This is a genomic window from Microcoleus sp. K4-B3 (genome assembly GCF_036704615.1).
In the GTDB taxonomy this organism is placed as follows: Bacteria; Cyanobacteriota; Cyanobacteriia; order Cyanobacteriales; family Microcoleaceae; genus Microcoleus.
The window spans coordinates 1-57,671 of sequence record NZ_JAUBSF010000024.1; the positions used below are offsets into that span (position 1 = coordinate 1).

Annotated in this window: 47 protein-coding genes and 1 pseudogene (1 of these 48 running past the window's edge); 17 read left to right on the forward strand and 31 right to left on the reverse strand. The window is 45.2% G+C overall.

Annotation, left to right across the window (positions count from 1 at the left end; all coding sequences use genetic code 11):
- Positions 1 to 327 precede the first annotated feature (327 nt).
- The 8 genes from QUA78_RS13185 to QUA78_RS13215 form a co-directional block, all read right to left on the reverse strand.
- The gene (locus QUA78_RS13185; protein WP_333301849.1) at positions 328 to 1,761 is read right to left on the reverse strand and encodes a hypothetical protein; all 1,434 of its coding nucleotides are present in this window, start codon (positions 1,759 to 1,761) and stop codon (positions 328 to 330) included.
- Positions 1,762 to 2,009: 248 nt separating this feature from the next.
- Positions 2,010 to 3,626, reverse strand: a complete 1,617-nt coding sequence (locus tag QUA78_RS13190) for a diguanylate cyclase domain-containing protein (RefSeq protein WP_333301848.1) — start codon at positions 3,624 to 3,626, stop codon at positions 2,010 to 2,012.
- 5 nt (positions 3,627 to 3,631) lie between these two features.
- Positions 3,632 to 4,510, reverse strand: coding sequence for an alpha/beta hydrolase (locus QUA78_RS13195; protein ID WP_333301847.1), 879 nt, complete (start codon positions 4,508 to 4,510; stop codon positions 3,632 to 3,634).
- 165 nt (positions 4,511 to 4,675) lie between these two features.
- On the reverse strand, positions 4,676 to 5,035 hold the full coding sequence (locus QUA78_RS13200) for an EAL domain-containing protein (protein WP_445302447.1): 360 nt from the start codon (positions 5,033 to 5,035) through the stop codon (positions 4,676 to 4,678).
- Positions 5,036 to 5,324: 289 nt separating this feature from the next.
- Complete coding sequence (locus tag QUA78_RS32855) at positions 5,325 to 5,525, reverse strand: diguanylate cyclase domain-containing protein (RefSeq protein ID WP_445302448.1); 201 nt, start codon at positions 5,523 to 5,525, stop codon at positions 5,325 to 5,327.
- Positions 5,526 to 5,878: 353 nt separating this feature from the next.
- A complete protein-coding gene (gene kaiC / locus QUA78_RS13205) occupies positions 5,879 to 7,441 on the reverse strand; it encodes a circadian clock protein KaiC (protein ID WP_333301846.1) in 1,563 nt (520 codons plus the stop codon).
- Positions 7,442 to 7,780: 339 nt separating this feature from the next.
- Positions 7,781 to 8,095: a circadian clock protein KaiB gene (gene kaiB / locus QUA78_RS13210; RefSeq protein WP_172190796.1), complete on the reverse strand. Its 315-nt coding sequence runs from the start codon at positions 8,093 to 8,095 to the stop codon at positions 7,781 to 7,783.
- Between the two features lie 189 nt (positions 8,096 to 8,284).
- The gene (locus QUA78_RS13215) at positions 8,285 to 9,220 is read right to left on the reverse strand and encodes a circadian clock protein KaiA (RefSeq protein ID WP_333301845.1); all 936 of its coding nucleotides are present in this window, start codon (positions 9,218 to 9,220) and stop codon (positions 8,285 to 8,287) included.
- Between the two features lie 396 nt (positions 9,221 to 9,616).
- Between QUA78_RS13215 and QUA78_RS13220 the strand changes: the two genes are divergently transcribed.
- The 5 genes from QUA78_RS13220 to QUA78_RS13240 all read left to right on the forward strand — a co-directional run bounded on the left by QUA78_RS13220 (position 9,617) and on the right by QUA78_RS13240 (position 18,044).
- The gene (locus tag QUA78_RS13220) at positions 9,617 to 12,850 is read left to right on the forward strand and encodes an ATP-binding protein (RefSeq protein WP_333301844.1); all 3,234 of its coding nucleotides are present in this window, start codon (positions 9,617 to 9,619) and stop codon (positions 12,848 to 12,850) included.
- Between the two features lie 211 nt (positions 12,851 to 13,061).
- The gene (locus QUA78_RS13225; RefSeq protein ID WP_445302350.1) at positions 13,062 to 13,946 is read left to right on the forward strand and encodes a tetratricopeptide repeat protein; all 885 of its coding nucleotides are present in this window, start codon (positions 13,062 to 13,064) and stop codon (positions 13,944 to 13,946) included.
- Between the two features lie 240 nt (positions 13,947 to 14,186).
- Positions 14,187 to 15,380: a glutathione S-transferase family protein gene (locus QUA78_RS13230; protein ID WP_333301843.1), complete on the forward strand. Its 1,194-nt coding sequence runs from the start codon at positions 14,187 to 14,189 to the stop codon at positions 15,378 to 15,380.
- 86 nt (positions 15,381 to 15,466) lie between these two features.
- Entirely contained in the window at positions 15,467 to 17,107 is a 1,641-nt protein-coding gene (locus QUA78_RS13235) for a hypothetical protein (RefSeq protein WP_333301842.1), read from the forward strand.
- Between the two features lie 64 nt (positions 17,108 to 17,171).
- Complete coding sequence (locus QUA78_RS13240; protein ID WP_333301841.1) at positions 17,172 to 18,044, forward strand: macro domain-containing protein; 873 nt, start codon at positions 17,172 to 17,174, stop codon at positions 18,042 to 18,044.
- A gap of 27 nt (positions 18,045 to 18,071) precedes the next feature.
- On the opposite strand, the gene QUA78_RS13245 is transcribed toward QUA78_RS13240, so the two are convergent.
- From QUA78_RS13245 to QUA78_RS13265, 5 genes are all read right to left on the reverse strand, one after another.
- Complete coding sequence (locus tag QUA78_RS13245) at positions 18,072 to 19,307, reverse strand: DUF4062 domain-containing protein (RefSeq protein WP_333301840.1); 1,236 nt, start codon at positions 19,305 to 19,307, stop codon at positions 18,072 to 18,074.
- Between the two features lie 315 nt (positions 19,308 to 19,622).
- Positions 19,623 to 19,970 carry a hypothetical protein gene (locus tag QUA78_RS13250; protein ID WP_333301839.1) on the reverse strand — a complete coding sequence of 116 codons (348 nt, stop codon included), beginning with the start codon at positions 19,968 to 19,970 and terminating at the stop codon, positions 19,623 to 19,625.
- A gap of 93 nt (positions 19,971 to 20,063) precedes the next feature.
- A complete protein-coding gene (locus QUA78_RS13255; RefSeq protein WP_445302349.1) occupies positions 20,064 to 22,472 on the reverse strand; it encodes an EF-hand domain-containing protein in 2,409 nt (802 codons plus the stop codon).
- 153 nt (positions 22,473 to 22,625) lie between these two features.
- On the reverse strand, positions 22,626 to 23,276 hold the full coding sequence (locus QUA78_RS13260; protein WP_333301837.1) for an RNA ligase family protein: 651 nt from the start codon (positions 23,274 to 23,276) through the stop codon (positions 22,626 to 22,628).
- Between the two features lie 76 nt (positions 23,277 to 23,352).
- Entirely contained in the window at positions 23,353 to 24,597 is a 1,245-nt protein-coding gene (locus QUA78_RS13265; RefSeq protein ID WP_333301836.1) for an HhoA/HhoB/HtrA family serine endopeptidase, read from the reverse strand.
- Positions 24,598 to 24,881: 284 nt separating this feature from the next.
- Between QUA78_RS13265 and QUA78_RS13270 the strand changes: the two genes are divergently transcribed.
- Positions 24,882 to 25,235 (forward strand): metal-sensitive transcriptional regulator, encoded by a 354-nt coding sequence (locus QUA78_RS13270; protein ID WP_333301835.1) that lies wholly within the window; start codon positions 24,882 to 24,884, stop codon positions 25,233 to 25,235.
- Positions 25,236 to 25,523: 288 nt separating this feature from the next.
- Here QUA78_RS13270 and QUA78_RS13275 read toward each other — a convergent pair whose 3' ends face one another.
- A complete protein-coding gene (locus QUA78_RS13275) occupies positions 25,524 to 25,961 on the reverse strand; it encodes a helix-turn-helix domain-containing protein (RefSeq protein ID WP_333301834.1) in 438 nt (145 codons plus the stop codon).
- A gap of 961 nt (positions 25,962 to 26,922) precedes the next feature.
- Here QUA78_RS13275 and QUA78_RS13280 point away from each other — a divergent pair.
- From QUA78_RS13280 to QUA78_RS13305, 6 genes and pseudogenes are all read left to right on the forward strand, one after another.
- Positions 26,923 to 27,567: a pentapeptide repeat-containing protein gene (locus tag QUA78_RS13280; protein ID WP_333301833.1), complete on the forward strand. Its 645-nt coding sequence runs from the start codon at positions 26,923 to 26,925 to the stop codon at positions 27,565 to 27,567.
- Between the two features lie 427 nt (positions 27,568 to 27,994).
- The gene (locus tag QUA78_RS13285) at positions 27,995 to 28,807 is read left to right on the forward strand and encodes a serine/threonine-protein kinase (RefSeq protein ID WP_333301832.1); all 813 of its coding nucleotides are present in this window, start codon (positions 27,995 to 27,997) and stop codon (positions 28,805 to 28,807) included.
- 48 nt (positions 28,808 to 28,855) lie between these two features.
- On the forward strand, positions 28,856 to 31,801 hold the full coding sequence (locus QUA78_RS13290; protein ID WP_333301831.1) for an AAA family ATPase: 2,946 nt from the start codon (positions 28,856 to 28,858) through the stop codon (positions 31,799 to 31,801).
- Between the two features lie 44 nt (positions 31,802 to 31,845).
- Positions 31,846 to 33,960, forward strand: a complete 2,115-nt coding sequence (locus QUA78_RS13295; protein ID WP_333301830.1) for an ATP-binding protein — start codon at positions 31,846 to 31,848, stop codon at positions 33,958 to 33,960.
- Positions 33,961 to 34,035: 75 nt separating this feature from the next.
- Positions 34,036 to 35,107, forward strand: a pseudogene (locus QUA78_RS13300) (ISKra4 family transposase).
- A 176-nt stretch (positions 35,108 to 35,283) separates the two neighbouring features.
- Positions 35,284 to 36,060, forward strand: coding sequence for a pentapeptide repeat-containing protein (locus QUA78_RS13305; RefSeq protein WP_333301829.1), 777 nt, complete (start codon positions 35,284 to 35,286; stop codon positions 36,058 to 36,060).
- 7 nt (positions 36,061 to 36,067) lie between these two features.
- On the opposite strand, the gene QUA78_RS13310 is transcribed toward QUA78_RS13305, so the two are convergent.
- From QUA78_RS13310 to speB, 10 genes are all read right to left on the reverse strand, one after another.
- A complete protein-coding gene (locus QUA78_RS13310) occupies positions 36,068 to 39,073 on the reverse strand; it encodes a GAF domain-containing protein (protein WP_333301828.1) in 3,006 nt (1,001 codons plus the stop codon).
- A gap of 370 nt (positions 39,074 to 39,443) precedes the next feature.
- Positions 39,444 to 39,896 (reverse strand): NADAR family protein, encoded by a 453-nt coding sequence (locus QUA78_RS13315; protein WP_333301827.1) that lies wholly within the window; start codon positions 39,894 to 39,896, stop codon positions 39,444 to 39,446.
- 368 nt (positions 39,897 to 40,264) lie between these two features.
- Positions 40,265 to 41,359 carry a geranylgeranyl reductase family protein gene (locus QUA78_RS13320; protein WP_333301826.1) on the reverse strand — a complete coding sequence of 365 codons (1,095 nt, stop codon included), beginning with the start codon at positions 41,357 to 41,359 and terminating at the stop codon, positions 40,265 to 40,267.
- 200 nt (positions 41,360 to 41,559) lie between these two features.
- The gene (gene frr, locus QUA78_RS13325) at positions 41,560 to 42,108 is read right to left on the reverse strand and encodes a ribosome recycling factor (RefSeq protein WP_333398857.1); all 549 of its coding nucleotides are present in this window, start codon (positions 42,106 to 42,108) and stop codon (positions 41,560 to 41,562) included.
- Positions 42,095 to 42,823: a UMP kinase gene (pyrH, locus tag QUA78_RS13330; RefSeq protein WP_333398858.1), complete on the reverse strand. Its 729-nt coding sequence runs from the start codon at positions 42,821 to 42,823 to the stop codon at positions 42,095 to 42,097. Before pyrH ends, frr begins: the two co-directional genes overlap by 14 nt.
- 131 nt (positions 42,824 to 42,954) lie before the next feature.
- A complete protein-coding gene (msrB, locus tag QUA78_RS13335; RefSeq protein WP_333398859.1) occupies positions 42,955 to 43,353 on the reverse strand; it encodes a peptide-methionine (R)-S-oxide reductase MsrB in 399 nt (132 codons plus the stop codon).
- A gap of 90 nt (positions 43,354 to 43,443) precedes the next feature.
- A complete protein-coding gene (gene modB, locus QUA78_RS13340; protein WP_333398860.1) occupies positions 43,444 to 45,264 on the reverse strand; it encodes a molybdate ABC transporter permease subunit in 1,821 nt (606 codons plus the stop codon).
- Between the two features lie 70 nt (positions 45,265 to 45,334).
- Positions 45,335 to 46,135: a molybdate ABC transporter substrate-binding protein gene (gene modA, locus QUA78_RS13345; RefSeq protein WP_333302722.1), complete on the reverse strand. Its 801-nt coding sequence runs from the start codon at positions 46,133 to 46,135 to the stop codon at positions 45,335 to 45,337.
- 214 nt (positions 46,136 to 46,349) lie between these two features.
- Complete coding sequence (locus QUA78_RS13350) at positions 46,350 to 46,907, reverse strand: thioredoxin family protein (protein ID WP_333302724.1); 558 nt, start codon at positions 46,905 to 46,907, stop codon at positions 46,350 to 46,352.
- Between the two features lie 134 nt (positions 46,908 to 47,041).
- Positions 47,042 to 47,971: an agmatinase gene (gene speB, locus QUA78_RS13355; protein ID WP_333302725.1), complete on the reverse strand. Its 930-nt coding sequence runs from the start codon at positions 47,969 to 47,971 to the stop codon at positions 47,042 to 47,044.
- A 183-nt stretch (positions 47,972 to 48,154) separates the two neighbouring features.
- On the opposite strand from speB, the gene QUA78_RS13360 reads away from it, so the two are divergent.
- A complete protein-coding gene (locus QUA78_RS13360) occupies positions 48,155 to 49,069 on the forward strand; it encodes an alpha/beta fold hydrolase (RefSeq protein ID WP_333302727.1) in 915 nt (304 codons plus the stop codon).
- A gap of 177 nt (positions 49,070 to 49,246) precedes the next feature.
- Here the strand turns inward: QUA78_RS13360 and QUA78_RS13365 are convergent, their stop codons facing one another.
- Positions 49,247 to 50,362, reverse strand: a complete 1,116-nt coding sequence (locus QUA78_RS13365) for a M10 family metallopeptidase C-terminal domain-containing protein (RefSeq protein WP_333302729.1) — start codon at positions 50,360 to 50,362, stop codon at positions 49,247 to 49,249.
- A gap of 158 nt (positions 50,363 to 50,520) precedes the next feature.
- Positions 50,521 to 50,931 (reverse strand): hypothetical protein, encoded by a 411-nt coding sequence (locus tag QUA78_RS13370; RefSeq protein WP_333302731.1) that lies wholly within the window; start codon positions 50,929 to 50,931, stop codon positions 50,521 to 50,523.
- 143 nt (positions 50,932 to 51,074) lie between these two features.
- On the opposite strand from QUA78_RS13370, the gene QUA78_RS13375 reads away from it, so the two are divergent.
- Both QUA78_RS13375 and QUA78_RS13380 read left to right on the forward strand, forming a co-directional pair.
- Positions 51,075 to 51,758, forward strand: coding sequence for a response regulator transcription factor (locus QUA78_RS13375; RefSeq protein WP_333302732.1), 684 nt, complete (start codon positions 51,075 to 51,077; stop codon positions 51,756 to 51,758).
- The gene (locus QUA78_RS13380) at positions 51,755 to 53,302 is read left to right on the forward strand and encodes an ATP-binding protein (protein WP_333302734.1); all 1,548 of its coding nucleotides are present in this window, start codon (positions 51,755 to 51,757) and stop codon (positions 53,300 to 53,302) included. Before QUA78_RS13375 ends, QUA78_RS13380 begins: the two co-directional genes overlap by 4 nt.
- Before the next feature lie 66 nt (positions 53,303 to 53,368).
- On the opposite strand, the gene QUA78_RS13385 is transcribed toward QUA78_RS13380, so the two are convergent.
- Entirely contained in the window at positions 53,369 to 53,854 is a 486-nt protein-coding gene (locus tag QUA78_RS13385) for a hypothetical protein (RefSeq protein WP_333302736.1), read from the reverse strand.
- A gap of 235 nt (positions 53,855 to 54,089) precedes the next feature.
- On the opposite strand from QUA78_RS13385, the gene QUA78_RS13390 reads away from it, so the two are divergent.
- Entirely contained in the window at positions 54,090 to 54,512 is a 423-nt protein-coding gene (locus tag QUA78_RS13390; protein WP_333302737.1) for a DUF2809 domain-containing protein, read from the forward strand.
- 170 nt (positions 54,513 to 54,682) lie between these two features.
- Here the strand turns inward: QUA78_RS13390 and QUA78_RS13395 are convergent, their stop codons facing one another.
- The 4 genes from QUA78_RS13395 to QUA78_RS13410 form a co-directional block, all read right to left on the reverse strand.
- Positions 54,683 to 55,111, reverse strand: coding sequence for a DUF202 domain-containing protein (locus tag QUA78_RS13395; protein WP_333302739.1), 429 nt, complete (start codon positions 55,109 to 55,111; stop codon positions 54,683 to 54,685).
- Positions 55,112 to 55,331: 220 nt separating this feature from the next.
- Positions 55,332 to 56,747: an LCP family protein gene (locus QUA78_RS13400; protein ID WP_333302740.1), complete on the reverse strand. Its 1,416-nt coding sequence runs from the start codon at positions 56,745 to 56,747 to the stop codon at positions 55,332 to 55,334.
- Between the two features lie 104 nt (positions 56,748 to 56,851).
- Positions 56,852 to 57,226: a hypothetical protein gene (locus QUA78_RS13405; protein ID WP_333302742.1), complete on the reverse strand. Its 375-nt coding sequence runs from the start codon at positions 57,224 to 57,226 to the stop codon at positions 56,852 to 56,854.
- 10 nt (positions 57,227 to 57,236) lie between these two features.
- Entirely contained in the window at positions 57,237 to 57,371 is a 135-nt protein-coding gene (locus QUA78_RS13410) for a hypothetical protein (RefSeq protein ID WP_333302743.1), read from the reverse strand.
- 98 nt (positions 57,372 to 57,469) lie between these two features.
- On the opposite strand from QUA78_RS13410, the gene rpe reads away from it, so the two are divergent.
- On the forward strand, positions 57,470 to 57,671 hold the 5' portion of the coding sequence (gene rpe, locus QUA78_RS13415; protein WP_333302745.1) for a ribulose-phosphate 3-epimerase. The gene runs 500 nt beyond the window's last position; the window shows 202 of its 702 coding nt (coding positions 1–202); it begins with the start codon at positions 57,470 to 57,472; its stop codon lies beyond the right edge, outside the window.

Sequence of the window (57,671 nt, forward strand, 5' to 3'; positions counted from 1 at the left end):
AGTTAAACGGAAAAACTTTTTGACTCCAACTTTTCACAACTGATAAAAAATTTCCACACACATCTGCGGAATGTGGGTTGAAAGTTTTGCGGTCAAGGACAATTTTGTCATCCAGCCCAAACGTTAAATTTTGCGATCGTCCGCAAGGACAATCGTCTGTATGTGGCATAATTATTCGGCTCCAACCGTTGTTGATGAACGTTTGGGGAAGTCGTGACTTGGTTAGCGGTGGTACGCTAGTCAGTCGCGCATCAATCTTCCTTAGTTACTTACGATCGCAGACTTCCTTCCCCTTGTCAACACAGGGGTGTAAAGTTTTGTTTCAAATTATTCGGCAAGCAACTCCATCACTTCGTAAGGTGTAATGCCGTAAATAGCAGCTAGCAGTTTGACATTTTTCACATCACTACCTAACTGCTTAAGTACCCCAATTGCACTCCCTAAAGGAATAGCTTCCTTCGTAGACTGAGTTAATAAATCAATTGTCGTCTCAGTGTTAGCGCGACGCTTGTAAACAGTTTCATTCATCTGTGGTGAATGCCCCAAACTTTTAGCTCTTGTTTCCTGAGACATCCCAGCCATTTGACCGCTGAGATTAGCGAGATGGCGTAAAGCGTGGGTTTGAGTAAAACCTTTATTCCATCTTCTTAAAATATTTTGGGCGCGGTCACTATACAGTCCAGCAATTGTTTTCGGATTACTTGATAACGTACCAATCTCAGGCAATTGACCTGACTTAATTTCTAGGCACTCTATCAAGTCAGGATGAGTAGGGGGAAGCATCGGCACACACAGTCGGTAGCCAGTTTTAGTCGTTGTGTCGAGTAATGTCTTGTCACCAACTACAGCAATCATCTTTATGTTGCTTGGCTCAATCAGTGCCGGGATAATAACGCCATCCTTTGTTTTAAAAGGTTTGTCGATGTTCTGAATAGCAAACACTTCGTGAACCAGAAAGCCGTACACCATCTGCATTGAGCACACCCACAGCCACCGTTTGCGCGATTCCAGATGGTATCGCTTATCATCTGAGACACTGAGAACCTGAATGCGAAGCTTGAGAAAATCATCCACTGATAAAGTTTGAAGGTCTTCCCGAAATTCTGTTTGTGTACCGTCAATTTCTTTAAGTCTGCATAGCAACTCAGTATCGCCAATAGTTTCAGCTAGTTTTTTCATAGCACACAAGCAGTTCTTGAAGCATTTAGTTCCTTGCTTCTTAATGTGAATGATAGCCAAAATATCCGCTGAGTTTATAATGACCTCCCTTGGTAACAGTTTAAAATATTGTCCGTAAACACATCCCCAGGAGCTTTGATGGCTAGCATTATTCCTATCACGTTGTTGACGGCGTTTAGTACGTCCCTCCCAGTATTCTTTCTCTACTTTTGCTATCGCCTCCCCAAACGTTATCAAATCATTTTTGATAACGTTTTTATCCAAAATGACATCATCATACCAGGCTAAAAATCGACTCTCGCTAGAGAAGGATTGTAAAGCGTTAGCAACTAGATGAGCTTTCCTCAGAGCATCAGTAATACCTTGCATCGTCAGGTAGCACCCACAAGTTTTGTTGACCCGCTTGTCACCTAACTTGAATTGCAACGTTATGTAACCACCACTGGCTTTCCTGTCTCTTTTTAGCCCTACGCCCTTGGGGCATTCTTTCTGTGCTTGTTGGAAGTAGTCTAGAATCCGCTCGTAACCAACAAGGTAGTCTGCGGTGGTACTTACAGTGACAGGATTAGATTTTTCGCTCATCTTTCGGTCCCTACTCTGATAGTGCTGAGTTTGACTGATGCACTCAGCCTACAGTAAGTCGCTCAGTGTTCGCTCAAATCAAAAACAGGACTTTCAGAGTGGGTGCAAAAAATGGCTAGAACGACGGAAATTCGTAATTCAAGAGCGAGGCTTTGATTCAAATCCCTCCGTGCTCATTTAAATTTATAAAATGACTGACTTGGAGAGACCGGGGACGAATTTTTGTCCTAGGTCTCAATTATTGTGATTTAAGCGTCAGTGTCAAAAATCGAATCGCCGCTGTAGTCGCAGGTCGCGGACTGATTGCGCCCCTGTTCCTTGGCACGGTAGAGTGCACGATCTGCGAGCGCAATCAAGTCAGCCGATGATAGTTCCGAAATCGGAATCAAGTTGGCGATACCCATACTAATAGTAACTACATCGCTCACATCAGAGGTTTTGTGAGGAATATGTAAAGCTTGAATAGCAGCGTGAATCCGTTGGGCTACCGAACTCGCTCCTTCAAGATCAGTATTAGGCAAAATGATGCCAAATTCTTCTCCGCCGTAACGCGCCACCAAATCCGCCGGACGGTACACCACCTCTTGCACAGTCATAGCAAGTTTGAACAGACAATTATCCCCCATTTGATGACCGTAGCAATCATTATAACGTTTGAAATAATCCACATCAAACAACAAAAGAGAAATAGGTTTTTGTTCCCGGTATAGCCGCTGCCATTCATGCTCTAAGCGGTCATTAAAACAGCGGCGATTAGCAATTTGAGTCAACCCATCAATATTGACCACTTGTTCTAAGAGGTGAGTAGCGCGGGCTAGTTCTTCGTTAGAGAGTGCAAGTTGTTGATTAATTTCTCTCATTCGCGCTTGGGCTTGCTGCCTTTCTGCCAATTCCTTCTGCAACTTCTGAAAAATATCTGCTTGTTTAATGGCGATCGCTAACTGATTAGCAATCTGTTTAACAAGGTCAACTTCAAATTCTTCCCATTGCCGAGGAGCAGAACATTGATGAATACATAATAACCCCCACAAATCTTTTCCATTGAGCAAGGGCGCAACTAAATTAGCCCGAACCGGAAATTGTTTCCAGAGAGCACGGTAACAGTGTTGAAGGTCAATTTTATTGATATATTCAACTACCTGCATTCTAGTTTCTTGATACATATTAGGGTATTGTTCACCACAAAACTGGTCGTTAAATTGATTGATGATTACCAATTTACATCCTTCGCCTACGGATTCTGAAACAAACTCACCATATCCAAAATTACTGTCAGGATAGAACTTAAATATGCCGACGCGCTCGGCATCAAGAAACAGGCGAATCTCCTGCGAAGCAATCTCAAAAATTGTACACAAATCAAGAGATTGACGGATGTGTTGAGTAATTTCTTGAAGTAAGATCGCCTTGTCGTACTGTTTCCGCAGAGCGATTTCCGCTTGCTTTTGGGCGAGAATAGCTGCCTCTGCTGCTTTTTTTGCTTTAATAATTTCACCTTCGTACATAATACGCTGGCGGATACAGATCAAGATGCAATCGTTGACGAATTTTTCTCCGTTCTTCCGACGCACAGCGTTGATCAGCATGGGTATATCACTACCCTGCTTTGACCTTAATGAGAAGTAAATTTCCTCTACTTTACCGTGGAGCTTCAACAGGGGGAAGAAATGGGTTTGAAAGAAAATCCGGCTGGCGATCGGCAGAATGGATTCCATTTTCCGTTCCTGCAGTTCATCGGTTTCGTATCCGAGTAATTGCAGTAATGTGGCGTTGACCATTATGATCGTACCATCGTCAGCAAACGAGAGGAATCCACAGGGTGACGTGTTGAGTAGCTCGTCTATCTGGTAGGTCATGTTTGCCATACAAATCAGGTAGTATGAGGTACACTCAAATACTCCTTAATCATCTCGATCGTTTCTTGTGGATGACTCAGATGCGGGCAATGTCCCGTAGCTGTCATCAGCCGTAGCGTACTTTTAGGCAGGTGGTGGTGGAGGTAATGCCCTACCTCGGTGGGAGCGATCACGTCATCAGCACATTGCAATATCAGTGAAGGTACTGACACCTTGGGTAAATCACTGCGATTGTCCGAGTAAAAAGTCACCTCGGCAAAGCGACTTGCAAGCACCGGATCCGTGGAGCAAAAACTTGTCTCAAGCTCATCACTTAACTCAGGACGATCCTGATTCTGCATCACCATTGGCGCCATAAAGCTTGCCCAACCAATGTAATTTTTCTCCATGATATCGAGGAGATCCTCAATATCTTTGCGCTCAAACCCTCCGTAATAATTTGGTAAATCATTGATGTAGCAGGGTGAAGGCCCTAGGAGAATCAGGCGATTAAAGTAATTAGGAGCTTGAATTGAGGACAGAATGCCGATCATACTGCTGACAGAATGGCCGACAAAAATCACATCAGTCAAGGCTAATTCTATACAGATATCGAGGACATCCTGAACATAGCCATAGAGGTCGCTGTAACGTTCAGAACTGTAGGCACTAATATCAGACTTTCCAGAACCTACATAATCAAATAGGATAATTTTGTAGTCCTTCTCGAAGGCCAGTGTTACGAAACGCCACATATTTTGATCGCACCCAAATCCATGAGCAAACATCATGGTCTGGGTGCCTTGTCCAAATACTTTTATATTATTCCGCCAAAAAATTTTTTGAGTCATTTGATCGACACGAACATTAAGTTGATTATAAGACTTTTGGGCGCTTTTATAAGGATTGCTCATCCCAAATAGGGATAGACAACAATTCAGGATGTCAGATTAATTGAGTGGCAACCTCAGCACTGACAGGCTTGCTAAACATATAACCCTGACCGATTTCACAGCCGAGAGCTTGTAACTATTGCAATTGCGCTGGGGTTTCAATTGCTTCGGCTATTGTGCTCAGATTTAAGCCATGTGCCATTGCAAGTAGGGCTTTGTCAATTCCGCGATCGGAGCGCTGGCTAAATCGCGCACAAATGAGCGATCCATCTTGAGCGATTTCACCGGAAAAATTTTCTGGTAGTTAAAATCAGTATAGCCAGTCCCCAAATCATCGACATAAATCCGAATACCACGCTCTGATAATAGGCTCAAAACATTGTATGTAATGTCAAAATGAAGCATCATTGCCGTTTCGGTAATCTCTAGCTCTAGATATTTCGGCTTGATCTCGGTGCGCTCAAGAATGCGACCGCTCTTACTAATTAAAGTTGCTTGGATGAGTTGACGTGCCGACAGATTTACCGCAATCTTAGGAAGAATTATTCCTGCTCCTAGCCACTGCTGATATTGTCAGCAAGCTTGCCCTAAAATTGATTTTCCCAATGGCAAAATCAATCCTGTTTCTTCGGCGATGGGAATAAATCGATCGGGAGGAATCCAACCTAGTTCAGGAGAATGCCATCCTAGGAGAACTTAAACACCAGCAAGGCTACTTGTTTGCAAATAGAGCTGAGTTGCTCATACAGCAAGCATTCGCATTCCCAGCACAATTCAAGCGATTTCGATCGCCAATAGCTAGGGTATTCGATTCGGGCGAAGGTATTGTTGCTGTCTAAAAACTATAGGTATTGCGCCCCGATCCTTTAACACGATTTAGGGCAATATCTGCATTGTTGAGCAAGGTATCAACATTCATTGCATCTTGTGGATATAGGGAGATACCAATACTGGTAGTGATGTGTAAATAATGATTTTTGATAATAAAATTAGTTCTAATATTTTTGTAGAGGCAATCGCCCGTGGTTCCCCTAATCTAGGGGTAGTAGGGATAGGTACGACGCGGCACTAAGCTGCTAAGTCAGAAAGATTTTCTGTTATGTTCGAGAATCGGATGGGGACAGGATGTTATGATTTTTGAGATGTCATTGAAATATACAATTTAGAGGCACAACAGCTTACCCCTAGATTTTTACCACAACCTATTTAGTGGGATTGCTATAGCAGAACGGGCTTATGCAGAAGGCAATAAAAGCTCATATTTCAGCAATTAAGAACCTCCAAAACATTGTCGCGCTTGCTATAAATGTTCACAAACTTCTCAAATTAAAAAAGTTGGGTTTCCTAGCTCAACCCAACCTCATTTTAACGACGAATCACTGCGAACTCTCAAATATCCTCATCCTCTTGACCTTGCACACCCTGGAGAATCCGCGATAGCTCACTCTTCTCATTAATGGTAATCCGAGTCGGAGAACCGCTGATAATCCGTTCGTAACCACGGAACGAATCTTTAATTTGTGGCCCTCTTTCAGTAATCGTGTATTCCCGAATCCCTTTGTCGTGCCACGAACCGCGCATCTTAAAGACATTAATTGCCCGGGACATTTCTCCTCGAATCTCTACATACTGCAGCATAATAATCGTGTCAGTAATCGTAGAAATATGGGAGTCCGTAATCGAATTAGAACCCATAAACTGGTCGCTTGTATTCGTAAAAAAGCCAGTTATTTCTTCCTGCTTCGCAAAACCTGTCACTCCGATCACAAATTGCCTGAAAGCATTATTGCTGACACCCCTAGCTAAGGCCGACAGCGAGTCTATAGCAATTCGAGAAGGTTTGAACTCAGCAATTTCTGATTTAATAGTCTGCAAGTGGTCTTCCAAACCTGCAGATTCCGGGTAAGTACACAGCAGCTTTAGCAGTCCTTTCTGTTCCATTTCCTCAAAATCAATGCCCCAAGAATAAGCATTGCGGAACAACTGAGCCCGCGACTCTTCATAGGCAAACAGCAGCGCCCGATTGCCGTTCATACAAGCATTCTGCAAGAACTTGCTCACCAACAGCGTTTTGCCGGTTCCCGTGGCACCCGTAGCCAAAATAATCGAGTCTTTGAAGAAACCGCCACCGCACATCTCGTCGAGAGTTTTATCGCCCGAAGAAACCCGTACGTTTGAAGACTTTTGAGTTAATCGCATCGCCCCCAATGGGAAAATATTAATTCCGTCATTAGTCATAGTAAAAGGATATTCGCCCTTCATGTGAGTTGTACCCCGCAACTTCAAAATTTCGATGGTGCGGCGGCGGCGTTCTCCTTCCAATACGTTGCGAACAATCACCACATTATCCGACACAAACTCTTCCACTCCAAACCGAGCGACCGGACCGTATTCTTCCACCCGTTCCGTAGTCATAACTGTAGTTGCTCCTACTTGTTTGAGGCGCGCAACTAAGCGAAAAATTTCTCGGCGCACTACAGATGCAGCGTCGTATTGCTGAAATACGGCTGTCACCGAATCTATAGAAACCCGCTTGGCTTTGTACTTGCGAATGGCGTACTGAATTCGCTCGATTAAGGCTGATAAATCAAAATTTCCTACGATATCTTGACCTTCTGGATCGGGGGAAGCGTCCAAAATAAATAGCTTGCCTTCATCGATTAACTGTGCGAGATCCCAACCGAAACTGCAAGCATTTTTAATAATATCTGTCGGAGATTCTTCAAAAGTTACGAACACTCCAGCTTCGTCAAAATGGGTAATTCCGTTATAGAGAAATTGTACGGCAAATAAAGTTTTGCCCGTTCCTGACGTGCCGCTGACTAGGGTGGTTCTGCCGACCGGCATTCCGCCGTGACTGATGTCATCGAAACCCTCAATCATCGTGCGAATTTTTTCAACTCCTCCCGTTACCAATCCTTGTCGTTGAACCGTTTGACTAATTTCATTCATGTCGATTTTTGTCAACTCTCAGTATTCTTTAGTTGTCACTCATTAACCGCCGATCATGAGTCTTTGTACCCAGCTTTTAGTTTTGGCTCTTGCTCAATAACTAATGACTGCTGACTGCTGACTAATGACTCTCCCAAAAACAGATACCGTGCCACGTACTCCTGTCGTCGAAAAATCAAAATTTTAGACTCTTGTTCAAGCTCCCAGATTCATCTGTGGAGTAAATCTCAAATCTCAAATCGTTCGACTGAGCGCGACTCGACGGCTCGACTGAGCGCTCGCCGAACGTCTCACGCCGAAGCCTCAAATCTAAAATCGACTGACTCTCACCTGATTATCTTATGAATTCAGGTCTTCTTCGCGAAGTTCTTCATAGAGCAAATCTAATCCTATCAGAACTTTCTCGCGATCGGACAAATCGCCAATAATTTTTCGCACCGGCGGTGGCAGGATTTTCGACAGCGTTGGGGTTGCCAATATTTTGTCCTCTTCTGCTAGCTGAGGATTTTTGAGAACGTCTATGACTTTCAGCGCATAGACTCCTTGAAATTCTTGTTCTAAAATGTCCTTGAGGGTTTTTAAAGCTCGCACGGAGTTGGGAGTATTCCCCGCAACGTACAGCTTCAGAACGTAGGTTTTTTTCAGAGAACTCATGAAGTTTTTTTAATGTTGAGTATTAGTTGTCAGATGTTAGTTATAGTTGTTATTTCTCTTAAATCCGCTGTTCTTTGTTATTTTATAATAATTTCCGCCTCGCGATCGCGCGGCCGTTTGTCTTCTTCTTTCTTCTTTGTTAAATTCTCTCTTCTACCTTCTTCTTTCTTAAATTCTGCCGAATCCCTTCTACCTTTTACCTTGAGATGCCTCTTTCGGAATCGATCGCCTGTACATCTCGCACATATGAGCGATCGCGTCAATCAGAGTCAAGCGGTAATCGAGCAATATTTCCTCGTTGCGCCCTTCTAATTTTAGCTGTTTAGCAAACTCGTCCATCAATTCCATGTGAATTTCAACAATTTGAGTGACGGGAACGTCAGCAAAAAAAGCCAAATTCACAAATTCATCTATTTGATTGTTGACCGCAGTATCTTGAGAAAAATAATGCAAAAGGATGTGGCGATAACTTGACTTAAGTTGCTCCAAAAACTTTTGCTTATCCGATCCAGACAGATTTCGCAAAAAAATCTGGGAATTTCTTTTATAATAGATTCCCAAGTATCCTAATCGCTCCCGTAATTTTTCCGCAAGTCGCCTCTGCTGTCGGCTTAGCAAACTTTGAGCAGTTAATTGGGCCGTCGCATCGACCGTTGCGGATTGGTAATTGACAGGAACCGGAGTTGAAAGTTTCAGAAATTGTGCGATCGCCCGATCGATACCTGAACCTATTTCGCTCGATCGAGCGATTGCCAGTTGCACCTCAGCAGGGTGATAAAAAAAAGTACAGCTTTCCTCTTGACTATTGTTGGCGGTACTGGCTGCCGCCTCAAAACCATCTGAATATGGTGCTTGGGGCTTTTCTTCCACCCCGGGCTGGGGCGAAAAAATCACCGCAGGCAAAAAGATCGATCGTTCTTGCAGCTTGCCCAGAAGCGATCGCAGATCCCCATCCACCTCAAAAATCAAACAATCAAGGTGGTAATTCTGCTTAAGGAACCCCAAAAACTCCACGGCCGACTTAATGTGCGTTAAAGCATAGCGTTCGCCCCTCAAAAGCTCGATCGCGGAGGCTGCGATTTCCTCAGAGCGGACAAAAATACCGATAGACAGTTGGGGAAGCAAAGCTGTAGGTGCACCACCTAAGTTGCCCGAAAGTGCTGGATCGCTCAGAGTTGATATCTCCTTTACAAAAAACTTAACATTTTAACAATCATCTCAACATTTATTTTAACCAATCTTAACCGCAAAATAAGCGATGTGTTTGCAGCACAGGAATAATCCGAGTGTACTCCTTTGTTTTTGTGTCAAGCACCCTGAGCTTGATTTCTGCAATTAAGCTTAAGCCTTAAAATAATTGCTAGTCGCCTCAAATCAGGTGCAGGCATCGAACTCCCAGGTCTCGGTGCAGAGCCCCGGCATACTAGCGAACTGATATAAAACAAATAAGATACAGAAATCCTCAGCTACATTACGTCTAAAAAATATTACTGCTATCTATAGCAGACTCTCAGGTTTGTTATGTCAACCACCAGCCCCAGTCTCAAAAATTTTATCGATCCAGTGCCGCTGTGCCTCCAAACGGCGGCGCTAGAATCGCTGCAGTCAATTTTCCGATCCAGGAACTGCGATCGAGTCGCAATAGTCAACGAACAGCTACAGCCCCTGGGATTAGTTTACCTCCGCAGCCTTTGGGCCCGCGCGGCAGATCGTACAAACGACGGGCAGCAACCTTTGTCAGAAAGCCATATCGCGATCGAACCAGTCAGGGCATTACCCGCAGCTCTGAGCGTCAGCGAATTCTGGCAGTACCTGCAAACAGAGGAACTGAACACCCCAGCCCGGCCAAGCCCCGAAACCTCCAGCAGCTCCTCAAACAGCCCGATCGCCCTCACAGATGCCAGCGGTAAATTTTTAGGAATCCTAGACAGCCTGAGCTTGCTGCAATTCGCCGCACTCAACAGCAGCTCGATCGGCAGCCTCACAGAGCAGCCAACAGCCGTCAAAGAAATTGAATTAAGGCCGGTGTCCGCAGCCATCGCCACCGCCCTAGACGCTCAAGTGCGCTTTCTCGAAGCAGGATTGAAACCCTCGGAAAACCTGAACTCCCTAGTCCAACTCCTAGAAAAACTGCCCCTACCCCTGAGATTGCAAACCCCCACCGCACAAATAGTCAGCCAAAACGCAGCGTGGCGGACTTTGCTGGGAGCAGGCCCCGAACCAGTTCCAGAACCAGCAGCAAATTTGCGCAAACACTCGCCCCACAAACCCAGCCATTTAACAACCGAATACAAGAGCGTGCAGGTAGAAGCCATCACCCAAGAGTGCATGAGCCTAGTAGGAGCAAGTAGATCGGGTGCTCGCGATTTAACCCCAGCCACCAGTTGCCCGCTCCCCCTGTACGCTGCAGCCTCCCCCTCAACATTAACCGCTCCAGCTTGGTGTCCGATGGCCGGCAAACCAGACACCTACATTTGCGAGTGCCCCGTACAAAAAGGTCAAGAACGGATCTGGCAATTTGTCAAACAGCCACTCTCAGACAAGCTAATTTTAGTAATGGGACAAGATGTCACCGAAGAACATTTAGTCGCCAAAGAACTAGCAGCGAAAAACGCAGATTTAATCCACCTCAACCGACTCAAAGACGAATTTTTATCCTGCATCAGCCACGAACTAAAAACCCCCCTCACCGCCGTCCTCGGTTTGTCGAGCCTCCTCAAAGATAAATTGATCGGAGAACTCAACGACCGCCAAACACGCTACGCCAAACTAATCCATAAAAGCGGGCGGCATTTGATGACAATAGTTAACGACATTTTAGACTTGACCCGGATGGAAACCGGGCAGCTCGAACTAATTCCCGAACCGGTCGAAATAGCAGCTACCTGCAAAAGAGCCTTTGAACAAGCAAAACAACTGCAACAGCAAGAAGAAAAAGCCCCTCCGGAGCCGAGCAAAACAAACGGCGCAGCAAACGCAGAACCCTCCGCCCAAATAGAATTTACACTCGAAATAGAACCGGGACTGAGCCACTTAATTGCCGACGAACTGCGACTGCGGCAAATGCTCGTTAACCTCCTTTCCAACGCCCTAAAATTCACCGAAGCCGGCGGCAAAATCGGATTGAAAGTAAATGTTTGGGAAGGCTGGCTCGCATTCACAGTTTGGGACACCGGCATCGGCATCCCCGCCGACAAACAGCACCTGATCTTTCAGAAATTCCAACAACTAGAAAGCCCCCTCACCAGGCGCTTTCAAGGAACTGGACTGGGACTGGTACTGACTCAACGCCTAGCTCGGCTCCACGGCGGAGACGTTTCGTTTATTTCCTCAGAAAACCAAGGCTCTCAATTTACCCTGCTACTGCCGCCACATCCTCCGGCAAACAGTAGAGAAGAATCCCCAGCACGTACAGCCGCCGAGGAAGAATTATTAAAACCAAAATCTCAGACTCCGATCGCCAATTCTCGCTCTCGTTTAGTATTAATAGTCGAAGCTGTTCCCAAATATATCGAAGATTTAACCACCGTCCTCTCGGGTTTGGGCTACCAAGTAATAGTCGCCCGTTCCGGCACCGAAGCGCTGGAAAAAGCCCGCAGGTTCAGTCCCGAAGCGATTTTCCTCAACCCGCTGCTGCCGCTGCTGTCCGGTTGGGACGTGCTGACGCTGCTCAAGAGCGACCCGGATACCCGATCGATTCCGGCGATCGTCACGGCCACCAGAGGCGAAAAAGAACGGGCCAGTGTCAACAGAGCCGAAGGCTTTTTGAGCTTGCCGGTGGAAGAACCCGCTTTGCGGCGGCTGCTGGCAGACTTGATCGGCCACAGTAATTCTAGTAGCGCCAAAGTGAGGAGTTCTTTAACCGTGTTGTGGCTCAGCCCGCAAAACAGTTCCTCTCAAGGTTCCGCTTTATTGCTCAACCCCAACTACTGCCGTGTTTTAGAAGCAGACGACCTCGGCCAAGCAGAACTCGTGGCCAGAATTTGGCGCCCCGACGCGATCGTCTTGGACGGTACAAGTCAACTGCAAAACCCCTCAGCTTTTATCGAAGAGTTAAGTCGGTCTCGAAATTTGGGTTCTCTCCCCTTGGTTACTTTAGACCCCACAACTACGAAACTGGCAAATCAAGTCAAAGGATTGTCGGTATTTCCCTGTTTGGCTACCCGCAGTCCCGACGACAGTGAAACTTCGGGTACTGGGTTGGTGGCTAGTGCATTGTGGCAAGTGATTCAAGTCGCTGCAGGCATGAGTTGGAAGCCCAGCATTTTATTTGCCGACATTTCGACTTTACCCGATTTGCACCGCACTGCTGGGGGGAACCCGACGGGAGAATTGGAAAATCGCGATCGACCAACCAATGCCGAGATTCCTAATTCCAATTCCAAGTTTTCTACTCCCAACTTTCAAGGTTTGATTCAATACATCCACACCGCAGGATTTCGAGGGTCGATCGCTCCCTGCTGGACAGAAGTTTTGCAGCAGTTGCAATATCAAAGCGTTGACTTAGTTTTGCTGTGCTTGCGAGATGCCCCCTCAGAATCAACCGCTATGCTGCAGGCGCTATCGAACCTCCGGGAAATGCCAGTAAAATTGCCGATTTTAGTCTGGGATTATCGGTCTGTTGTAAATTCGGAATCCGAGGCGATCGACTTTCTGCTGCAAGAAGTATCTGCCAAAATTTTGCCTTCTTCCTTGTCGGAAGCACAATTATTAGACAAAATTCAACAGACTTTATTAACTCACTCAAGTTGCTGAAAATGAATAATTTACCGGGTTTTTAGAGAGGACTGAAGTCCTCTCTAAAGCAGTGAAGAAAAACTATTATTCCTGAGTGCAGACAGAATTTGGGAACTATTTAACTGAAAACCGCGCAGCGTTGCGAGTCAGGAAGCAATATCAAAACTCAAAAATATGGGTTATTATAGGCGATCGAGAAACCTTTATATTTTTTGCTGGGGCTGATCGCGTGCCTAATCGGATTCCTCTACTATTATCTCTGCTACTCGCACTCGGTTTGGGAGCAATGCCCGAGCCTGCTGTGGCACAGGCACTCCTGCCTTACACCCTGAAAATTGACTCGGCCCAACTCGAACAGACAGCCTTGAGCCTTGCAGAAGAAGCCGTCCAGTTAGCCAGACTCCAGCAGTACGAACTTGCCGTACCCAGAGCCGAACTAGCGACACAGTTAGCCCCCAAGAATGCTCAAACTTGGACTTTGTTAGGCAGCTTGTATCTTCAAGTCGAGCAGTTTGACAAAGGCATTGAAGCTTTGGGGCAAGCTCAATCTCTGTCGCCAGAAAATGCTTCAATTAAATTTGTATTGGGAGAAGCTCACTTTCGGAAAGCGAACTACGAGAAAGCAGCCGAATATTTGCAAGCAGGGTTGAAATTAAAACCAGACACTCCAGGTGCATTATTTGATTTAGGCAATGCTTTTTATAAGCTAAAGCGGTTCGATCGGGCGATCGCCCAATACGAAAAAGCCTTTGCTTTAGAAAAAAACCTGTGGCCCGCTATTAATAATATCGGATTAGTCAAATACGAAATGGGAGATGCCGATGGCGCTATAAAACGCTGGGAACAGGCGATCGCGATCGACAACAAAGCAGCAGAATCAATGCTAGCTCTAGCAGTGGCACTCTACACCAAAGGCGACAAAGAAAAAGGTTTAGCGATGGGAGAAGCCGCCCTGAAATTGGACAAACGCTATGCCACTGTAAATTTTCTCAAAGAAAACCTCTGGGGCGATCGCCTGATCGCAGCTACCCAAAACTTCCTGGCCACTCCCCAAATTAAAGCAGCACTAGCCAAAATTGAAGACGCCCCACCGTCTCCGCAAATGTCGCCTTAATTCTAGTTACGTTTGTAGTGAGGACTTGAGTCCTCAAAGCCTTTTTTAACTCAGAACCAACTATCTTATTCAGGACTAAGACCAAAAAATAGTTGAATGCGCTATGGGTAGGGGTAAGGTGCGCACTGCGCACCCTACAAATAGAGTTGGTGCGTAAGTTCTATTATTACCGCGAAGAAATCGCTGTCTTCAATTCTCCACTCTAAAATCTAAAATCTAAAATCTAAAATCTAAAATCGCATGACCCCCCTAAGCTGGACAGAATTAGAAGCCCTCACAGACTTTGAAGTCGATCGCGTCAACGGGCCAACCAACGCCCAATCGCGCTTGCGCCTCTTCGGCAAAACCGAATCCGATGTGCGAGTCACCCTGTACCGCGATAACCACGCTTGGTGTCCCTATTGCCAAAAAATCTGGCTGTGGCTGGAAGAAAAACAAATCCCCTACCGTATTGACAAAGTTACAATGTTCTGCTATGGGGAAAAGGAAAGCTGGTACAAGCGGAAAGTGCCATCGGGAATGCTACCGGCGATCGAACTAGACGGCCGCATCATCACCGAAAGCGATGATATCTTAATCGCGCTGGAACGAGTCTATGGCCCCTTGGGTTTGGGCATGGAAAACCCGGCAGTAATACCCATGCGGCGGTTAGAGCGACTGCTATTTAGAGCCTGGTGCTCTTGGCTGTGCTACCCAGCAAGTTCAGCCAAAGTAGAACAGCACAACCGCAACCAATTTATCAGCGTCGTCGCCCAGGTAGAAAAGGCCTTGGCTAGCACTCCGGGGCCTTATTTCCTCGATGAATTTGGCACTGCGGATGTCATCTTTACGCCCTACGTCGAACGCATGAATGCCAGTCTGTACTACTACAAAGGCTACTCGATGCGGGAAGAAAACCCGCGCTTTGCTGACTGGTTTGCGGCGATGGAAACGCGCCCTACCTATCGGGGCACTCAGAGCGATTTTCACACCCACGTCCACGATTTACCGCCTCAGATGGGCGGGTGTTATGAAAACGGCGAACCTCAGATGCTACTCAATAAAGCCCGCGTGGATAATGGGCCTTGGGCTGGACTCCCGGATGTGATGTATCCAGAACCGGAAACCTCCCGCGCTGAAGCACTTCACCGCGTCATTAAGCACCAGCGCAACATCGTTCGAGTCAATCCTGCTGATGACAAGTTATTCGATGAGGCTTTGCGTTGTGCTTTAACTTTGATGATGACTGGCGAAGTTTGTACGCCGCCGGCTGGTTCTGATGCGGCTTTGCGGTATTTGCGCGATCGGGTGAATGTGCCCCGCGATATGTCCATCTACGCGGCCAAGCGATTGAGGGAAGCGTTGGAGGAAACGGCGGCTTTGGTGGGTGATGGCAAAGGTTCTCCGATTCTGCTGAAGCATCGGCGAGATCAAGATCCGGCTAATTTTGTGTAGGGGGCGATCGGAAATTACTCCTATCTTCATTGAAGATAATTTTGGAGGCATAGAGGAAAACTTAAACTCAGAAATCACTCAGGGTGATGATCCAGGTAATTATCGTTAATCTTGTAGTAGAATATTACCCCAACAATATGCCAGTTGATACCAAGCTTTATCGTGTTCTAATTGCTAGCCCTGGAGACGTTACTCAAGAGCGGGGAATTATTCGACAACAAATTGCCAACTGGAACTCAATGCACTCTTCAGACATGAAAATGGTTCTGATGCCTTTGGGATGCGAAACAGATGGAACCCCTGATCTTGAGGAACGCGGACAAGCTATTATCAATCGTCAACTGGTTGACAATTGCGATCTCCTGATAGCTGTCTTCTGGACTCGACTTGGGACACCCACTCCTCAAGCCGACTCAGGTACTGTAGAAGAGATTGAGAGAGCACATAATGAAGGAAAACGCTGCATTGTCTACTTTTCGGATAAAGAAGCACCCCCTTCAGGAATCGATCTAAAACAGTACGAACGCCTTCTAAAATACAAAGAGGAGTTAAACAAGGAAGGATTGACTGATACCTATAAAACTATTGAAGAGTTCAGAGAGAAAGTTTTCCGACATATTACTGCATCAGTTTTAGAAATCACTAGGGAGGATAGAGAGCGACGAGCAGCACAGCAGGAAGCAAAATCAATCGAACAGGCGCTCAGACTGCCAACGCAACCAGTTCTAACTTCTCCCAATTTTGAAATTTCGTTTGAAACCCTAACAGAGGCTCAAACCTCTGTTAAAAAACTACTTGAGTCTCCCTTCGGTGTTCAAGACATGGAAGAGGTAAAGGAAAAGGAAATCGCCAAGGTTCAATTTGTTCTTAGCTCTCCTGATCTCGCTGCTCTTCTGAGTCAGCAACCAACAGTAGAAACCATTTCAGTAATTGCTCAAATTTTAGAAACAGCCACTACACCTTCTATCTATGCAATTGCCACGATTTGCAAATATGGAAACGATTCCTCAGTCGATTGGCTAGATATTGTTGGTGACTGGATAGAGCGTCTCAGTACCAGAAAGGTTGAAAGTGGATACCTATGGGTAAATAATATCAAGATTTATCCTGCTTTACTTCTACTCTACACTGTAGGAATTTCTGCACTTCGTTCAAGGAAAACTAACTTTTTGCGAGAAGCTTTAGAGCGTCAAATCTATTCACTTGACTACGATCGTGAATTTAACTTAATAAACAAATTAGATCCGAGATCTGTATTCTATGACCGTCTAGGGAAACTTATCGAACCTGGATTTGAACAAAGAAACACTCCCGTCAGTGACCATCTTGCTCCGCTAATCAAAAGTAAGCTATATCCTTATGAAGAAGAAGTTCAATATTTAAATTGGTTCGATCTTTTTGAATTTTTGCTTTCTCTAAAATCGGTTCATCTAAATGAAGAATTCCCTTATTTTGGCTCATTTACTTGGCGTTGGGAAACGAATAGATTTATCATTAAGTCAATTCAAGATGCAATACTACAACAAGGTAGATATGGATCAGCAATCTTAACTATTTTCAATACAGCAGATGACTTAGAGCGCACAGCACAGAAGTATGACACTATCGCTAGCCGAAGTCGTTCGGATTTTTGGCGAGCAAGTCCTCATAAAAATGTTAGCAAACTTATTCAACTAGCAAAATCTGGGAAAAGAATAACGAGCTACCGCGATCTTGGTAACGCATAAATATTGCAACAGGCAATCCAGTTAGGAATAATCTAGTACAATAAAAGTTTGAAATTAACACCTAATGTCAAATAAATCTGTGAAAATCCGCCTCTATCTAAAGCTAATTACTAAAATTAGCTTTCCGCGATTCGTAAATTCATTCGTAAGTACATTTGGTTTACTGTGGCTATTTATTGAACCTGCTACGCTGGTCTTCCCAGAGAAGCTCAACATAGGTTGGCTTGGTTACTTTGGACTTGCAGTTTTGTCGTTCATTTTTGCTATCATTCGATGCCGACCTCGAATGGCTATATCTAAAAAACTTATTTCTCCTGATTCAAATATTGAAATCAAAATAGGCGATCTCTTTGATGAAAACGGGCATTTAGTCATTGGTTGTAACGATACTTTTGATACAGAAATAGGAGATATTATTCGAGACTCCAGTATTCAAGGACAGTTTCTTACAAAGGTTTATAGAGGCGATCGCAGCAGATTGGATGCAGATATTGAATTAGCCCTCCAACCGTATCACACCGAACGCCAGGAAGATTTTGATAAAAGTCGAGGAAAAACTTGGCGATACCCCATCGGTACAGTAATTACACTCAGTTCACATAATAAATGCTATTTCTTGACAGCTTATGGATACATGAACAATAACTTGAATATTCAATCAAATACCGACTATATTATGACTTCGCTGAATAAGCTCTGGAAAGAAGTTCGTCAAAAGTGCCAAGGTACAGGTGTAGCTATACCTATCATTGGCTCTGACCTTGCTCGTGTTGGCTTATCTAGAACTGAGTTAGCCAAGTTAATTATTACCTCTTTTATCGTTGAAACAAAGCGAACCTTCATTACTAAAAAATTAACCGTAATGATTTACGTCGAAGATTTAGATTCTATAGATTTCTATGATTTACAGGAATTTCTTGAATCTATCTGCTTCTGATAGTTATAAAATTTTTTTTAAGAAAGGCTAACCTAATAGCGGAACAACTCCTTGAATCGGAATAGTTTTGTTATCAACCATTGAGCTTGACTCAATGACAAAAGAAGCATCAACCCTGACTCCAGTTGCTGTAGCAGGTCCGACATTCAAGTATTCAAAATACCCAGGATACCGTTGTCGAAACTCCTCAACTATGTACAGTCTTGTCAACCCTTCAGCAATCCAGCCTGATGCCTTTGTTGTACGCAGGAGTTCGGGTAATGGTGATGTATCAAGTCTTGTTAATGATTGAGCCAGACTTAGAACACTGCTATCTATCTCCACCTCTTTACCAAAAATAGCCAAGGTTGCCCAAATATACGCAATATCGGCTGGTCCTAAAGAGTTTCCACGAACACCTCCACCGACTGATATCATCCTGCTGGTATCTCCCGAATATCCATGAAAATTCTGAGGTGTTGTACATTCAATACGTACTAAGTTCTCCGTTGTAAACTCCGAGTCTGTTGAAACAGAATCGACTTGGATGGGGAAACTTTGATCGGACCAAGTTATGGAATTAATATATGCTTGGTCGGATCTATATGGTTTGCCCAGGCTTAGAAGGGCATGACGTACACTTCCTTGGGTTACTCGTGCAGTTACAGTAAAATGATTTCCACCTCTTGATGGAATTGATTCACTCTTGACTAAACCGGGAAAGACGAGATTACCAAGTTTAATCCAAAAGCGGTAACTTCGTGCAGCCATCTCTCGCAATCGAGCATCAAGCTGAGAAACAAAAGAATGCGTCGTTGAAAAAGATGCAACAGAAACTTCCTTGTAGAGGGACAAAAGCCAATCATTTAATCGCCCGTCTCGCTCATAGTCTTGAATTCCCTCTAGCATGAAAATTAAGCGTGGGATCTTGCGTTTAGTAGCCTGATTTCCCTCTTTATGGATGGGTGAATAGCCTGTGGAATCGGCGATACCATAACTTCTACCAACTAATAACACAAAAATATCTGATTGATCGACACCGTTTAAATAAGCTTGTTCAGAATCTTCATCTCTTGGTGTCATGTCCTCCCACATAATTGGATGAGCACCTATTGCGTATAAATATTGTCGAGCAGCTTGTCGTACTGGATTCATCTCGGCATCTCTCCGAGAACTAATGAAAATTCCCTTACCTGCAACCCACTCGCGAAAGCGCTCCTCAGCTAAAGGCTGGGGACGTGCTGTTGTGTCAATTAAGAGGTTGTTCCAGCTATCGTAACGCATTGGATATTTGTGACAATTAATTCAGAAACTTTCTAGTGTGATATTTTTCCCCATTTGGTTAGTTTATAGGTAAAAACACACAAGTTACAAAGATTTTAACAGACCGCACACAGACTGCTCCGTAACGTAAACCGATCGCGCCGTCCCACTCTCCAAATCAAAAATTGATATTTTCGCTCTGCACCTTCAGCACTGCCATCTCAGCACAAGATAGGTTTTTTGTCAACTCTTCTGGTAAAGGGGGAGCAAAAGAGGAGGTTTCACCGATCGCACTACTCGATGATTCATGGAAAAAGTTAGTCTTCAGATTTGATATTACTCCCAGTAATTTTCCCAATCATCATTAAAAGCTTGCTGCAATCTCTGCATATACACATCAGTCTTAATCTTCACCATCCACAGATTATTAGCATTGCGGCCTCCCTTGGACACAACACCTTCATCTACACCGTATTTCCCCTTGCGAAGATCGTCCATAAACTTGCCCGTCAGTGGGCCGCGATAAATCACTCGCGCAATATTTAATTTACCAAAATCCTGAATAAACCGATCGGGAACAACCATACCGCCCTCAGTTTCCACATCAAAAAGCACCAATTGTTTGCGATCGTCCTTTTGGTGCATTCCCGCAAACGAATTAGCACCAAAATACTCTGTAAACACAGTAATTGCAGGGCAGTGATACTGTTCGTTCTCTCGAAATGTTGAAGAGGTAAAAAGTTAAGCTTAAAAACTTAACTTTTTACTCACTAATATTTAAGCAACCTCTACGAACACACCGCTGCGAGCAAACTCCTCTTCTTCAGGACTAAAGACTGGAGCTTGATCCACAAGGTCAGGGTCAAAGTAATATGTCTCTTGTAGGAATTGTCCGGTGACGATCGCCTCCTCCAACTCCTTGATGTAATCTTGGGCAACTAAGCAAGCCTCCTTGATGCCTTCCTCATCCCTCTTATCCAACAGCTTTTGCAATGTTGCTCTCACCCCTGTCAGTCGTGCCGCGGGCTTGAGCATACCGTAGAGGCGGTACATCCGATCGGTGGCAATGCTAATGTGTTTGAGGGCGTTGGCTCGTGCTAGCTCAGAGTCAATGCTGGGCCAATAACGAGTGGTATAAAATGCTTTCTCATCCTTGTGATACCACTCCTCCGATCGCGCAATTGATGAGGAGACAGTATTGTGCAGCTTCCAGAAGAATAAGCGCAGGGAAGCGCCATCTACTACGGTGGACAGCTTCGCCTCCATTGATACCTCAAAGTCATTCAGACGCGGGTCGCGCCCAAGCACGAGGTACTCCACAGGGTACATTTCCACCTCTTTATTCTGCACGACGTAGGCGTTGAGGTGGTGGCGGCAGTAGGGGCAGGGATACATAGTGGCAAACAGCTTGAAGAAGTCCTTGAAGATGGCCACCAGAGTTTTTTGCTGTTGGGGGGTCTTGGTAGAGACGATTTCAGCCGTAGTGTGAAAGAAACGCCACACCGCAGGGCCAATATAATACGGGAAGCTGACGCGCATTTGTGAATTCTTTATTTCACTGCGATCGATATAAACGTCAATGAACGATACATATTGCGAGAGTTCGCCAGACTCGCGCCCAAACTCCAAGCGTTCGCGCCGTTTCTGTACCCCGTTCAGGTAGTTGTGCGTCAAGCGCCATGCCTGTTTGAGCATTAGCTTTTGTTTTGGAGCGCATTTGGGAAAGCTTTCTACAACATCCGCCCCATAGCGCCCAAATTCCCCTGACGTTTTAGTGGCTTCGTACCACTGGTTTAAAGCTGCTTCGTCAGCCACCGTGTTCAAGGGGATGTCTGCTGCTGTGCTGACGCTGAAGGCAGCCAGCAGCTTCGGCATGAAGTCTTCATACCAATAGGCGACTGGCATCATCGCACCATTGATTTCCTCTGACGCATCCGAGAGGATGACGCGGTTCCACTTCTTCAGGTACTCTTTGGGATCTCCCTCGGATTGGGCTGGTGGCGGTGCCATTTCCTCACTCAGTTCCATTTTCCGCAGTCGGTTGAGTTCGTTGACGGCAAGCACACCCTCGGCGATGTCCCGCAAGTTAAGACTTTTCTTCTTGATGGTGATTGCAAACTCCACTCCCGCCGCAAACTTTTCCTTGGCGCTGGCAGACTTACCCCGCGCCTCCAACATGGCTTTTTGTTCTGCCAACATTTCTGGAGTTTTTTCTATAGTCTTCCAGTTTTTGATGCGAGCTTGCAGTCTGGCATATTCATCTTCGATCGATTTCACTACTGCATCCAGTACAGGGTTGCACGCAGACTCTACTACACCCAATCCTTTATAAAGCCCGATCGCACTCCTGACAAATTGTACAAAATCAGCGATTCTGTATGGCAAGTTTCTCACGCGCAGGTGAGTCTCGTGGTTGGCGGAAAAACTCTCGCGGAAGCTGCGGTAGGCTGCTCCCTGGATCAGACGAAACAAACCAATCTGCATCTGCAAGCGGGACGTACCGCGCTTGTTCTCAGCTTGTGGGTGTTGCGCGAGTAGTTCTTTTAGCCGCGCTATTTCTGGATTGCTATCGGTGGGTGCTTCTTGTAGATTAGGTTCAATAGTGGCAGAAGCTGCCTCATTGATAGCAGTTGCTGTAGTTGCGATCGCAGCCGCTGTACTGTCTGAAATCTCGGTTGTCTGTGTGCTGACAACCGGAACCGGCGAGTCTTGATATCCTGATGTGAGCTCTGACTCATCCGGTACCAGTTTGCAGAATTCCTTAAAGTCAATTGAGGCATCGCCGTCATGGTCTACCTCTTTGACGATCTCATCGAGCTCTTGCTCTGTCAGCCCAAACTGGCTCATCACACCCTGCATCTCGTTTTTAGTGATTTGACCGCTGCCATCCTCATCAAATACACTAAATGCCATTTTGAGACGACTCTGGCGATCGCCTTGCCGGGACACCATCAGCATTTTGAATTCCTCAAAATCGATACTGCCCGACAAGTCTACGTCCACTTCCTTGATCATGTCGCGCAGCTCGGTTTCGTTAGGACTCTGGCCTAGCGATCGCATCACTTGACCGAGTTCTTCTGATGAAATAGAACCGCTCCCGTCCGCGTCAAATACTTGAAACGCTTCCCATAACTTTGCCACCTCTTCTTCAGTCATGGCTTTTTTTTCAAGCTCCACAGATGTCATAACTAAATCCTCCATGGTTTTTTTATTGGCTGTCTATTGATTATGACCAATATACTTTAATTCCTGATGACTTACGCAACGGTATTGTCAAATCCAAGGGGGTTGCCGATATCTCCCACTTTGGCTTGTGACAGTCGATCTATCAGTTTGATATTACTCCCAGTAATTTTCCCAATCATCCTTAAAAGCTTGCTGCAATCTCTGCATATACGCATCAGTCTTAATCTTCACCATCCACAGATTATTAGCATTGCGGCCTCCCTTGCACACAACACCTTCATCCACACCGTATTTCCCCTCGCGAATATCATCCATAAACTTGCCCGTCAGTTTGCCGCGATAAATCACTCGCGCAATATTTAATTTACCAAAGTCCTGAATAAACCGATCGGGAATAACCATACCCCGATCGGTTTCCACATCAAAAAGCACCAATTGTTTGCGATCGTCCTTTTGGTGCATTCCCGCAAACGAGTTAGCACCAAAAAACTCTGTAAACACAGTAATTTCAGCGCAGTGATACTGTTCGTTCTCTCGAAATATAGACTCTAAGGGACTAGCAAAGTCTCTTTGAAATATTTCAGGTGCTGCTTCTAAACCTGGATGTGCAGCGTTAAATTCTGCAATTCCCATCTCATCCAAATCAAATCTACTGCGGCGCGTACCAAAAGCATACCAACCGAGTTCTACTTCCCAAACCCAATGCAAATTAGTACCATCGTACTTCTCAAAAGCTATACATTGTTCGTGAGGGCAATTTTTACTATCTGGAATTTTGGGATAGGCAAGTTGAATTCGTGTCATATAGAGGAAGGAAGAAGGAAGAAGGAAGAAGGAAGAAGGAAAGGGTTTCTAACAGTTTCCCCCCTTCCCCTTCTAGTTAAAAATCCCTCAGTTGAGCAGTTTTAACCGCAAGTTCTTTAATCTGGGAACCGCGGCGCACTTTCAGTTTCAGAATTTGACCGATTTTGCTGTTGTCCACCAAACTTTGCAACTGTTCGGCCTCAGTCACTCCCTCACCGTCTATTTGAACGATGACATCTCCCTTGCGAAGCCCTGCTTTCTCAGCAGGGGTGTTGGGAACAACTCGCATCACTAACACTCCGTTAACTTCCGGCACAATCAAAGGAGCATTGGGGTCAGAATTATTCTCTCTGGCCATTTCAGGAGTCAAAGCAATCATCTGAATCCCCAAAAACGGATGGCTGACTTGTTCTCCCTTGGCTAGCTGCGCGTAGATGGCCTTGGCTTTGTCGATCGGAATCGCAAAGCCAATACCCATTGCGTCAGCTCGAATTGCCGTGTTGATGCCAATCACTTCTCCTCTGCTGTTTAACAGCGGGCCGCCGGAATTGCCGGGATTGATGGCCGCGTCGGTTTGAATGAAATCGAGCCGCTTGTCGGGAATGCCGACGGCTGCACTGGATCGTTTGAGGGTGCTGATAATGCCCAAGGTGACGGTGTTGTCAAATCCGAGGGGGTTGCCCACGGCGATCGCCCAATCTCCTACTTTCACCGCGTCGGAATCTCCTAGGGTTGCCACGGGCAAGTTAACTTCCTTGGTATTAATTTTGACAACTGCCAAATCAGTTACTTCGTCAGTACCTTGCACTTCTCCTGGAAATGTTCTGCCGTCGTTTAAGGTGACAGTCACTCGATCGGCTTTGTCAACTACGTGAGCGTTGGTTAAAACAATCCCGCTTTTGTCAATAATGAAGCCGGAACCTTGACCGCGCAACCGTTCTTGTCTGGGGGTCATGCTGCGTAAATCTTCTCCCAAAAATCTGCGGAAGAAGGGGTCTTCCATTAAGGGGTCGAGGTTGCGACTGACTGTGCGCTCGGTATCAATCCGAACAACTGCTGGCCCGACTCGATCGACGGCGGCCGTGACAAAGCTGCCGGTATCCCCCGGGAGTTCCGGACTCCGCAGCGCTAACAGTTGCGGATTCGCGGCGGTGGCTGGGAAACTCTGGAACTGTAAGTTGGGCGGATTTTTGCCGTCAGCGGCGGTAGCGGGTGCAGCATTGATTGCTAAAGCACTCAGGGCGATCGTCATTCCTAAAATTAGGGCGAACCAACGAGCATCGGTTCGAGGTGCGGGGCGAAAAAACTTAAATAGTCGCATAGCGTCAATCTTTGTTAGTCTGGGTTAGTCTGGTAAAGGTGTGCGATCGTGCGGACTCAATAATCTGCCACGATGAAGATCCTAAATATATTTTGACAGTTACAATACATGAGTCACGATCCCGCACCAACTCACCCTATTCTGAATTCTAACTTTAAAAAATTCCCTAGTAATACCAGTTTCAAAAAAAGAATGCAACTCTAGGCCCGTGGGCCCAACCATTACGAAATCACTCATTCCCAATCTAAAATCTAAAATCTAAAATCTAAAATGGTATAACCCCGATGATTCTATCTGATACTTCTACTGACAAATCCTTGGCCTCAAATTCCCACCACCATCACGACGATAAATCAGCCCACCCTCACCATCACGATGAAGAATCGATGCGGCGGCTGGTAAATCGCTTGTCTCGGATTGAGGGACACGTGCGCGGCATCAAAACTATGGTGCAAGAAAACCGTCCCTGTCCCGAAGTTCTCGTGCAAGTTGCTGCGGTTCGAGGCGCGCTCGATCGCGTAGCGAGAATCATTCTCGACGAACATTTAACTGAGTGCATCGCCAGAGCCGCGAAAGAAGGCAATATTGATACCGAAATAGAAGAGTTGAAAGCGGCTTTGGATCGATTTTTGCCTTAGCCACTGCCAATTTTTACATCCATATAACAAAACCTGCAAATTAGACAAAACTTGCAAGTTATGATTTATGGCGAATTTTTTAAACATTTTTCACAAACGCGGGAAAAGCGTCAAATTTTCTCCCCCTCACCCCAATCGCCGCCACATATAATTTATATGCTCCGCAGTTTATGAGAGCGCGTTTTGTTAAAAAAGAATTAGTCAGGTTTGTCGTGACGACGGAACTCCTCAAAAGCTGACTGCAAACCATTAGATAATCGGTGATTAATCGGACTTGGTATGAAGTATCTAGACTTTCGTCAGCTTGGCTTTTAGGTGGTATCTGACTGTTGCGTAAACCGCTTTATAGGAAGCCTCAATGCTGTATTCCTGCTGCAACCACTCTTGAATTTCTCCATAGCTTTTAAAGCCTTTCTGAGGGTCGCTGAGGCGCATTGCCAAACTAGCGCGGGCAAGATGAGGAATCGCCGGCTTGCGGCCGCCGCTGTGCTTTGTTTCGAGGAGTCCTTCGAGTCCGTCAGAGCGGTACTTTCTCAGCCACCGCTGCACTGTAATTCGGTTTACCCCGATCGTCATTGCCAATTCTTTAACTGTCTTAACATGACTAATTTTGAACAGGTAAAGTGCTTGAATTTTTTGAAAGCCACTTGCCGTTTTTTGTTCATTTAACAAGTTTTTTAGTTCTTCACTTGTCTCTGTGATGCTAAGTTTACATACTCCAGCCATATCAATTACCTCACGATTAGCGTTATACAATACCTTTGTTTTACAAGGGAGCAATATTCGCTCCTAAATGCTCGCCTTTTGTTTGCCATCAAGCAATACAAAAAAAGCGCTCTCATTAAACTTTTTGATTTTTGGACGCACTCAGACGCTCAGAAAGCGGATTTTTGTAACCTGGAGCAAGGATTGCAACGAAGTTTTTTGGTAAAAAAACCGGGTTTCTGGGTCAGTTTTGTATTTGATAGACAAGCGTCATTCCTAATACTGATAGCCGTTAACCGATCGACTGTAACATTAGCTGCAATAGGTGACTTTTAAGTCATACCATTTGTTCTCTTATTGTTAAACAGATATCATGGTTTTTTTTTGATTTATTTATTGGTAATTTTTGCGAACGTATGGGTGATTTTTAGTCATTAGGTGCTAGCAAACAGGCTTGGTCTCTACACAGCGAGCGCATTTTTATACAGACATTTCCCTACTACCAGAAGTGCATTTCTGACTTTCGCTGTGCGAGAAATCCTGATATATCTACTCTCCGATCGCCCGGAGCGGCTAGCGCCGAGTGACGTTGCAACCGACTTTCCTGCCGCGGGCAATTATCTGTGAAACTACTTGCTTTATCGCCAGTTGAGTAAAACACGACGAGGGTGGCATTGTCAATTTCTCAGCATTACTTTACAAGTATCGGCTATTTTTTCCCGCCTGCTGTGATCGAAACTGTAATTTCTATGTGATACTACTAACACCAGTTAGTGATCTAAATCACATGAATGCTCAGTAAGCTCAACTAGCCACAAAAAGTTATGGGTTCGATCGTACTTTCCACCTAAAACCTTGCAGATTGAGGGAAGTCTCACCCTGAGTCTGAATCTTTCAGAACCTAAAATCTAAAATTGCAGAACATCCGGTGTAACCAGCTTGCTGACAGTATTCTTCATTTAAAAGGTGTAGAGAAACCACAATGAACGTTGACGAACTGCTCAAGCTATACGCAATAGGAGAAAGAAATTTTAGCGGGGTCTACCTGCACGAGGTGTACCTCTACGAAGCAGAATTGATTGGAGCCAATCTGTATGAAGCCGACCTGATTGGAGCCAATCTCAGCAAAGCCAAACTCAACAGAGTCAACTTTGCCAAAGCCAATTTGTGCAAGATTAATTTGAGCAGAGCAGACTTAGGTGGAGCCGACCTCACAGAAGCACTTTTAGCTGAAGCTAACCTGAATCGAGCTGAGTTGATGGGAGCGAACCTCAGCAAAGCAGACTTGAGCGGAGCTTCCCTGATCCAAGCAACTTTAATTGGAGCCAACATATCTCGGGCAACACTCAGCCGTGCAGACTTGCACGGAGTAAATCTTTACGGAGTAAACTTGCGCAGGGCAGTGCTCACAGAATGCGATTTAATTGGCGCAAACCTGAGCAAAGTAGACCTCAGCGGAGCCGACTTAATGGGTGCGAATCTAATTAGGGCAGACTTGACTGAAGCGATTTTAAGTGCGTCAGACTTAAGCGGCGCAAACCTGTTGGGAGCAAACCTTACAAAAGTCAACCTGAGCGGAGTATATCTTAAGGGTACGACGATGCCCGACGGCACGATTCACGAGTAATTTATTTGTTAATTTTTATGGTTGCCGAGAACCGCGGCTAAAGGGTAATGAGTAATTCATTACCCTAATTTATTGGCAGGGAAGTGTTTATTTGACACTAAGGTAAGGCGGATAACTTCGGGAGCATCCCATTTTTGTAATGTAGCGATTTTCGCATGTCGGGCTGACCCCTGCCGCATTCTAACTGCATATTGAGCCAATTTTTAGTTTAAAGTTTTATTAACTGCAATGCGCTAACTTTATCGCCCATTCATTAAAACATATTAAAAAATCCCAGATAATCGATCGAGTTTATCTATAATTAAAACATTAGAAAAACCCACCAGACCTATCCGCAAAGCTGCTTACGCTGCAACCAGATTGACTTTTCAATCCTCCCTCTATAGGGAGTATTCATACTCATGTATTTCAATCGGAGGCATCAACGATGAATCATTTGATTAGGTCTATTGGTAGTTACGAGATTATAGAAGAAATTCAGTCAGGTGTCAATACTGCAATTTATCGAGCAGCGATCGCGGGAACAAACAAGGGGGCGATCGTCAAACTCCTCAAAGCCGAGTATCCCACCCTCGAAGAAATTACCCGATTCAAACACGAATATCAAATATTACAGCATCTAGACGCTCTAGAAGGAATTGTTAAACCCTATAGCTTAGAAACCTATAAAAACGGTTTAGCGCTCATTTTAGAAGATTTTGGGGGAGAGTCGCTAAAAAATTATATGGTCTCTAAAAAAAATGAATTGAGCGACTTCCTCACAATCGCTATTCAGATCGCATCCGCCCTAGCCGAAGTGCATAAAAAGCACGTCATCCATAAAGATATTAAACCCCAAAATATCCTAATTAATCCCAAAACAGGCGAGGTAAAATTGGCTGACTTTAGCATCGCTACGCGCCTAGAGCGAGAAAACGCGGCGGCCAGTCATCCTCATTTTTTAGAAGGCACCCTCGCTTATATGTCGCCCGAGCAAACTGGCCGGATGAATCGCTCGATTGACTACCGCACCGATCTTTATTCGCTAGGCGTAACATTGTATGAAATTTTAACAGGAGTTCTACCCTGCACGAACAGCGAACCCCTGGAATTGGTGTACTGCCATATCGCCCAAAAAATTGTCCCGCCACAAGCGCTGAATCCTGAAATTCCGCCCGCTATTTCCGACATCGTAATGAAATTATTAGCCAAAAATGCTGAAGACCGCTACCAAAGCGCTGAAGGGCTAAAATTTGACTGAGAAACCTGCCTGGTAAAACTACAGGCTACCGGATCTATTTACGAGTTTGTGGCTGGAAGTGCCGATAAAGCCAGTCAATTAAATATACCGCAGAAGCTCTACGGTCGGGAAACCGAAGTTAATAAGCTTCTGGAAACCTTCGATCTCGTGGCGAATGGCACAACCGAATTAATGCTCGTTTCCGGTTATTCAGGGATTGGAAAAACCGTTTTAGTCAATGAAGTTCACAAACCCATCGTGCGGCAACGAGGTTATTTTATTGCGGGCAAGTTTGACCAGTTCAAGCGCAATATTCCTTATGCTTCCCTGATTCAAGCATTCCAATCATTAATTCTGCAACTGCTCACTGAAGGCGAAACAGAAATCAAAATTTGGCAAGAAAACCTGTTAGCCGCTTTAAGTGTTAACGGGCAAATCATCGTTGACGTTATTCCCGAAGTAGAACTAATTATTGGCAAACAGCTACCCGTGCCAGAACTAGGGGCAACTGAATCGCAAAACCGCTTCAATCTGGTATTTAAACAATTTATTGGCGTATTTACAACCGAAGAACATCCCCTAGTTGTCTTCTTAGATGACTTGCAGTGGGCCGATTCGGCATCCCTGAAATTGATTGAACTGCTGATGACCGATAGCGATAGCAAATATCTATTGCTGATTGGCGCATATCGAGATAACGAAGTTTCTCCTACCCATCCAACCATTCAAACGATTGAAAAAATTCCACAAGCGGGTGCAACGGTCAATAACATCGAACTTGGTCCGTTAAAATTGGTTCACGTCGAAGAATTAATCGCCGATACTTTAAAGGATGAATCGGTGCGATCGGAATCTCTATCTGTAGAGACGCGAAATTTCGCGTCTCTGCTTTTCAACAAAACTCAGGGAAATCCTTTCTTCTTAATTCAACTACTCAAAACTCTTTACCAAGAAAAATTGTTAACTTATGAGTTATATTTAGGGGCTTGGCAGTGGGATACAAAGCAAATTCAAGCCCTTGGCATTACAGATTTAAATGTTGTCGAACTGGTCGCTATAAATATTCGCAAACTGTCGCCCGATACGCAGAAAGTCTTAACACTGGCGGCTTGTATTGGCAATACGTTTAACTTAGAAGTCTTGGCGATCGTCAATGAAAAATCTTCCTTCGTCATGGCTGCACAATTGTGGTCAGCACTTCAGACTGGGTTGATTTTACCTTTAAGCAATGAGTACAAAATTCCTCTGGTATTTAGTCAGGAAGACGCAGGGGGATTTACCTTAACCGATGTCAAGGTAGACTACAAATTTTTACATGACCGCGTGCAGCAAGCCGCTTATTCTTTGATTCCCGATGAGCAAAAAAAACAGACTCACCTGAAAATCGGTCAACTACTGCTGCAAAATACAACGCCTGAAGAACGAAAAGAAAATATTTTCGCCCTGGTTAACCAACTTAATTACGGGACTGACTTACTGGCGACTGACTCAGAAAAATATGAGCTAGCTTCCCTTAATTTGATAGCGGGTCAGAAAGCGAAAGCAGCAACAGCGTATGAGTCGGCTATTAAATATTTGAATGTGGGTTTAGGACTGCTTGCCTCAGATAGTTGGGAGAGTCAGTATGACCTGACGTTAACTCTTCATTTGGCAGCAGCCGAAGCTGAATACTTAAACACTAACTTTGAGCGATCGCAACAGTTATCTGATGTCATTCTAAAACAGGCGAAAACTCTCTTAGAAAAAGTCAAAGTGTACGAGCTAAAAATTCAGGTAGAGTTTTCTAGAAACCGGATAAATTCAGTCATCGATACCGGAATCGAGGTTTTGGAAATGCTGGGCGTTCGCTTGGAGCAAGAACTTCCTCAAGAACTGATGATTGACGATTTAGCTGACTTACCGCTAATGACAGATCCCGATAAAATCGCGGCTATGCGAATCTTAATGAGCATCGTCCTAGCGGCTTATGTTGCAAATTTAGAGATGTTTTCACCGATTCTTTTTACAATGATAAGGTTGTCGATCGCCTATGGAAATTCACCCGAATCCGCTTGCGCTTATGTTTGGTATGGGGTACTCCTGTGTGGGGCAATGGGAGACATAGAGTCTGGATATCGATTTGGCAAACTAGCCTTGCCTTTATTGGAAAAATTTGATGCCAATACACTTAAAGCCAAGTTAATTTGTATATTTTATGTCCTTATTCACCACTGGAAAGATCCAATAAAGGAAAACGAAGAACCTTTTATTGATGGCATTCAAAGCGGCTTGGAAGTAGGAGACATAGAATATGCTTGTCACCATGCGATGAGTTCTTGCTATTTCAGATTTTTAAGTGGGCAGGAACTGGGAAAAGTAGAGCTATCTCAGGCCAAATATGCCGCTATGACTATCAAATACAAACAGGAGTACGATATTGGGGGGATGAAAATTTACCAGCAACTTGTTAAGAATTTCCTCGGAAAAGCCCCGAATAAATTCAATTTAATTGGCGATAGTTTTAATGAAGAAGAAATGATTCCAGTCATTAAAGAGGCTAACAATAATACGTTATTGTTTTTTTACTATGTCGCCAAAACGATTCTCCTTTATTCATTTAAGGATTACGAAGGAACAGTAGCCAGCGCCAATTTATCATCAGAATATGCCAGCTACGGCGTGGGATTGCTTCAGAATACCCTCTACAAATTCTACCATTCTCTTGCCCTCCTAGCACTGTATCCAAAAGCCCAACTAAAAGAGAAAAAAGAATATCTCAGTCAATTAGCCGCGAATCAAGAAAAAATGAAGACTTGGGCATTTCATGCGCCTTGTAATTTTCAGCATAAGTATGACTTAGTAGAGGCAGAAAAAGCGCGGGTTTTGGGGCAAAATGAGAAAGCAATGGATTATTATGAGCGAGCCATTCAAGGAGCGGTAGAACACGGATACATTCAAGAAGAAGCGCTGGCAAATGAACTAGCAGCAAAATTTTACTTCTTGCGGATAAAAAAACGATCGCGGAAAGTTATCTGAAACAAGCCTACCACGGATATATTCGCTGGGGAGCCACCGCTAAAGTGCAAGACTTAGAAGAGCGATACCCTCAGTTCTTCTCGAAAAAGCTAAATCGAGAAATTCCCAGTGTGGAAATCTCCCAAACCACAAGCTCACCGACAAGCACGGGAGTTTCTCACCTAGATATTACCACAATTATGAAAGCTTCGCAAGCTTTAGCTGGAGAAATTGTTCTCGATAAGTTGCTCTCGAAGCTCATGCTAATTGTTCGAGAAAATGCCGGAGCCCAAAAGGGCTCTCTCATCTTAGAAAAAGATGGAGAATTGTTTGTAGAAGCGACTATTACCGAGGAGGGAGATGAAGTCAATGTGTTGCAATCGATTCCCGTGTATGTAGGGACGGATTTAACCGACAATCTAGAAACCACACCGATAACCCCCCTACAAAACCCGCACTCTTCTAATCTCCCGCTTTCGCTGATTAACTATGTAACGCGAACTCGCGAGAATTTGGTTTTAAATGATGCTAATGCAGAACCTCGATTCAGTGCAGATCCTTATATCGTTACTTTTCAACCCAAATCGCTTTTATGTACGCCGCTCATTCATCAAGGAAAACTCGTCGGACTGCTTTATTTAGAAAATAATCTCACCAAAGGTGCCTTTACGAGCGATCGCCTGGAAATTTTACGCTTGCTTTCTTCCCAAGCGGCTATCTCGATTGAAAATGCTCGTCTCTATACTAACTTAGAAACGGCTAAAAATCAATTGCAAGACTACAGCAAAACTCTAGAAGTTAAAGTAGAAGAAAGAACTCTGGAATTAAAAGAAAAAAATGATTACTTGCAACAAGAAATCCGCGATCGCCTCCTCGCCGAAGATGCACTGCGCTTAAGCGAAGAACGATTTCGCGCCATTTTTGAATCTACCGACGACTTCATCGCCGTGTGGGATAAAAATTATCACTGTCTCTATGCTAACCAAGCGTGGCTAGATAATATTCAGAAGCCGCGCGATCGCGTGATTGGGAAAAGTTTTCCAGAGATTTTAAAAGATTCTCCAGAATTGATTCCATTGTGGACGAGCCGCTTTGAGACAGTCTTTAATACCTGTAAATCGCTGCATTTTGAGGATGCTACTAACGTCGGCGATCTTCCTTCCTATAGCGAATCAACCCTTTCCCCCATTAAAGACTCAACCGGCAATGTCTTCGCCGTAGGCGTCGTTTATCGAGACATCACCGAACGCAAATTAGCCGAAGCCGCCTTGCGCGACTCAGAAGCGCGATTGAGACAACAAGCGATCGAACTTCAACAAGCCTTAGACGAACTCCGACGCACCCAAATTCAACTGATTCAAAATGAAAAGATGGCTTCTCTCGGTCAATTAGTCGGGGGAGTCGCCCACGAAATCAACAACCCCGCCAGCTTTATTTATGGGAATTTGTCTCACGCCCAAGAATACATTCAAAATTTGTTTAATATATTGAACCTCTATCAAAAGCACTATCCAGAACCCGACCCAGAAATTCAAGAACAAGCCGAAAAAAACGAAATTGATTTTATCGTCGAAGACTTGCCAAAGCTACTAGAATCGATGCAGATGGGAGTCAAGCGCATCAGCAATATTGTCTTATCGCTGCGGAATTTTTCCCGTCTGGATGAAAGCGATATGAAGCGGGTAGACATTCACGAAGGCATAGAGAGTACGCTGCTAATTTTGCAAAATCGCTTTAATAAAAATGATGGGACTCCCGCCATTGAAGTCATTAAAGAATATGGCACCATGCCCGCAATCGAGTGCTATGTGGGTCATCTAAATCAAGTCTTTATGAATATTCTCACGAATGCGATCGATGCTTTAGAAGAAGGAAAAGGGAAATTGGGAAGTCCCCAGTCCCCAATCCCTAGCATTCGCATTCGCACAGAACTTATAGACAACAAAATTGCTGTCCGAATTGCTGACAACGGTTCCGGCATACCTGAAGAAATCCAGCAGAATATTTTTGACCCCTTCTTCACCACTAAACCTGTTGGTAAGGGGACGGGTTTAGGATTGTCAATTAGCTATAAAATAGTGGTGGAAAAACACGGCGGAAATTTGCGCTGCATTTCGTCACCGGGGAAGGGGGCAGAATTGATCGTAGAAATTCCGCTGCGACAGCTCATTAAAACCTAACCTTCCAGGGAGCATCCCGATTTTGCAAATAGACTGCCAGCAGCTAAAATAAAGAGAATAGATCGGGGAAAAAAAATGAGCCTAACTCCCGAAGAACAATTACGGTTATCAGCTTGTACTCAAGAAATAGCGCAAATCCTCTACAGAAATACAGATTCAGCAGAAATAGCTACCCTAGAAGGGCTTGAGAAAGTAGTACGTCAACAGATGTTAGAATATGTCAGCCCCAAAGTTGCCCTTTTTTTATCCAAAAAGTAACCAAAACGGTTAAAGGGCGCACGCGCACGCTTAACAGTTGTGTAGGACGGCTCAAAATTACACAAAAACAAGCAAACCGCTTGGGGGTGGAGGCTTACAGCCGTAGAAGTCCAATGCTTGAAAAATGCTGTTTTTTACTTTCTGCTTCGGAGTCGTACCAAAATGCCTGTGTTGACCTGGCCACCCTCACAGGAGTTAAGGTCAGCCATAGCAGTCAACACAGACTTGTGCAACGCCAAGAATTTCCCGTCCCTGAAGTCAAACAGGCTCTAGCACAAGTGAGCATAGATGGCGGTAAAGTGCGACTCCGAACCGAACGGGGACTCCCATGTCAGTGGCGCGACTATAAGGCAGTGCGCTTGCAAGACCTTTACTATGGCGCTTTTTTCCAAGATAACTTAAGCCTCACAGATTGGGTGAATAGTCAGTCGCTAACTAATCCTGTAATCTGTTTAGGAGATGGTCACTCCGGGTGTTTGGAATTTATTCAAGGAAATTGCGACAACTTCACAAAGGCAGGAAATCTTAGACTGGTATCACCTGAAAGAAAATCTGTATAAAGTTGGTGGCTCCGGCAAGCGGCTTAAACAAGCTGAGGCTTTGTTATGGCGTGGTCGGGTAGAAGATGCGCTCGCTATTTTTGACAACTGCCACAGTCGGCAAGTCATTAATTTCCGTGCCTACCTCAAAAAACACCGTCTTCGCCTTGTGGACTATGAAACTTGTCAAGAATTACAACCAGGCTCCATCGGTTCGCCAGCGGTAGAATCAGCCGTCAAGCAAATAGGTAGAAGGCTAAAAATTTCATTCTTCGCAGTGGAAATCTGAAAGTGTTTCTCAAATGTTGCAACTGCGTTGTGCCTACTTAAATGGTGAATTTGCAGTTTAATGTTTTTGCAAAATCGGGATGCTCCCGATAACTTCAATGTAGGGTGCTGATGGCGCACAGAACTCCTACATACGGCGAGTCAAAAGATTTGTTGGGTGAACTTGTGTTATGTTGATTTTCAATTGCTTCAATAAAAGCTATTTTAGATTTAATATTTTGGATTTTGGACGGTTAAAATGAAACTCAGAATCCTCGCTGCTGTAACGCTACTGAGCTCGATCGCCCAGATCGCTCCTGCAGCAGCCGAGAACATCCAACACACGCAACAATTACTAGCCACCCGACAGTGCCCCAACTGCGACCTCAGCAGTGCAGGCTTGGTTTTAGCCAACTTAACAGGAGCCAATCTCAAAGGTGCTGACTTGAGGTTGGCTAACCTCAGCCGAGCCAACCTCACCGGGGCTGACCTCAGCGGTGCCAACCTCAGCGGCACCAGTCTGTTTGGCGTCAACCTGACGGGGGCCAACCTCAGCGGTGCCAACCTCAGCGGTGCTGATTTGAGAAGTGCCTATCTCAGCGACGCCAATTTGCAAGGCGCTAATTTAAGTAACGCGCAACTGCTCGGAGTTAGAGGAATGCCAACCAATATCGGCACCGCTGAAGACTTCTACCGGTTGGGAGTGCTGGAAGCTCAAGCGGGAAACTACAGAAACGCCATTGATTATTACAATCAAGCACTGAATCTGAAATCGGATTTAGCAGCAGTTTATTTTGCGCGCAGTATGTCTCGCGCTGACTTGGGAGACTTCGCCGGCGCGACTCAAGACGCTGCAAGAGCAAACCAACTTTTTGCAGCTCAAGGAAATCCCCAAGGTCAGGAGTTGTCAAAGCAGTTAGCCGAAGCCATTGTGGCGCGCCAAAAGCCTACGGAACCCCGCACTGCCAGCCGCGGCGACTTTATGAGTCTTCTTGGTTCGATCGGTTCTGTTCTGGTGAAGTTGATCTTGCCTTAACAGTTACCTAATTCTGTGGAATCTCGATCCTGAATTCTGTACCCTGACCAGGTATAGAAACACACTTGAGTACGCCTTGGTGTTTCTCAACTACTATTTGGTAACTGATAGACAGTCCTAAACCCGTGCCCCGACCTACGGGTTTAGTAGTAAAAAACGGATTAAATATGTGAGAGATTAACTCTTTGGGGATGCCGTGACCATTGTCGGCAATGCAAATTCCTACCGTTTTTTCATTGATTAATTCAGTGCGAATCCGAATGCAAGGAGAGGGGAAATCAGGAATCAAACACTCGGTGGTGGAATTTATATCTCCTGACTCGATAGGCAGTATTTGCGAGCTTAAATGTGTCGCCGCTGCACTTGCCGCTTTCAAGGGAAGATTCATACCTAGATATTTTTTTCCCATTTCTAGGGCGTCAAGGGCATTGCCTATCAGATTCATAAATACCTGATTGAGCGAGCTGGAATAGCATCCTACTAAGGGCAAATTGCCGTATTCTTTAATAATTTCTACGGTGTTGCGATCGGAATTGGCTTTGATCCGGTGCTGCAAAATCAACAGGGTACTGTCGATGCCCTCGTGAATGTCAACGGCTTTTTTCTCGGCTTGATCGCTCCTGGAAAAATTGCGCAAAGATACAACTAACTGGCGGATGCGGTCAACTCCGACTGTCATGGAACCCAAAATTTTTGGCAAATCTTCGGCAAGAAATTCGATGTCGATTGCTTCGGAGCACTCGCTAATTTCTTGGTTGGGATTGGGGTAGTGCTGGCGGTAGAGTGCCACCAAGCAGAGCAAATCTTTGGTGTATTCGCTGGCGTGGGACAGATTGCCGTAGATAAAGTTAACGGGGTTATTGATTTCGTGGGCGACTCCCGCCAGCAGTTGTCCGAGACTGGACATTTTTTCGGTTTGAATCAGTTGGGCTTGGGTATTGTGCAGTTCTGTGAGGGTTTTAGCTAGCTGTTCGGCTTTTAATCGCTCGGCAGTTGCTGCATTGAGACTTTCTTGATAAAGTTCTGCTTGGTGAATGGCGATCGCAGCTTGAGCCGCTAAATGTTGCACCAATTCCTGTTCTGCTGTTTGCCAAACTCTGGGCCCCGAACATTCATGGGCAATCAGCAACCCCCACAATTGGGAATCTTTGCCTCTCATCGGTACAATTAAACTTCCTCTCACCTGCAAATCTTCCAAAAATTCGCGGTGACAGGGTGTTAAATCCTCAGTATAAATATCATTAATTGCTCGCACCCGCTCGGTTTGATAGAAGCAGTCTGAGCCTTCGGGAAAGCATTCTTGTGGAGATGTGATACCTAAAATTGACCGCCACTCGCCGCAAACAGCTTCGACAACTACCTCGCCCTGTTTGTCTCCAGCAAATTGGTAGATTACCGTGCGATCGGTATCCAACAAAACTCTGACTTCTCGCACAATAGTTTGCAGTATGATTTTCAAATCCAATGTACTGCGAATCTGGTCTCTAACTCGCGTCAATACTTGAGCAAAGTCCAAGGATTTTTGCAATTGGGCGGTGCGTTCTTGAACTTGACGCTCCAAGTTGGCATTTAGGGCTTGCACTTCTTTATAAAGAACGTACTGCCCAATTGCCGCACAAAATTGGCTGCCTATAGCTAAAGCTTGCTCTATCTCCTCCGACTTCCACTCTGGTGACTGACCTTTTTTAATTTCTCGCCAGAGTTCAAAGGATTGTCTGGGAAGCATTTGTGCAGCGCTGCTATCAAAGCGTCCCGCCCACATTTTTTCGGTATCAATTTCATTGCGAAAAATGGTCAAACAGCCGACTATTTTTTGTTGGTAGTGGAGCGGAATTACCAGCAAACCCCGAATTTTAGTAGTTTGGAAAGCTGGAACTAAAACTCTAAATAGAGGTTCTTTGTATAAGTCGGTAATTATCCAAACTGGAAATTGAGCATTAGTAAGAATTGGGAATTTGGGAATTTCTTCGGTATTTTTGAATCCTTTGGTTAGCCATTGCTGCCAGAGGGGATGAGCTTCGATCGCCTTGACTGTTTCCCAGTCGGGAAGTGTGGGTTGTTCTCCTGTGGCGAACAGTTCAAAGGTAGCATCACTTTGGGCAGGGGTAATGGAAAATGCTCGATCGATCTTGGGAACCGATAACTTTTCACCCTTAATGTTGGGGGGGTTGAGATAGAGTCTGCCGCCACTGCCGCCCAAAGCGGTGACGGTGGCTTCTAAACCTTGTTGCAGTCGAATGTTAGCGTGACCGTACAACAGGGCTGCTATGCGGCTCACGGTAGCTTCCCGGGTGGCTTGAGAGCGGGTTTGCTGGAGGAGGATCGCGTGGGCGATAGCGCTAGACAATTGATCTGATACAAGCTGAACTACTTCTAAATCTGCTGGTGAAATATTGAGGGGGGCACAGTGGTGAGACACTAAAAGTCCCCACAGTTCGATGTGAATTTTTTGATTGTTTCCTGGCTCGTATCGAGTCAGGCACGTCGGGGCATCGCAGATATGTGTGTTGCTATTTTCCGACGCGATCCTGCGGTGCAAAATCGGGACGACTAAGGAAGATTGCACTCCCATTGCCATCAGGTAAGCTGTGTGGCAAGGATCGAGCGATCGGTAGTGCATCTCTTCATTTACTAAAGGTTGACCGGTGTCTGCAGCATCAAGGGGACTCAGGACGATCGTCCCGGAGTTAACATCTATGATTGTCCGCTGGCGCATACTCACATACATCTCCCGGGCGTGTGCGGGAATGTCGTCTGCTGGAAAGTGCAGTCCTTTCAAGGAAGGGAGACGGTTGTTATTAATTGACTCAGCAACAACTTCTCCACTCCCGTCAACACTAAATCTGTAAATCATAATGCGATCTGTTTTCAAAAAAGACCGCACTTCTGCTACCGTACTGGTTAAAATATCTTCTAATTCTAAAGATTGGCGGATGCGTTCAGTTATCCGCCGTACCAAAACTTCTCTGTCTAGTTTATGATGTAATTCTTGCGTATTTTCTGTGAGTTGCATAAATCTCCTTTTGTACTTATACAATGATCGTAAGAAGTTTTGATGTGCTGTTGGAGGGATCAAACTCAAATGCATCAGCCTGAGTTTTTGACTCAACCGATCTGTACAGTTAATCGGTGGCGCACTGGTGAGAGACGACGGTCTATCGCCTTTGGCGCCCTGGGATAAGAAAAATCTGCGATCGTGCCGGTTGAGTCCCTGCCTTCAACCTGCAGAGCGACTTAAGCAAATAACAATTATTATTTTAATCCTCTTATAAATTTCTCGCAATATTAAACTCTTACTATCAGAATTATTGATTGTTAGGATAATTTGACATTTGTTGTAAAACTTCATACAATGATAACGAACGAAAGAATTTGAATTTCTATCAGCCCGCAAGGCGCTGACTAATTTCCTTGCGCACGCTCATCAGAATTTTACCCAAATGATTTTGACCAGTTCGGTCGCAGCCACACCCCCAGTAGTAATCCGTTGGCGAATCCTCGACAATCATTCGATCCCCTGTGGCGAGGAGAATAGCTTGAATGTCTGTATGAGCGAGAAACTTAGTTAAAACTGCTTCGCGCATAATAGGAATTTTCACCGCTTCCCAATCATCGCGAATCCGGTGGTTGGGATCGCGACCTAATTTGGCGGCTTCCTGGGGAGTTGCTACGGCTTGAATCGTCGCCACTAGTCTTTCATCAGTGCTGACAAATTTTTGCGCTTGATAGTAATGTTCCACAGTCAACCAATCTTGACCGTGCAGACTAATGTCGTGTAGTGAAAAATTAGAAAAGCAGCCGTAAGGCTCCTCTACTTTATAAAAATAAATTATCATTAGATTTGAGATTTTATATTTTACAGGATTTAGGTAGAATGTAATTATTCATGGTGCGCCTAAAGCACCTCACCGCGCTCTTATTAACGTATCAAACCACTTTTTCCCAAGAGTATTTGAGCTTGATTCTATAAGCAGCGCGGGGCTTGTATTAAAAAAACCTCGCATCGACTTTATTTAAAATAGGAGTTACGCTTTTGAACCCCGTTTCTTGGAAAAAGTTGGGCTTGGCCACAAAAAATCTAGGAATCAACTGGCTTTCTGAGGAATAGTGCGTAATTCCTATTTTTAAATTAACGATTAAGAATTGGGAATGAAGAATAAGGAATTGGGATTTAAGAATCTTCCTTTTTCCTTCTTTCTTCGTCCTAAAACGGCATCAGCTTTTTAAGAGCGCGATTAGCGATATCAGCATAACGCAGTTCACCGCACAAAATTTTGCTCATCAACTCAGTAGCGATCGGCAATTTGACGCCCGCTCTGTAAGCAGCTCCTGTAAACTGATAGAATGCTCTAGCCAAGCGACTGGCCCAAACCATATCAGTTCCCCATTCTTGGACGATCGTTTGAGTATACTGCTCCTTAGCGTCGCCGGCACCTCCAAGAGCTCGATCGATCGCCTGAGCGGCCTTAAAGCCGCTAAAAATCGCAGGCCGAATCCCCTCACCGGAGAGGGGGTCGGCGAGACTGGCGGCGTCTCCTACAAGCAGGGCATTTTGCGAGTGCAATTTTCGATCGGCATCCCACAGACTCATGGGGTGTTCCCGCACGTTGCTGACACTAACATCCGCACCGCACTTAGTGGCGTAGTCGGCCAAAATTTTCTTGATATCTTTTGGCTTGTCGCCGCGCATCGCAGCAATACTCAAAGAGTAGCCCTCAGCTTTGGGAAAGCTCCAAATAAAACCTTTTTTAATAGTACCAAAATCGAAATTGAGCGAATCGCCCTTGATTGAGCGAGTTTCTAAACTTGCGCTCAAACAGAGTTTTGGTTCTTTCAATCTGAGCCACTTAGTCATCGGCCCGCCGGCACCGTCAGCCGCAATCAAATAGCGGCCGGAAACCGGTTCAGAGTTAGTTTTAACTTCCCAAATAGAATTTTTAAACTCAATCCCTTTGACTTCTGTAGAGTCTCTAAGTTCCGCACCTGTTTTTTGAGCTTGTTTAATTAAAAAATCGTCAAATACATCTCGCTGTACCATCCACATTGGCGAGTTTATCTCAACTTTCACCGGGTCTTGCATTTTCCAGGTGTAACTAATTTTGTTAGCTTTCAGAGAAATAGCTGTCCTCAGGTCAAAATCCAGCCATTGGGCTATCGCCGGAGAAACGCCGCCGCCACAAGGTTTATTACGGGGCAGAGACGCTTTTTCTAGTACCAAAACAGAACGTCCCTGCTTTGCCAGGTGATAAGCTGCTGTGCTGCCTGCCGGGCCTGCACCGACAATAATGCAATCAAACATTTTTTGTTATGGGTAATTGGTTATGGGTAATTGGTTATGGGGAATGGGGAATTAGTAACTGGTAATTGGTAACTTATGAGTGTTAAATATTGAGTTTTTAACTCACAAATCACCACTCTTCGAGCGTCTGGGCGTTGTTCGCGGTTGGCTCTCGGCAATCTCTAAACTATTCCTATTCCCCATGCCCAATTTCCCATTCCCTAAACGGTCGTGATATCTTTCTCTTTCGCTGCTAGAACTTCTTCTATTTTGGCAATGTACTTGTCCGTCAGCTTTTGAATTTTATCTTGCAAGTCCCGCGATTCATCTTTAGAGATATCGCTGCTTTTTTCCTGCTTGCGAATCGAGTCAACGGCATCGCGGCGGATATTGCGAATTGCAACTTTACCTTCTTCAGCAAACTTCCCGGCCATTTTGGCAAATTCTTGGCGTCTGTCGCTTGTCAGCGGCGGAATGTTCAAGCGAATAACTGAACCGTCGTTGTTGGGAACGAGTCCTACATCTGACAGGGAAATCGCTTTTTCGATCGAGCTGAGTGCTGTGCGATCGAACGGTTGAATGTTGATCGTAGTCGCATCCGGCGTGCCGATATTGGCAAGGGATTTGATCGGAGTTGGAGAGCCGTAATAGTCTACCATGACTCGATCGAGGAGGGAGGCGTTTGCCCGTCCCGTCCGAATAGTATTAAAAGACCGTTGAGTAGCCTCAACTGCCTTTTGCATATGATCTTCTGCTTCAGCTAACTTCACAAAAACCTCCGACAAGAGTTCCAATAGATTCTCCCATTACAGCTCGGTAGATGTTGCCCGACACCGAGAGGTCAAATACCATAATAGGAATATTATTTTCTTTGCAAAGGGCGATCGCGGTACTGTCCATCACCCGCAAGTCTTGATTCAAGACGTGGGCATAGGTGAGGGTTTGATACCTGCGCGCGTTGGGGTTGAGGTGGGGGTCGGAATCATAGACCCCATCTACCTTAGTAGCTTTAAAAATCACCTCTGCATCAATTTCAGCCGCCCGCAAAGCGGCTGTAGTATCAGTAGTAAAAAAAGGGTTGCCAGAACCGGCACCAAAAATCACTACTCGTTTTTTTTCGAGGTGGCGAATTGCCCGCCGCCGGATGTAGGGTTCAGCTACTTCTTGCATGGCGATCGCCGATTGCACCCTCGTTGGCACTCCTACTTGTTCTAGGGCATCCTGCAAAGTGATAGCATTCATCACCGTAGCAATCATGCCCACATAATCAGCCGTTGCCCGATCCATCCCTGCCGAAGCAGCTTTCACCCCGCGAAAAATGTTGCCGCCACCGACAACAATCGCGATTTGAATGCCTTCGGACACGACTTTGGCCACTTCCTGGGCGATCGACTGAACGACTACCGGATCGATGCCGTAGCCCAAGCTGCCCATCAGCGCTTCACCGCTGAGCTTCAGCAAAACCCGCTGATAAACCATCCCCATGCCGCCACTATTTTTTTACTCTGTTTGCCTCCACCATAAGATAGCAGCATGGGTGCATTTTGAACATCAATTACCCAGAACAGACCCAAAAGCCTGTTCCAGAACAGTTGACTGAGAACGGTTGACTAAATTTAATCCTTGGGGACAAAATTAAGAGCAGCAGAATTCATGCAGTAACGCTGACCGGTTGGTTTGGGCCCGTCGTTAAATACGTGACCGAGATGAGCGTCGCAAACAGCGCACAGTACCTCTGTTCGGCGCATGAACAAGGTGTTATCCGACTCGCACTTGACATTTTCTTCGCTAACGGGAGCGTAGAAACTCGGCCAACCGGTACCGGAATCGAACTTTGTTTCTGATTTAAATAGCTCTGTGCCGCAGCAAATGCAATTATAAATTCCGGGCTTTTTGTTGTCGTGATATTCGCCGCTAAAAGCTCTTTCTGTTCCCTTTTTGCGGGCAACTTTAAACTGTTCAGGCGTTAGTTGCTGTTGCCATTCTGCGTCGGTTTTTTTAATTTGTTCAGTCATGATTTGATGTTTGGTTAAGATGTATTTAGCTGTTGAGTGTTGACGGTTAACTGTTGAGTGTTGACGGTTAACGGTATATTGCTAGTTAACTCAGGCTTCCATTAATATTAACCTAATTGGCTCGAAATGAACATACCAGGGAAAAGGATTGTCCTTAATAGCCCTCCACTTTTCCTTGAAAACTTCGGCTTGTAAGTGATAATCTTGGGAATCATTGGGAGGCGAGTGCAATTTGAGATATAATGTCACCCGGTGCGGAGTTTCCACAGTCGAGGCGATCCAACAAGCAAAAGTATTTTCGCGATCGCACCCGCTAACAAAACTCAGTTGATGAGCCCGAATTCCCACAGAAACTAGAGATTTGGGAATTGGTTCGACTACAGTCAGAGTACAGCCCCAGTCGATCGCCTCCACGAGAGTTACGGAGATCGGTTTAGCGGCACAGAAGTTCTTGCAGCCAGTCAACTGGGCGACAGTGAAATTGCCAGGGCGATCGAAAATGTTCTCCTTGGTATCAAAGGCGATCGGCCTTCCCTCGGCTAACACCAACAGATTTTTGCACACCCGGTAAACTTCCTCTAAATTGTGGCTGACAAACAAAGTAATGCCTCGGTAATTAGCCAGAGTCTGCATTAACTCGCGTTCCAGTTGACTCCGCAAATGAGTATCCAAAGCAGAAAACGGTTCGTCTAACAGCAGCAAATCGGGAGAAGGGGCGATCGCCCGAGCCAAAGCCACCCGCTGCTGTTGGCCCCCCGAAAGTTCGTGCGGGTAGCGGTTTTCCAGTCCCGACATTTGCACCGAAATTAGCTGTTCTTTTACCCGAAATTTTTGCTCGCTTTCAGATAAATGCTGCAAGCCAAACGCAATATTTTGAGCAACGGTCAGGTGAGGAAATAAAGCATAGTTTTGAAACAAAAAACCGATGCGGCGGTCTTTAGAAGCTACATCAATACCCTGTGCTGAGTCAAATAAAACCCTGCCATTGACTGCAATTTTACCGCTCATTGGAGTTTCCAAACCGGCGATGCAGCGCAGAGTCATGCTCTTACCAGAACCCGACGCGCCCAAAATTCCCAGCACTTCCGGGCCGATATCGAAACCGACATCCAAGGCAAAGCTGGAGAGAGGTTTAAAAATGCTTAAACAAAGTCCGCTTTTCGGTTGTTTTTTTTGGAAATTTGTGGTAAAAGTAGACGCGACTTTAGGAAGATTTGATTGCAGTCTTTGGCTAGAATTCGGTTTGGGCGATTTTTTTTGTAAATCCGTCCAAAAATTAACAGTAGTTAGCACGCTCAGAGAAATACTCAGAATAATCAAAACCCAAATACCAGCTTGCCTCATATCCCCAGCTTCCACAGCAAAATAAATTGCCATCGGGATAGTTTGAGTTTGTCCGGGAATATTCCCCGCTAACATCAACGTAGCGCCGAATTCACCCAAAGCCCTGGCAAATGCGAGAATAGTTCCTGCTAAAATTCCCGGCCATGCTAGCGGCAACATAATCCGCCAAAAGACTTGCCACTCCGATGCTCCCAAAGTGCGGGCTGCGTTGAGAAGATTGGCATCAATTTGCTCAAAAGCTCCCAAAGCAGTTTTGTACATGAGGGGAAATGATACAACTGTGGCAGTAATGGCGGTGGCTTGCCAAGTGAAAATTATAGTTAAGTCGAATTGTAGCAAGAATTGACCGATCGCCCCATTTCTCCCAAACAGCATCAGCAGCAAAAATCCAACTACTGTCGGCGGCAAAACTAAGGGAGAAATGAAAATGCCTTCAATCAAAGCTTTACCTCTGATGCGAGTTGAAAGCATCCACCGGGCGGCGGCTATTCCCAGGAAAAAGGTGATAAATGTCGCAATAGCGGAGGATTTTAGAGATATCCAGAGCGGAGAAATATCAAATTCCATCTATAAATAAATCCGCGTTAATCAGCGCTTATCTGCTTTCATCAGCGGTAAAAAATTCATAATTAGTTAGTTATCGAACTATGCCAAATCCGTATTTCTGAAATACTATTTTAGCTGGATCGCCCGCCAAAAAGTCAACAAACGCTTTCGCAGCAGCCGGATTGCGGCTGTTTCTGATAACTGCCAGCGGATAAACAATGGGCGAGTGCAAATTTTCGGCAGCCGTTAGTCGCACAGTTACTTTGTCCGATGCTTTGGCATCAGTCGTGTAAACTATACCGGCATCAACGTTACCGCTTTCGACAAATGTCAGCACTTGGCGGACGTTATTTCCTAGCACTAATTTTGGCTGGAGTTGCTGCCACAATCCAAGCTTAGTTAGCATTTCCTGAGCGTATTGACCGACAGGTACGCTTTTCGTTTCGCCGATCGCAATTTTCTTGATTTTGGCATCTGTCAACTGTTTGAAATCGCTCAAAACTATGCCATTTTTAGGAGTAATCAAAACCAGGCGATTTGTCAGCAAATTGCGCCGCGTGTCGTTAATCAGCAAATTAGCTTGCTGCAAAGCATCCATTTGTTTGGTAGCGGCACTGAAAAATACATCTACCGGTGCTCCTTGCTGAATTTGCTGTGCGAGAGCGCCGGAAGCACCGAAATTATAAGTAATCTTAACTTTGGGATTGCTGGTCTGATAAACTGTTTTGAGTTCTTGTAAAGCTTGTGAGAGGCTGATAGCTGCGGATACTGTTAAGGAGGTTTGCTGCTGTGCTATGACTGGAGGAATGCTTTGAAACAAGTTCCAAGTAATTAGTAGTGTCATTGCCACGACGGCTGCTACAATTAAGTTAAGGATGCGTTTTTTTTTCATAGGGCTATGTTCTAATTTTTTATAGGGCGATCGAGAAGTATAGCTTACAGCAGCTTCCGATAAATGGTGCGTCAGGACTCGACTTTTCGTGCAAATTGAGAATGTAAAACCTGACGCACCCTACCATAATGAAGTAGGGTGCGTCAGTTACCTTTATTTTCGATACAAACCAACAATCTCACAACAGACGCACCTTTCAACTAATGACTAATGACTACGATCGCCATTTGATAGAACAGCCGATCGATTCGGTAGTCGCGGGTTCTACGGGTTCGCTGTCGAGCAATTGGGCGATCGCACCTCGCAAATAAGACATCTGCACTGCTGCTGAATCGTCAGCATTGTCGTCAATCAAACCTTTGTAGCGCAATTTGCCATCTCGATCTAGCAAAAAAACTTCCGGTGTTTTAGAAGCCCCAAAACTTTCAGCCACATCTTGAGCAACATCTCGGATGTAGGGGAAATTGAGTTGATTGTCAGCCGCAAAAGTTTTCATATTCTCAAAACTATCTTCAGGATATTGATTTGCGTCATTAGCATTAATCCCGATTAAAGTAACACCTCGATCTTGAAACTCTGCTTGAAGTTCTTTCAGGCGATTTAGATACAACTTCACGTAAGGACAGTGATTGCACATAAATATCACCCCAATAGCTCGATATTTTTCTAAATAGCGAGCTAAATGGTGAACTTCTTCGTCAACTCCCGGCAGTTCAAAATCGGGAGCGTAGCCGTTAATCGGAGTGCCGGTTGTTTCCATTAGTAAACTCATCTTTTAAGGATATGAAGATCGGTATTTGCAACGAAAGAAAGATGAAACTCCTGGTATCTATAAAATTGGCTGTTTTTGGGCTTTGTCTTAATTCTAGCCTTGCCCGCAGCCAATTTTAACTCATACTTACCCGTTTATTCCTCGCCCTGTTTTAGCCAACCTTGAGCCAGAGCTTGATACCCAATCATTTTGTACGCTAATTTGGCTGCGGTAAATTCCGAAACAACAGAATCTACAACAGGTGCCAATTCCATAATGTCACAGCCGATGACTTCGTAGGACTCGAAGACGCGGCGCAAAAATCCGGTGAGGGAATACCAATTTAACCCGCCCGGTTCCGGTGTGCCAACCCCTGGAATTAAAGTCGGATCGATGCCGTCTAAGTCGATCGTCAAAAATACTCGCTTAGTTGTGATGCTGGCAATTGCCCGATCGGCCCAATCCGGTTGAGTAGCAATTTCGCGAGCTCGAATCACGTTTAGCTGTTTGGCTTTAATCAAGTCGGCTTCTTCCTTGCAGATAGCGCGAATCCCTATTTGCAGTGTCGGTAAGCCCATATCGACAATACGCCGCATCACGCAGGCGTGGTTGTGAATCGAGCCTTCGTACTCGTGCCGCAAATCGCCGTGGGCGTCGATTTGCACGACTGTGAAAGGTTCATCCGGGTACGCTTGGCGATAACCTTCGACAACGCCTGCAGTGATGCTGTGTTCGCCTCCGAGGGAGATCACAAATTTATTTTCGGTAACTAGCTGGTAGACTGCTGCTTGAGTGACTTGCAGCATTTCTGAGGATGAAACTGGTTGCCTGTTGCGGGTATCGGCGATCGGCTCTTTTGTATAAATTCCGACATCGTAACAAACTTCGGAATCCAATTCTTCGTCGTAGCACTCGAGTTGATGAGAAGCTTCTAGAAGTTTCGCCGGCCCGTTTTCGCACCCCCGGCGGTAAGTGGTGGTAGCTTCGTAGGGAATGGGTAAGATTACTACTTTGGCGGTGTCGTAGTCTGGTACAATTTCCGACCCCAGAAACGGTACGACGGCAGTGGAAACGATCGTTGGCATAAGGGAAATTTTAATACAGCAAAGAAGTCAGCAGGTTTAATCGTGACATAATATCGGCTCTAACTGCAAAGTAGTCATTAGTCATTAGTCATTAGTCATTAGTCAGCAGTCAGCAGCTAACAATGCCCCATGCCCCATGCCCCATGCCCAATCTAAAATCTAAAATCTAAAATCTAAAATCGCATGACATCTTCTACTCCCACTTCGTCAACAGTTGCTGCACCTCAAACTTGGCTGTGGAAAGGCTTTCCGATTTGCTACCAGGCTGCGGGTTCGCAGGGACCTGCGGTGGTGTTCGTCCACGGTTTCGGTGCGTCTTGGGGCCACTGGCGCAAGAATTTGCCGGCCCTGGCTGCTGATTGCCGCTGTTACGCGATCGACCTCATCGGTTTTGGCGGTTCTGCTAAACCCGCGCCCAAACTTGAGATTGACTATACTTTTGAAACTTGGGGACAGCTAATTGCTGATTTTTGTCGGGAAGTTGCGGGCGGGCCGGCTTTTTTGGTCGGAAATTCGATCGGCTGTGTGGCAATAATGCAAGCGGCTGTGGATTTTCCCGATATTGCTTCTGGCGTAATTCTACTCAATTGTTCCCTGCGGTTGCTGCACGATCGCAAACGCGCCGAAATGCCTTGGTATCGCAGTTTTGGAGCGCCAATTGCACAAAAAATTTTAAATGTCAAGTGGATAAGTCAATTATTTTTTAAACAATTAGCAACGCCAAAAACAGTAAAAAAAGTGCTTTTGCAAGCTTATCACCGTCCCGAAGCTGTCACCGACGAACTGGTAAATATGCTGCTGGAACCTGCCAAAGATAGCGGCGCAGTCGAAGTATTTGTAGCTTTTATCAGTTATTCTCAAGGGCCGCTACCGGAGGATTTGTTGCCTCGTTTGAGCTGTCCGGCTTTGATTTTGTGGGGTACGGACGACCCTTGGGAGCCGATCGCATTGGGGCGAGAATTGGCAAAGTTTCCGGCTGTTGAAAAGTTTATTGCGCTGGAAGGCGTAGGTCATTGTCCCCAAGATGAAGCGCCGGAATTGGTCAATCCTATTTTACTCGATTGGATTAAAGAGCGATCGGTATTTACAGAAAATTAGAAATTAGGACACGGCAGTGCCGTTTCCCTACAATATTATTTTGAGTAGGGAAACGGCACTGCCGTGTCCTAGGTCTCATACGAAGACGGCACTGCCGTGTCCCTACAATATTATTTTGGGTAGGGAAACGGCACTGCCGTGTCCTCGGTATCATGAGGAGTTCAGCCGGAATTGATATTACACGAATATGAAACTATCAAGAGTAAAGCCACCTTGAATTACAGCAATTTGGTCAGATGTACCAGCCAAATTGATGGAGTTACCAACTATATTGTAATTGGAAAGATTCCCACTTAACTGAATGCGATCGATTCCCTGTTGGAAATCCTGAATCAGTGCAACTCCTGTTCCCTGATAGTATGTCTTGGTAGCATCACCGAGAACAAAAATATCTCTACCCCGACCACCAATCAGCACATCCGTATCATTGCTTCCCGGTGTAGCACTCAAGGGGTTTACTCCAATTAGCGTATCATTGCCACGCAAACCTGAGAGCGTATCGTTACCATCTCCTCCTACTAAAGAATTGTTTTGGATGTTTCCGGTAAGGACATCTACATTGGGAGTACCTGTGACATTAACGAAATTCTCTACCGTAAAATTCAGAGTGCCGATACCGGGTAGATTGTTAACTGCCAAGCGATTTTGCGACAAATCCACATTAATAGAAGCTGTGCCGCTACCTGTAGAAGCATCGATGGTATTACTCTGTCCTAAAGGAGCAATTATTTGTTCTATATTTTGCAGGGTATCTGTACCTGCTGCGCCTTTATCTACAATACCTTTAGCCTCAATGGTAATGCCGCTACCCAGGGAAAGATAGCTAATTGTATCTGTGCCTAATCCTCCAGTTATGGTATCTGTGCCGCTACTGCCTAGGATAAAGTTATCTAAACTATCTCCGGTAATATTGTCGTTTCCTGCTGTGGTGCTAATACTGTTAGCTGGCGGAGGGGGTGGAGTTTGGTTTTGGGGAGGTAAAGCAGAATTCGTAAGTTGTGCGCCTTGATTTTGGGGAGGAGGATTGCCCGGTACGCCTTGATTTTGGGGAGGTTGGTTGCCCGCTGTGCCTTGATTTTGCCCTGGAGGATTACCGGGTACGCCTTGATTTTGGGGAGGTTGGTTGCCCGCTGCGGCCTGATTTTGGGGAGAAAGATTGCCCGCTGCAGTCTGATTTAGCCCTGGAGTATTGCCCGCTGCGGTCTGATTTTGGGGAGGTTGGTTGCCCGCTGCGCCTTGATTTTGGGGAGGATTGCCCGGTGCATTGATTGAATTAGGAAATAGTGCTGGCATGATGTAATTACCCGGTTTTATTTTCTAAGTTTGAAGCAGTTGTCAGGCTAAAGAAATGAATTCTCAATCGGCCTTTGATTTAGTCTCTACAATCATTAAGCTGGTGGAATATGACATTTATCCCTGTCCTAGGATTACAGTTTTGTAATGTGAAGAAATTAGCGTTTTTCCGAATTTTGAGGTAAATTACGATCGCCGGGTGGACGCGGTGGAATGCCCAGAATTTTAATCAACTCTGCTTCGGTGACTCCCAACTTTTTCGCTGCACCGGGAATATCTAAACGAGGACGGGGCGGTGGGCTGGGCGGGCGATTATTTTCGCTTGGCGGTTCCGGCGGTTTGGCGGGTAGGCCCAAAGCTTCGATTAACTCGGCTTCGGTGACTCCTAATTGTTTGGCAGCAGCAGGAAAATCTATACGGGGCGGATGTCTGCGCTCTTGACTGGGTTCGGGCTGGCTCTGGGCTAGTACAGTATTAGAATTAGCTGTAGTCCGATCGGGGAAAGTCAAGCTGCTAAATCCCAGCAGCAACGCTGTAGCAGGTAATGCGAGCATTGAAGCAATTTTCATGATAGTTACGATCGCCGACCCAAAAATGTTTATAGCTACATCAAAATCCCCAAACATTACCTGCAACACTGCGGATGGATTACAGTTTTGTAATTTAAGTAAATCTCTGATGGCGGTATAATCGCAACCGAATAGGTAAATCTATGAATGTTCTATACGTTGAAGATGAAGAAAAAATTGCCAATTTTGTTTGTATCGGCTTGAAAGAACAAGGCTTTGTTGTGGATTATTGCGATAATGGCAATGATGGCTACGGGCGGGCGATGGATAATGAGTACGATGCGATCGTCCTGGATATTGTATTGCCGGGAAAAGATGGATTATCTATTCTCAAACATCTGCGAAAGGCTGGACGCAACGTACCCGTGATTTTATTAACTGCTCGCAATGAACTAGACGATCGCATTGAAGGGTTACATCTCGGTGCTGATGACTATTTAGCTAAACCGTTTTTTGTTGAGGAGTTAGTTGCTCGGATTTATGCTGTGGTGCGGCGTGCTTCTGGCGATCGCCAAAATATTTTGAGTGTTGGCCCAGTTAAGCTCGATCGCATTTTGCGAGAAGTCACTTGCGATCGCCATGCGGTAGAACTTACAACCCGCGAGTTTAATCTTTTGGAATATCTAATGCGATCGCCCGGTAGGGTACTCACCCGCACCCAAATCCTCGAACATATTTGGGGTTATGATTTTAATCCGAATACGAATGTCGTAGATGTATGTATTCAACGCATTCGCAAGAAAATTGAACCGATCGGCGGTACAGGATGGGTTGAGAGCGTGCGCGGCGTTGGCTATCGGTTTCGCAAACCAGATTCCCCATCGTGAAACTGCAATCTTTTCGCTTTCGGATTACTCTATTATCTGCTGTTCTGGCAAGTGTTGCTCTGATTGGCTTTAGTATTGTTTCGTGGTGGTTGATTTACGATGCTAAGGTCAAACGTCTTGATGCTGAAATCAAGAATCAGTTAATCCAATCTACCCGCCCGCAATCGACGCAATGGGATGTTTATAGTGATTCTTTGCCCTCAGTTTTGGGCATGAATGATGGGGAAACAACCGCGGCTTTGCTGGTGACTGATAGAGATGGTAATTTGCTCTACCGATCGAGCCAGTGGCAAGATGGACTTGATGCTAATTCATTATGGCGATCGCTGCCCCAACCCCCTCCCGATCCTGCCAGAATACCTTTTCAATTAGAACCTCCCCCTCCACCACATCCACCCGATCGACCCTATCCACCACCTCCCGATCGACCGGATTCATTGTCACCGAGAGAAAGAAGACCCCCGCGCGATCGACCTCCTCAATTCGATCGACCGAATTTTCCTCGAGTTTTCAAAGCTAAACTAGCAACCCAGCGTACTAGCAGGGCAGTTTGGCGTGTGGGCGCGATTCATTCTCCTCAGACTCAAATAGCGATCGCTGTTAATTTACAAGCGATCGATCGGGAAATGGCATCGATTGGCAATATCTTTCTATTTTCTATTCCCGTAGTGCTGTTATTCGTAGCAGGTGGAGCGTGGTTGATATCGCGGAGTATTCTATATCCCATTGGGCGACTCACGATGGCAATTCGCAATGTTACCGTACAAGGGCTCGATCGGCGCGTCCCTGACGGCTCAACGGATATAGAGTTTGTAGAATTAATTTTTGTGTTCAATCAGATGTTAGAACGTCTGGAGCGAAGTTTTAAACAAGCTTCTCGTTTTAGTGGAGATGCTGCCCATGAACTGAAGACTCCGCTGGCCATTTTGCAAGGCCAACTAGAACGGGCTTTGCATCAAGTTGAATCTGGTTCTGAGGTGCAGCAAACCCTGAGTAATTTATTGGATGAAGTGCGCCGTTTGAGTCAAATTACCCGTAAACTTCTCTTACTTTCTCTAGCTGATGCCGGACGCATGAACTTAAATTCGGTTGAGGTGAATATGTCGGCTTTGCTATCGGAAATTTCCGAAGACATGGAACTGCTAGCACCGCATTTAGATGTGCAAATGGCAATTGCTCCTAATTTATATATCAAGGGCGATCGCGATTTGCTGGTGCAGGTTTTGCAAAATCTAGTTGGTAATGCGATTAAATATAATTTACCGAAGGGTTGGCTCAGGTTACAGGCTAACTGTCAGGGAAAAAGAGTAATTGTCAAAATTGTCAATAGCTCTCAAGATATTTCTTTGAGGGAGCGCGATCGTATTTTCGAGCGCTTCCATCGCGGCGACTCCACACAGATCCAAAAAATCGAAGGATCGGGATTGGGGCTAAGTTTAGCAAGGGAAATCGCACGGGCTCACGGCGGCGATATTCAACTAGATGCTGCCATACTTGGTCAAACAGGGTTTATACTGAGCTTACCTGTGGGCGATCGCGATTAACATTATAGCAGTCAAGCAGCTTGGCTAAGACTTTGGCTAATTCTGATTTTTAAAGTTAAGAGAGCCCTAGTCCATCATAGGTCTGTTTAGGATTAATGCTCTTGCTGATAAGTACAACAAAATGCCATTACAAAGATGCCAAATAAAATGAGTGCCAGTTGAAAAGTAAGGACAAATTTCCCGATCGAGAGTTCGGAATGAAAGGGCTAACAGGAATACCCCGGATGCTGCTAATAGAATAAATGGCTCACGTTTTTGCTGTTGATAGTGATATAGTCCAAGCCCTAGTAATACTAAAAATGCAGGAGCATAAGAAAGAGAACCGTTGAGAACATTTGTAAATTTATTGCTGAAGTTGCTGGCAAATAAAAATCCTACGAGCAATCCTCCTGCATATCCATATTTCATCCTAACTACTTGACGGCTATAGAGCCATAAAAACGCAAGCTGAAAGAGCATAATAGGAATCACATCTAGTAATCTCGCCCATTGTGTCGCAAATGTATGAAATAGGGCACTTCCAATACCAATACAGGTGGCTAAAGTAATCAATATCTAAATACCGGTGGGTACTTTTTGCTGTCGCCGAGTCAATTGAAAAATAGCCCATGCTGCAATGAGGAAAGAAATATTAGATAGAGCATTTAGTGGTTCACTCCATAAACCAGGCGTGGTACGTTCGCAGTAAAGATCGATGTAATTATTCATCTCATGTCACTGTTCTGGGAGTAGAATCCATACTACAGCAAAAGCGTTAAAGTGAACCAAAAAACTTGTCTCAAATTTAATGACTTCCCCAATATCTCGCCATCACCGTTTTTTAAAATATCGAATTGCCCTGCTCATCAGTATAATCGTGATTATCCCTTTAGGTTACCTAGTGAGATTTTCTCGCGGCCCTGCACCGGAATGGTTCAACGACTCTTTTGGGAGCATAGCTTATGAGGTATTTTGGATTTTGCTGGTAGTTCTGATATTGCCGCGATTTTCGCAAATTAGGGCGGCTGTAGCTGTGTGTCTAGCTACCTGCGGAGTAGAGTTTCTCCAACTGTGGACACCTCCGTTTTTACAAGCAATGCGAGCTACTTTACCTGGAAGGCTGATTTTGGGAAATCACTTTAGTTGGTCAGATTTTATCTCTTATTTTGTGGGGAGTTTTCTAGGTTGGTTGTGGGTGCGGTGGCTTCATTTGACTTGGTTCCGCTTGTAAGTTGTACTGCATTTTAATTGTATATTTTGATGACCCGATCGAAAATCGTCAAATGCTCTCCCCATCGAACCCTCTCCCCATCTCTCGAACACCATAGACAATCTAGATGCACAAAAGCTTAATGATATGGTTGCGGTTATTTTCACTCAATTCTAAGCGATCGGGTTAACTTAGAATTGAGAATTTTTAGGAGTTGAAGTGGGAGTTATATTTCCGCGAGCTCGCCACAGCAACAACGGAATAGTTAATGTTCCTAAAATCATCACAGTTCCAGTCATAATCCAAACTAGCACACGATTTGGGCGATAATCACCTCGCTCAATTTGCCAGAAAACTCGATTATAACGCCATGCTGCTAAGGGAATGACCGCAATCCCAAAAACGACCAGACTCAGCCCTAAAGTTTCGGAGTTGAAGAAGGGAGGGGAGGAAACTTCTTGCTGAGTCACTGTAGCTTGAAATTGACGCAGAAATAAACTGAATCGAGCGATCGCCAACCCAAAACCAATTAAACCGATTGAAGTTCGTAACCATGCAAGAAACGTGCGTTCATTTGCCTGATGTTCGCGCTGTCGGTCTATTTTAGCACCCTTGTTCATCAACCCTACCTTTATAAAATATCTTAAAATTTCCCTGGTAGATTATTGTTTCACTTGTGATTGCGGAGGGAAGTATCGGTATTGGGATCGTGATTCATCATCACCAAAAAATATAGTATCAGTAAATCGACAAAAAAGCGATCGCCTCCATCTCTACCAACAGAAAAGAAGAGGACACAGCAATGCTGTGTCCCTAAAAATACCTCGGTTAAAACCCCGTTTAAAAAGACTTAGCCGCACCGCCGGACTGAGCCTTTTTCTCCAACCAATCCTTGCCCAATCTGATTGTCACATCCGACTGCAAAGAACCGGTACTCTCAACCAGCACGTCTCCAAAACCCAAAAACTGGCGAATCGCTTGAGCACCTTTAATATCGCCGTCTTGAGCTACTAGAGTAGTTACCTCCAGCGGTTCTGGCCAAGCTTTATAAACCTGAACATTTCGATAACCGGCTTGAGTCAGAGTATTGACAAAATCTTCAACTGCAGATGGATCTCCGGTACTATCTTGAATCGCTACCTTCAGAAAAGTTGCATCAGCATTCTCAATTGTCCAGCTATCCTGACCGAAGTCAAAATGTTCTGACACCAGAGTTTCGATCGCATATTGGTCTGGCAACCAAAAACTTGCCTTGTAGTCCTTAGAATCGCTAAATTTGCCGGGAACCATCAACATCTGCACGCCAGCGCGATCGGTTTGAGTAGCAAAACCAGCTAAAGCCACCAATTCTTCTATACTCAAATTGGTGTCAAGGTGAGACTGAATCACCGACAAAATCTTCGGCAAGCGAGACAGCAAACCTACATTAACTTCCTGTTCCACAAAAGCCCGCATCAACAATTGCTGGCGCTGTACCCGCCCGATATCGCCCAAATCGTCGTGCCGGTAAAGCAAATATTGCACGATTTGTTCGCCGTTGAGTTTCTGCTTGCCAGCCTTTAAATTTATATATAAATGCTGGCTTTCATCGGTATACTTCATGTCTTTAGGGACATTAATAGTAATGCCACCAAGTGCATCTACCAAACTTTTGATGCCTTGAATATTGACTGTGACATAGCGGTCAATTCCCACGCCGCCCAAGAGTCCGCTGACTGCCTTCGCTGACGAAGCTGGGCCCCCGTAGTAATTGGCTTCGTTGATTTTCACGACACCCCTGCCTTCAACATAGGTGCGGGTGTCTCGCGGAATGGAAAGCACACTTAACTTTTTATTTTGAGGGTCAAACCTAACCAACAGCATGGTATCGGTTAACCCCTTGAAAGAGTTTTGCCAGACCTCGTATCCCTGCTCCTTATCGGGATGGCCGTCGAGGTCTGAACTCAGAACTTTAAGTCCTAAAACTAAAATATTAACTGGGCGAGTCAGCTCCGGCATCTTCATGTTGAGCTTTGCCATGTCGCCTTGAGAAAATACCGCCGCTTCTTCAGGACTCAACTTTTGTTGCTGAAGCGGCGTTGTGGAAAGGGACACCGCTAGCAACGCTCCGGCTGTGGCTGAGAGCATGGCTACTCCCGCCAAACCAAAACCAAAACCCAGCCAACGGCCTCGATGGGGCTGGGAAGATTTTTTGGTTGCAGGTTGAGCAGTTGATTGTTGGATAGGGTCTTGATTAGGAATTTTTTGAGCTGGCACTGGCTTCCTCACACACAACAAAAATAAAAAAGATAATGGCAATATGTAGTATCAAGCTGAAGACGCAATCAATCAATACGGTAGGGGCTTAAAAGAACCCTAAATTATGATAAATGTTTGCCCACCACTTGCTCCGCTACGCGGCTAATTCCGGGCAACCATAGCGGTTGACGCTTCCAGAGGCGAACCATCAGTCCCAGAGCAACGATGAAATAGCTGGTTGTCAGCAGGCTACTCATTAATAACATGGGAAGTGTCGGAGATTCCGCAGAAATCGCTCCAGCTTCTAAAAGAATATGTCCTAAGAGCCAACTAAAAGCAAGGGCAATTGCCAAGCGGCTGACGGCTTTGCGTTCGGGGCTGCCCTGACGGCGGTAAAGAGTCCACAGGGCGGGGAAAAACCCGATGACTGGGATCATTAATACAAACAGACTTGCACGATCGAGTTCAGGATTGTCTAAGGGATCTGTTGTTTTCATAATTCGGTACTCAAAATTTGCAGAAGGTGAGATTTTGCACAAAAGTTATTTGTTGGAGGGAAAATTTATATCCTAAACCAAAATTCCGAGAGCCGGGCTGGTGCGATCGCAAAACTTGTCTGTCAGAGGCAAAATTTTTAGGCATTCGCGAACCCGCGACCGATCGTTGGCAACTTTTCGACCCGGAGACCCGTATTTTGATAAACTGGATACAGCACAGCAGACAGGAGAACAGACTTAGCCATGACCCAATCCCAAAAATCAATCGTTATTGCTCCATCCATATTATCAGCCGATTTTAGCCGTCTCGGAGAAGAGATTCAGGCTGTCGATCGAGCTGGGGCTGACTGGATTCACGTAGATGTGATGGACGGTCGCTTTGTTCCTAATATTACTATCGGGCCGCTGATTGTTGAGGCAATTCGCCCCGTTACTACCAAGGTGA

Bases quoted from the DNA above. Each gene is read 5' to 3' on its own strand.
- QUA78_RS13185 (WP_333301849.1), bottom strand. From the start codon at position 1,761: ATGAGCGAAAAATCTAATCCTGTCACTGTAAGTACCACCGCAGACTAC.
- QUA78_RS13190 (WP_333301848.1), bottom strand. From the start codon at position 3,626: ATGGCAAACATGACCTACCAGATAGACGAGCTACTCAACACGTCACCC.
- QUA78_RS13195 (WP_333301847.1), bottom strand. From the start codon at position 4,510: ATGAGCAATCCTTATAAAAGCGCCCAAAAGTCTTATAATCAACTTAAT.
- kaiC (WP_333301846.1), bottom strand. From the start codon at position 7,441: ATGAATGAAATTAGTCAAACGGTTCAACGACAAGGATTGGTAACGGGA.
- kaiB (WP_172190796.1), bottom strand. From the start codon at position 8,095: ATGAGTTCTCTGAAAAAAACCTACGTTCTGAAGCTGTACGTTGCGGGG.
- QUA78_RS13220 (WP_333301844.1), top strand. From the start codon at position 9,617: ATGTCAACCACCAGCCCCAGTCTCAAAAATTTTATCGATCCAGTGCCG.
- QUA78_RS13230 (WP_333301843.1), top strand. From the start codon at position 14,187: ATGACCCCCCTAAGCTGGACAGAATTAGAAGCCCTCACAGACTTTGAA.
- QUA78_RS13235 (WP_333301842.1), top strand. From the start codon at position 15,467: ATGATCCAGGTAATTATCGTTAATCTTGTAGTAGAATATTACCCCAAC.
- QUA78_RS13240 (WP_333301841.1), top strand. From the start codon at position 17,172: ATGTCAAATAAATCTGTGAAAATCCGCCTCTATCTAAAGCTAATTACT.
- QUA78_RS13245 (WP_333301840.1), bottom strand. From the start codon at position 19,307: ATGCGTTACGATAGCTGGAACAACCTCTTAATTGACACAACAGCACGT.
- QUA78_RS13255 (WP_445302349.1), bottom strand. From the start codon at position 22,472: ATGACATCTGTGGAGCTTGAAAAAAAAGCCATGACTGAAGAAGAGGTG.
- QUA78_RS13260 (WP_333301837.1), bottom strand. From the start codon at position 23,276: ATGACACGAATTCAACTTGCCTATCCCAAAATTCCAGATAGTAAAAAT.
- QUA78_RS13265 (WP_333301836.1), bottom strand. From the start codon at position 24,597: ATGCGACTATTTAAGTTTTTTCGCCCCGCACCTCGAACCGATGCTCGT.
- QUA78_RS13270 (WP_333301835.1), top strand. From the start codon at position 24,882: ATGATTCTATCTGATACTTCTACTGACAAATCCTTGGCCTCAAATTCC.
- QUA78_RS13275 (WP_333301834.1), bottom strand. From the start codon at position 25,961: ATGGCTGGAGTATGTAAACTTAGCATCACAGAGACAAGTGAAGAACTA.
- QUA78_RS13280 (WP_333301833.1), top strand. From the start codon at position 26,923: ATGAACGTTGACGAACTGCTCAAGCTATACGCAATAGGAGAAAGAAAT.
- QUA78_RS13285 (WP_333301832.1), top strand. From the start codon at position 27,995: ATGAATCATTTGATTAGGTCTATTGGTAGTTACGAGATTATAGAAGAA.
- QUA78_RS13305 (WP_333301829.1), top strand. From the start codon at position 35,284: ATGAAACTCAGAATCCTCGCTGCTGTAACGCTACTGAGCTCGATCGCC.
- QUA78_RS13310 (WP_333301828.1), bottom strand. From the start codon at position 39,073: ATGCAACTCACAGAAAATACGCAAGAATTACATCATAAACTAGACAGA.
- QUA78_RS13315 (WP_333301827.1), bottom strand. From the start codon at position 39,896: ATGATAATTTATTTTTATAAAGTAGAGGAGCCTTACGGCTGCTTTTCT.
- QUA78_RS13320 (WP_333301826.1), bottom strand. From the start codon at position 41,359: ATGTTTGATTGCATTATTGTCGGTGCAGGCCCGGCAGGCAGCACAGCA.
- pyrH (WP_333398858.1), bottom strand. From the start codon at position 42,823: ATGGGGATGGTTTATCAGCGGGTTTTGCTGAAGCTCAGCGGTGAAGCG.
- msrB (WP_333398859.1), bottom strand. From the start codon at position 43,353: ATGACTGAACAAATTAAAAAAACCGACGCAGAATGGCAACAGCAACTA.
- modB (WP_333398860.1), bottom strand. From the start codon at position 45,264: ATGGAATTTGATATTTCTCCGCTCTGGATATCTCTAAAATCCTCCGCT.
- modA (WP_333302722.1), bottom strand. From the start codon at position 46,135: ATGAAAAAAAAACGCATCCTTAACTTAATTGTAGCAGCCGTCGTGGCA.
- QUA78_RS13350 (WP_333302724.1), bottom strand. From the start codon at position 46,907: ATGAGTTTACTAATGGAAACAACCGGCACTCCGATTAACGGCTACGCT.
- speB (WP_333302725.1), bottom strand. From the start codon at position 47,971: ATGCCAACGATCGTTTCCACTGCCGTCGTACCGTTTCTGGGGTCGGAA.
- QUA78_RS13360 (WP_333302727.1), top strand. From the start codon at position 48,155: ATGACATCTTCTACTCCCACTTCGTCAACAGTTGCTGCACCTCAAACT.
- QUA78_RS13365 (WP_333302729.1), bottom strand. From the start codon at position 50,362: ATGCCAGCACTATTTCCTAATTCAATCAATGCACCGGGCAATCCTCCC.
- QUA78_RS13370 (WP_333302731.1), bottom strand. From the start codon at position 50,931: ATGAAAATTGCTTCAATGCTCGCATTACCTGCTACAGCGTTGCTGCTG.
- QUA78_RS13375 (WP_333302732.1), top strand. From the start codon at position 51,075: ATGAATGTTCTATACGTTGAAGATGAAGAAAAAATTGCCAATTTTGTT.
- QUA78_RS13390 (WP_333302737.1), top strand. From the start codon at position 54,090: ATGACTTCCCCAATATCTCGCCATCACCGTTTTTTAAAATATCGAATT.
- QUA78_RS13395 (WP_333302739.1), bottom strand. From the start codon at position 55,111: ATGAACAAGGGTGCTAAAATAGACCGACAGCGCGAACATCAGGCAAAT.
- QUA78_RS13405 (WP_333302742.1), bottom strand. From the start codon at position 57,226: ATGAAAACAACAGATCCCTTAGACAATCCTGAACTCGATCGTGCAAGT.
- QUA78_RS13410 (WP_333302743.1), bottom strand. From the start codon at position 57,371: ATGCCTAAAAATTTTGCCTCTGACAGACAAGTTTTGCGATCGCACCAG.